The sequence below is a fragment of the Bacillus sp. FSL R5-0431 genome (assembly GCF_038002985.1).
Taxonomy (GTDB): domain Bacteria; phylum Bacillota; class Bacilli; order Bacillales; family Bacillaceae; genus Bacillus.
This window is the reverse complement of the sequence record NZ_JBBOOG010000001.1, coordinates 1,499,462-1,556,630: the sequence shown is the minus strand read 5'-3', so window position 1 is coordinate 1,556,630 and position 57,169 is coordinate 1,499,462. Positions and strand designations below refer to the sequence as shown.

Genomic DNA, 57,169 nt, shown 5'->3' with positions numbered 1-57,169 from the left:
CGTACAAGTGACTTGTGCAATATGAGAAAATGCATTTGTCAGCCTGCTGAGAAACATCGCATATACCTTGTAAGGCAGAAGCGCCTTAAATTTAAAAAGGAAATGCCACGTTTTCGTCGCCTTATGCACCGTCAATTTGACGATTTCTCCTTCTTCAAAGTAACGACTGAGGTCATCATCTGTCATTTGAATCTGATTGAGTAATATATGAAATTGCCGCCGTGTGATCGGTAATTGTTCATCCAAGACAGAACCCTCCTTTTGTCAATCAGAAAGGTACCTCTTTTCTACTGGAGGTACCTTCATTTTTTTGTTCGTTTTTATGCTTGGCGTATAAATGAAATCAGCTCATCAACAGATACTTCATGTGATTCACCTGATTTTCTAAACTTCACTTCAACAATGCCTTCTTCTGAACGTTTTCCACAGCTAATGCGAATTGGCAGCCCAATTAAATCACTGTCTGCAAATTTTACTCCGGCACGCTCTTGGCGGTCATCGAAAAGTACGTCAAAGCCCTCATCTTCTAAGCGCTCGTATAACGTTTCAGCCAGCTCTTTTTGAGCATCGTTTTTCATATTTAATGCAAGGAGATGAAGGTCATATGGCGCAACAGTTTCGGGCCAAATGATTCCTTTCTCATCGTGATGCTGTTCAACAATTGCTGAAAGAGTTCTAGAGATACCGATACCATAGCATCCCATAATCATTGGCTGCGCTCGTCCATTCTCATCGAGGTACGTCGCATCCATTGACTCAGAATAACGAGTGCCTAGTTTAAAGACTTGTCCTACTTCAATCCCTTTGGCAAACTGGATTGTGCCTTCTCCATCTGGAGAAACATCTCCTTCTTGAATTAAACGAAGATCTGTGAATTCTTTCACTGATACATCACGCGCAGGATTGACATTGACATAGTGATAATCCGCTTCGTTTGCACCTGCGACAGCATTTGTCATGCCTTTAACCGCAAGGTCTGCATAAATATCGACTTCTGCTTCCAGCTTCACAGGACCAACAAACCCAGGCTCTGTTCCAATGACTTCTAGTACTTCTTCGCGAGTAGCAAGCTCTACAAGCTGTGCTCCTACCAAGTTTTTCACTTTCACATCATTTACTTCATGGTCGCCTCTAGTCAGGATTAGAACATATGCATCATCTGCTTTAAACAAAACAGATTTGATACAAAGAGAAGGATCAACTTCTAAAAATCCAGCGATGTCTTGAATCGTTTTTACTTGCGGTGTGTGGACTTTTTCAAGTTCTTTGAAGTCCGCAGGATTTGCTTCTTCTCCGTGATAAACTGCTTCAGCCATTTCAATGTTCGCAGCATAGGAAGATGTGTCAGAGTATGCAATTGTATCTTCTCCTACTTCTGACAGTGCCATAAACTCATGTGTATCTTTTCCTCCCATTGCACCAGAATCTGCAATGACTGGTCTAAAATTAAGACCTACTTTTGAGAATACATTGGAGTAAGCTGTAAACATCTTGTTGTATGTGTCATCAAGGCTTTCTGGTGAAGAATGGAATGAGTACGCATCCTTCATAATAAATTCACGTCCGCGCAGCAGCCCAAAACGCGGTCTCTGTTCATCGCGGAATTTTGATTGAATTTGATAAAGAGTTAAAGGAAGCTTCTTATACGATTTTACTTCGCTGCGTACGAGTGATGTGATCACCTCTTCGTGCGTTGGGCCAAGTGCGAACTCGCGGCCATGACGATCTTTCATACGCATCAATTCTGGACCGTATGTATACCATCTTCCTGACTCTTGCCACATTTCTGCCTGCTGCAGCACTGGCATTAACAGCTCAGCTGCTCCTGCCTTTTCCATTTCCTTGCGAACAATGGATTGAATATGCTGGATGACTTTATGAGCAAGCGGCAGATAATGATAGATTCCGCTTGTATTTTGTCTAATGAACCCAGCTCTTACTAAGAGCTGATGACTTTTTGCCTCAGCATCTGCCGGCACCTCTCGAAGAGTTGGAATGAAAGTCAGGGATTGTCTCATGTCGTTACACCTCATTTATGAAATAGGACTTCTCACAAAAACTCTTGTTTCCCGTAATGAGAAACAAGAGACATTGGTTTTTATAAAAATAATCGCTGGATGTCATTCCACGTAACCACTAGCATTAACAGCATGAGGAATGCAACACCGATAAAGACAACAAGTGCTTCTTTCTCACGATTAATTGGTTTACCACGAATGGCTTCAACAAACAAGAATAGTAAACGTCCTCCGTCTAGTGCAGGAATCGGTAATAAATTCACGATGCCTAAGTTGATACTAAGGAACGCCGCAAACTGCATTAATGTTAACACACCTTGCTTGGCTACTTCTCCTGTCATGTCATAGATCCCAACAGGACCCGCTAACATATCTAGTGAAAATTGTCCTGTGACAATTTTTTGCAAGTTCGTTAAAATCAGACCTGCTGTTGAAATCACAGTCGTTCCTGAGGATGAAATAACCTTCAGAAATCCATTTTCCGTTGGCGGATAAGATCCGAAACGGCCAATGCTTTTTCCGTCTGCTTTCACAGCTTCTGGTACAACCTGCACAGTGCTTTCTTTGCCGTCTCGGTCAATGACGACATTCATTTTTTTCTCAGGGTTCTTTTGAACTGTTTGAACGACGTCTGTCCAAGAATTCATTTTATCCCCGTTAATGGACACGATGTGGTCACCCTGCATGAGTCCAGCTTCTGCCGCTCGGCCGTCTTTCGTCAGCTTGCCGAGTACAGGATCATCAACGGTTACCCCTTGAATAAAGCCTAAAGCAACCAAAATCACATACGCCAGGATAAAGTTCATAATCGGTCCAGCTGCGATCGCTTTAATACGCTGCCATACCGTTTTTGATCCAAATTGACGATTGTATGGTGCGATTTGAATTTCTTCACCATCTGCAATATAAAAGCTTGTTTGACTGACATTGTAGCCAGTCAAAATATCTTCATTTCCAGCTTCATATCCTGAGATTCTCATGGCATGATCTAAATCAATCTGCTCAACTTCGATGACAAGTGCATCAGGATATTTTTCTTTGTCATTTAAAATGATTTTTTCTACTTCATTTTGCTCATTGAATAAGAGCCCCACTGTATGACCTGGTTTAATTTCAATGACTTCAGGGTCCTCTCCTGCCATTTTAACAAATCCGCCAATAGGGAGAAGTCTAATGGTATAAACGGTTTCCTTTCGTTTAAAGGAGAAAATCTTCGGCCCAAAACCAATTGCGAACTCGCGGCATAAAATCCCCGCTCGCTGCGCCATAATTAAATGGCCAAGCTCGTGGAAAAAAACGAGCGTTCCAAAAATAATAATAAACGCAATCACTGTATTCACGAACATACCACCTTATGTGAGGATTGATTGAACAAAGTCTCGTGTATCTTTGTCCACTTCATGGATATCTTGCAAACTAGGCGTTGAAATCACATGATGTCTATTTAGTGCCTTTTCAATCAATTCTTCAATTTGCAGGAACGTTACTTTGCCTTTCAGAAATGCATCAACTGCCATTTCATTTGCTGCATTGAGCACAGCAGGCATTGTCCCTCCTATTTTACCTGATTCATAAGCAAAATGTAAGCAGCGATACCTGTCAAAATCCGCTTTTTGGAAATTCAATTGTCCAATCTCCCAAAGGTTCAATGATTTCGCTTCTGGTAATGGCGCCCTGTCAGGGTATGTGAGTGCATATTGAATGGGCACTCTCATGTCTGGTGTCCCTAACTGAGCCATGACGCTTTTGTCGTGAAATTCCACCATCGAATGGATAATGCTCTCTTTATGTAACAGCACATCAATTTGTTCATACGGTATATCAAACAACCAATGTGCCTCAATCACCTCGAGCCCTTTATTCATCATCGTCGCTGAATCAATGGTAATTTTCGCTCCCATTGACCAGTTTGGGTGGTTCAGCGCTTCTTCAACCGTAACACCTTCAAGTTCAGTTCGTTTTTTATCTCGGAAACTACCACCTGAAGCTGTCACGATTAAGCGTTCAATGTTTTTAGCTTGTTCACCTTGCAGGCATTGAAAAATAGCGGAATGCTCACTATCGACAGGAAGTAAAGGTACATCATATGTTTTCGCGTACTCTTTTACTATATGACCAGCTGTGACAAGTGTTTCCTTATTTGCGAGTGCAATCGTCTTTTTTTGTTCAATGGCCTTTAATGTTGGAACAAGCCCAACACTTCCTACAAGTGCATTGACCACAACGTCCACTGCATCATAGGTCGCTGCCTCGATGTTGGCTTCATCACCAGCAGCCATCTTGACATCGTATTCAAATGAATGACCTTTTAGCGTCTGATAAGTCTCTTCACTTAAACATCCGACAAATTCAGGCTGAAACTGTTCTATGATTGGAATGGCCTTATCTACATTTCGGCCAAATGTCATGGCTTTCAGCTTAAATTTGTCTGGGTGCTGCCTAATCACATCTAATGTTTGTTCTCCAATTGATCCTGTTGCGCCTAATAGCGAAATATATTTCAAATTGCCACTCCTTCTCTCGTTCAATAAGTTTCTATGAGGTTAGCTGGCAAACGTTGCGAGCAGTAAATATAAAAACGGCAGAACGAATAAAAAGCTGTCAAACCTGTCCAAAATCCCGCCATGTCCAGGGAGAATTGTCCCTGAATCCTTTACGTGATAATGACGCTTTAAAGCAGATTCCACAAGGTCGCCCAGCTGTCCAAAGATACTGAGCAAAAGAGTAATAAACATAACAAGCAGATATGATGGCAAAAATCCTGTAACCGCCTGAAACACAAATGACAACACGACCGCTGTGACGATTCCGCCGATAAATCCTTCTACTGTTTTGTTTGGGCTGATCTCTGGCCAGAGCTTTCGTTTTCCCATAGATTTCCCAATAAAGTAAGCCCCTGAGTCAGTGGACCAAATAATCACTGCTGCGAAGAAGATCGCACTCATGCCATATAAGCCTCTAATTTGGATGAAATAATAGAAACTGACGCCAATATATAATGTCGCTAATACAACAAAAGCAACCTCATCGAATGTGAAAGAGTTTTTGCTCAACACTGTATAAGTTAAAAGGATTAAGACTGCAAATAAAGCAATTTGCATTTTTGATGCGTCTACGTTTGGGAAGAAGCTGTTCTCTCCGCCCATTAAAAGCCAAAGCAATATTAAGCTGACAATACCAGGAAAGCTGAAAATCGATATCTTTTTCATTCTTAGAAGCTCAAAGAGAGCGACACTTCCCATTAAGTAAATCAGCAGGGTAAATGGCATCTGTCCATATATAACCGCAAGTAAAAAGACTGCAGCTGCCAAAACACCCGTCAAAATTCTTTGTTTCATCTGCACCACCCTCTAAATTCCACCGAACCTCCGGCCGCGGCGCTGGTATTCTCCGATAGCGCCTATAAGATGCTCATCAGAAAAGTCAGGCCAAAGCACATCCGTAAAGACAAACTCGCTGTATGCAATTTGCCAAAGCATAAAGTTACTTAATCTAATTTCTCCACTTGTGCGAATAAGCAAATCCGGATCTTGAAGAGATTCTGTCATTAAATAAGCTGAAAACATCTCTTCTGTGATGTCTTCTGCTTGAAGCTTACCTTCTTTGACTTTTTCAGAAATTTGTCTGCATGCGGAGACGATTTCTGTGCGCCCTCCATAGTTGAGCGCAAAATTCAAAACGAGTCCGTCGTTATTCGCCGTACTCTTTACTGCGTTCTCTACCGCTCTTTTCGTATGCTGCGGGAGGCCGTCTGGATCACCTGTTAAGCGCACACGGACATTTTCCTCGATGAGTTCAGGCAGGTAGATGTTCAAAAATTCTTCAGGAAGCTTCATTAAAAAGTCTACTTCTAGTTTTGGACGTTTCCAATTTTCCGTAGAGAAAGCATACAAAGTCAGCACTTTGACATTCAGCTCATTTGCAAGCTTTGTCATGCGCTTGACGACTTTCATTCCTTCATGATGTCCTGCTACCCGTGGAAGAGCACGTTTTTTCGCCCATCTTCCGTTCCCATCCATGATAATGGCGATATGTTCAGGAATTTCTCCATTTAATATGTCTTCTTTTGTCAGGCTTTCTAAGTTGGAAGCAGCAGTTTGCTGATTCTTCCAATTTTTGAGTATATTGAGCATGAGATTCCTCCATCACCCAAAAAGGTTGCGTTCCCGCTAATAATATAGTCACCAACAGTATTAACAAAAAAACCCCCTGTAAACATGAAGAGGGTCTTTTCACTATTATCTATTGTACATAGTTTTTTCTTAAACTTCCATGATTTCTTTTTCTTTATCTTTCGTCACGTCATCAATTTTAGCGACATATTCATCTGTCAATTTTTGAACATCCTCTGTCGATGATCTTAATTCATCTTCAGTGATCTCACCATTTTTCTCAAGCTTTTTCAACTCATCGTTTGCATCACGACGAACATTACGAACAGCTACTTTTGCTTCTTCTGAATATTTTCTTACCACTTTCACAAGCTCTTTACGTCTTTCTTCTGTTAGTGCAGGAATCGCAATGCGGATCACATTTCCGTCACTTGTTGGCGTGATGCCAAGATCAGACTTTTGGATCGATTTTTCGATATCACCGATGGCTGTTTTATCATAAGGTGTGATAATCAGCATACGTGCTTCTGGCACTGTGATTGACGCGATTTGGTTGAGTGGTGTTTGTGCACCGTAATAATCAACCGTCACTTTATCAAGCAATGAAGCATTTGCTCTGCCCGCACGAACAGTTGCTAGTTCACGTCCGTATGCTTGAACGGCTTTTTCCATTTTTTCTTTCGTTTGGTTCAATACTTCTTTTGACACGTTATTTCCCCCTCACAATCGTTCCAATTGATTCGCCATTGACGGCACGTTTAATATTTCCTTCTTCCATAATGGAGAATACGATTAATGGAATGTCATTGTCCATACATAATGAGGACGCAGTAGAATCCATTACAGCAAGCCCTTCTTTTAACACGTCAAGATATGAAAGCTTATCATATTTTACTGCATCCGCATCTGTACGAGGATCAGCACTGTAGACACCGTCTACATTATTTTTCGCCATTAAAATGACATCTGCTTCAATTTCTGCTGCACGAAGTGCTGCCGTTGTATCTGTAGAGAAATAAGGGTTACCAGTACCTGCAGCAAAAATCACGACACGTTTCTTCTCAAGATGACGGATCGCTTTTCTTCTTATGTATGGCTCTGCAACCTGTCTCATTTCGATAGAGGTTTGTACCCTAGACTGAATGCCAAGCGTTTCTAGGCTGTCCTGTAGCGCGAGTGAATTCATCACTGTTGCCAGCATGCCCATGTAGTCTGCTGTTGCACGGTCCATTCCTAAGTCACTGCCTGTCTTACCGCGCCAAAGGTTTCCTCCGCCTACAACAACTGCAACCTCAACATCAAGCTCTGCAATTTCTTTTACTTGCTTTGCAATTGATTGAATGACAGTTGGGTTAATTCCATTTCCAGCATCACCTGCTAGTGCTTCGCCACTTAGCTTCAGTACAATGCGATTATATTTCGGTTTGCTCATGATAACCTCCAAGTGTAAACTATACCGTCTCTTATTATGCGTAAGAAACTGTCTTTTGTAAATCAATATCCTCTAAAAAATAGGGAACACAGTGCTTGTGCTCCCTAAAAAAGCCCCAGAGAGCTTTTCAAACATTATTTTTTCACTTGGCTCATAACTTCTTCAGCAAAGTTGTCTTGACGCTTTTCAATACCTTCGCCCACTTCATAGCGAACATAAGTTTGAATGCTTGCGTTTTTCGCAGCTACTACTTGTTTCACTTTTTCATCTGGGTTTTTAACGAATGCTTGGTCAAGTAAGCAAATTTCTTCGAAGAATTTGTTTAGACGGCCTTCTACCATTTTAGCTACGATATTTTCAGGCTTTCCTTCTTGAAGCGCTTGCTGTGTTAATACTTCGCGCTCACGATTTGCTTCTTCTTCTGACACTTGGTCACGTGAAATGTATTTAGGGTTTACAGCAGCAACGTGCATTGCAATGTCTCTTGCAAGCTCTTCGTCAGTTGTTCCGTTAAGAACAGCTAACACACCGATGCGTCCGCCCATGTGTAAGTAAGAACCGAATGCTGCGTTATCTTCTTTCGTGATAACAGAGAAACGACGTAGAGTGATTTTCTCTCCGATTTTTGCAATTGCAGATGTGATATGCTCTTCTACAGTTGAACCGTTTTCCATTTTAGAAGCATGAGCTTCTTCAATTGTTGCAGGTTTAGCAGCAAGCAAATGATCAGCAAGTTCGTTAAGAAGTGATTGGAATCCTTCGTTTTTCGCAACGAAATCAGTCTCAGAGTTCACTTCTAGGATCACGCCTGTGTTGCCGTCAGTTTTGATAAGAGTTAATCCTTCTGCAGCAATACGGTCTGCTTTTTTCGCAGCTTTTGCAATTCCTTTTTCTCTTAGAAGATCGATTGCTTTGTCGATGTCACCATCAGTTTCTGTTAACGCTTTTTTACAGTCCATCATACCTGCACCAGTTTTTTGACGCAGTTCTTTAACTAATTGAGCAGTAATTGCCATTTTACATTTCCTCCTTCTATGTTAAAACACGGATTACTAGGTGAAAAAAAGGTGATAAAAGGCATTTCCCTCTTATCACCTTTTGAATAGGTTACGCAGTTGTTGTTTCAGTTTCTGTCGTTTCTTCTACAACAGCTTCTTCTTCGCCTTGTTTAGACTCAAGAATCGCATCTGCCATTTTAGCAGTTAGAAGTTTTACAGCACGGATTGCATCATCGTTTGCAGGGATCACAACATCAATTTCGTCTGGATCACAGTTTGTGTCAACGATACCGATGATTGGGATATTCAATTTACGAGCTTCTGCAACTGCAATACGCTCTTTACGAGGGTCGATAATGAAAAGTGCATCCGGAAGACCTTTCATGTCTTTGATTCCGCCTAGGAATTTTTCAAGACGCTCTAATTCTTTTTTCAGTTGAACGACTTCTTTCTTAGGAAGAACATCGAATGTACCGTTTTCTTGCATTTTTTCAATATCTTTTAAACGTTTGATACGTTTTTGGATTGTTTCAAAGTTTGTTAAAGTTCCACCAAGCCAGCGTTGGTTCACATAGAACATACCAGAACGGATTGCTTCTTCTTTCACTGAATCTTGTGCTTGCTTTTTCGTACCAACGAAAAGGATTTTTCCTCCGTCAGCAGCAAGGTTTTTCGTGAAGTTGTAAGCTTCTTCTACTTTTTTCACCGTTTTTTGAAGATCGATGATGTAGATACCGTTACGCTCTGTAAAGATGTAACGCTTCATTTTTGGGTTCCAACGGCGCGTTTGGTGACCGAAGTGAACACCAGCTTCTAGCAATTGTTTCATAGAAATAACTGACATTTTGTTGCCTCCTAATATAATGGTTTTTTTTCCTCCGCTCAAGTCATGTTCACATAAAACTGCGCCACGGCAGCACCTTCATACGAATCATTAAGCGTGTGTATTTAACACCAAGAAATAATATAACACATGATGGACTGACAATCAAGAATCCTTTACAGCTTTCCGCTAAATTTTAATAAAAGCTCGATTTCTGTCTTGCCAGTTTTCAGTTCTTTCGCTATTTCTTCTAGCGAATGCCCTTTGTCATATAAGGTCTTCACTTGTTCCTCGAATGTTTCTTCTATTTCACTTTCAGAAGGCACAGAAGCTTCTGATTCAAGATGTGGAACGGGTTCGTTTACCTTCTCTTCCTGCACTTCAACTTCACTAAGGAGAGCCGACAAGTGCTCTGGTACTGGATCTTCACTTTCTACCGATTGCTGGGATTCAATTGGTGGTTGTGGCTGCTTTGGTGTCTGAAAATCCGATTTCAGCTCTTCAGCAGAAAAATCAGGGGAAGCGGCTGCCACTTTTGATAGTTTGTCATTCTCTTCTTTGACTTCCATCAAAAATGCAGCCAGGGTATTTTCCGTTTCTTCTAGAAGTTCTCGCTGCTTTTGTTCAGTTGCCTTCAGCGAATTCATTCTCGTATATAAAATGATCACAAAATAAATAAGTGCAGCATGAAGCATGAAGCTAATCAGCCATAACATATTTTTTCACTCACTAACTCTTTAAGATTGAATGGCTTTATCAAGCAGATGCTTAAGCTTGAACAATGCCTTTGAATGAATTTGCGAAATGCGCGAGGTCGATAAATTGAGCACGTGACCGATTTCTGTTAACGTCAGTTCCTCTTTATAGAAAAGACTGATCACGAGCTTTTCTTTTTCCGATAGCTCGGTCATTTTTTCAGCAAGCTGTTCTATTAATTCATCTTTCAGCATCTTCTCTTCAGGTGTCACTGTTTTCTCGTCGCGAATCATGACTTGGACGTTTTCACCGTCTTCTTGATCATGCAGCTTCTCGTCGATTGAAAGCAGATTCGCAAAGAATCCTTCATTCATTGTTGTGACAACATCCTGTTCACTCATGCCAAGTTCCTCTGCCACTTCTGTCGGCGTCACATTTCGTAAATAGCGCTGTTCAAGCTTTTCAATAGCCGCTTCTACTTTTTTTGTTTTTTCTCTTGATGTACGAGGCAGCCAGTCCTCTTTACGAAGACCGTCGATGATGGCCCCGCGGATTCTGAAGGATGCATATGTATCAAACTTCAGATCTCTTCCGGGGTCGAATTTTTCAAGGGCATCATATAAACCGAGCATCCCTAGACTGATCAAGTCTTCTTTATGCACTGACTTCGGGAGTCCGATGGAAATTCTTCCAACATGATATGTGACGAGCGGCATATAGCGGCGCATAAGATCATCTCCAGCAGCTGGGTCCTTCCACTCTTTCCATCTAGCCCATAGCGCCTGATCTTCGTAATTTAAGGATTGCATCTTTCTCCCCCTATACTTCCTTAGTTATATCTTCATAGTGCCTTGCTTCACAGTGCGGATCTCAAGCTCTGTCGTAAGCGGATCAAATTCAATCGTACGGCCATTGTTCCCGCCCGTATCCTCACTAATGATCGGGATGCGATAAAGAGACAGATGTTCTTTAACAGCTGATACGTTTCTAGGTCCAATTCTCATTAGATCATTGGTTGACTTAAACTTAAACATTTCTGCGCCGCCAGCAAGTTTTGCCTTTAGCGCATGTTTGCGTGCTCCTTCTTTAAGAAGCAGATCAATTGTATGCTTGACACCTGTATCTGCATATTTAGCCAAGTTCTCCACTGCCCCTTTTGCAAGGGATGAGTCTGGAAGCATGACATGGACAAGACCTGCCAGTTTTTTTTCTTGATCAAACAGAACAAGTCCTACACAAGAACCAAGTCCGGATGTCCGAATGCGGTCCGGTGTTTTCACAAGCTGAACATCCGCTATACCAACCTTTACAACTGCCGGAATCTGAACGTTCATTACAGGTTACCTAATGCTTTGAATAGTTTTTCAAACGATTCAAAGTCTGGTAATAGAAACATATTTCCTTTCAGCTCTTGCTTATTTTGATCATCAAAAATCGATGTATCAATCACAATTGCCTGATCCCCTAGAGGGCTGAATTGCATTAACCCTTCACTAATGACAGCCCCGAACATATCGAGCGTAACATCTGGAACACTTGGGTGAAGCTGCAATTTTGTTAAATCGGCAAGGGCTGATAAATAAGAGCCTGCTAAAATATTTCCCAGCTCGTGTAGTGCTGACGTCCCCATCACATGCTCGTGAATGGTATCAATATCAAATGCCGGATCCTGTACAAGCTCTCTTACAAATTGCTCTGCTTGCTCAAATGGCATAATGAAAAAGATAGAGCCGGATAAATCTCCTTCCATGCGCAGGAAAATGCTTGCAACTGGGAGGTCTGCACCGCCAAAGAAATCCATTAATTCTTCAAACGAGAGAACCTTGACAAACGGAACAGCCATATCTATTTTGCGATCCAATAGGCTGGCAAGAGCAGACGCGGCGTGGCCTGCTCCAATATTCCCAACCTCTCTTAATACATCCAGCTGTTCATCTTTTATTTCATTGAAAATGCTCATTTCACATCCTCCTTAATGAACAGGTGCATCTTGAACGCTCTTGTCGAGGACGGCACCAGGATGAATGATATTAAATAGACGCTGATCATGCTTAATGATACCTGTCACCCATGATTGTCCTTCTTTTTCAGCTGATTCAGGAGAAGATTCTACTTCTTCTTGATGGACTGTAATGACATCATTCGCTTCATCAACAATCCAGCCGACTTCAATGTCACCAACTTGTACAATAATCATTCTTGTTTCATCTGTAATGTCGTTGTCAGTTGATCCAAGTCTGACTCTAAGGTCGATGACAGGTGTCACGACACCGCGCAGATTAATAACACCGCATATATAAGGGGCAACGCCAGGGACTCTTGTCGGCTGCTGCCATTTTTCAATGGACTTTACTTCTGATACTGAAATGGCGTATTCTTTTTTGTTTACGATAAACACAATCATCTTTTCGCCAGTTTTGATATCTGTACTCATTTCAGACCGCTCCTCTATTGTTTTTTACTTGATCAGTGCATTACAGTCAACGATGAGTGCAACTTGACCGTCGCCTAGGATTGTTGCGCCTGAGATCGCAAACACGTTTGGCAGGTAATCTCCTAGTGATTTCAATACAACCTCTTGCTGACCAATAAATGAATCGACCACAAATGCTGTCAGCTTATCTCCTTTACGAACAACGATGATGTGCAGTTCTTCCTCTAATTCATTCGCATTTGGTACGTGGAATTGTTTCTTCAAGTACACGACCGGTACGATAAATCCGCGGAAATCAATCACTTCACGATCATGCGTTTGAAGGATGTCGCTTTTCTTAATGACAGCCGTTTCAATAATAGAAGAAATCGGAATCGCAAATGTTTCCTCTTCCAATTTCACAAGAAGAACGGAAATAATCGATAATGTAAGCGGAAGCTGGATCGAGAATAGTGAGCCCTGTCCTTCTGTTGAGTTGATGCTCACAGATCCACCTAGTGATTCCAGCTTGTTTTTCACAACGTCAAGGCCTACACCGCGGCCTGAGATGTCAGAAATCGTATCAGCTGTAGAGAAACCTGCTGCAAAGATCAATGAATCAATTTGATGATCTTCAAGCGTTTCCGCTTCTCTTTCAGTAATAACCCCGCGCTCTAATGCTTTTTCAAGCACTTTCTTACGGTTAATTCCGCCGCCATCATCTTCTACTTCAATGAAGACGTGGTTTCCGCTATGATACGCCTTTAATAGAACGGTGCCTTTTTCTGGCTTGCCTTTTTTCACACGTTCTTCTGGCGATTCAATTCCGTGATCTAGACTGTTTCTAAGTAAGTGTAAGAGCGGATCTCCAATCTCGTCGATGACTGTTCGATCAAGCTCTGTCTCAGCACCTTCAATGATCAGTTCAATTTTCTTATTCAGCTCTTTTGTCAATTGACGAATCATACGCGGGAATCTGTTAAACACTGTTTCCACAGGTACCATTCTCATGTTCAGGATGATCGATTGCAGGTCTCCAGAAATACGTGTCATTCTTTCAACGGTGTCTGTGAGTTCGTTATTTTCTAATTCTTTTGCAATCTGCTCTAAACGGCCTCTGTCAATCACCAGTTCTTCAAATAGATTCATTAGAGAATCGAGACGGTCAATGTTGACACGAATCGTTTTTGTTCCGCCGGCAGCTGCACCGTTATTGCCATTTGCTTTTGGCGCATCGCTTGCTGGTGCTTTCGCAGCAGGCACAGATACTTCTTCTTTTTCCTGTTCAGGTTTTGCCTCTTGTTTTTCAGCTGGAGCCGCTTCTTCAAATGCAGAGACTTCTGAGATCTCAACATGTTCAACTTCTGAGATCGCCATCACGATTTTTTTCACTTCATCCATCGGTTGTTTAGATAAATAAGAAATACTGAATTCAGATTCGAAATCTTCTGATTCTAAAAGTTCTGCATTTGGAACTGTTTTGACGACCTCGCCTGCTTCGTTCAGTCTTTCAAAGATCATATAGACACGAACGGCTTTTAATAAGCATGCGTCACTTAATGTCACATTGAGTTCATAACATTTAAAGCCTTGTTCCCTCGCTTCATCAAGCACTGTTCGTTCAAATTCGTTATATTCTAAGTCGTTAGCAGCCGCAGCTGATACATCCGCTGTCTCAACACTAGGAGCTGCCTCAGCATGGCTTCCTGTCACATCTAGCTTTTTACTAACCTCTGTGACATCGCGTTTCCCATCTCCGCCTTCTGCAATTGATTGAACCATTGCTTCGAGGTGATCAAGTGCTTCAAACATCGTGTCCATTGACTCAGGTGTGACAATCATTTGTTCATTTCGAATGGCATCAAACATGTTTTCTAAATGATGTGTGAGCTGAGCCATATCAGCGTAGCCCATCGTTGCACTCATACCTTTCAATGTGTGAGCCGCTCTGAATATATCATTCACTAGCTGCAAGTCGGTTGGGTTCTTTTCTAAATCAAGAAGTTTTTCATTACAAGTTTGTAAGTGTTCTCTGCTTTCATCTAAAAAGATATCTAAGTATTGGTTTACATCCAACGTGTTCACGCCCTCTCTTTTTTCATGGAGCTTATAATTGCATGTGCGATGTCATCCACATGCCTTGTTTCATGTGCAAGGCCTGCTTTAATGACTGATTTAGGCATTCCGAAAACAACACATGATTCTTCTTTTTCTGCAATGACTTTCGTATGACCGCTTGCGACCATTTTTTTGACACCTTCTGTGCCGTCACTACCCATGCCTGTCATAATGACAGCAATTTTCTCGTAACCCTTTATATTGCTGATGGATTCAAATAAATAGTTAACAGAGGGTTTGTGCCGGCTTTCCGTGTCCTCTGGAGACAGCCTGATGACTAAGGATGCCCCTTGTTCATGAAGTGACATATTCATTCCACCAGGAGCTATGTAAGCCACTCCATTTTTAGCGATATCTCCATCTTGTGCTTCTTTAATCGAAATTTGAGATAAATGGTCCAACCTAGTAGCAAGTGATGCCGTAAATCCTGCCGGCATATGCTGCACAATCAAAATGGGTGCTTCTATGTCCTTTGGCAGCTTCGTGACGACTCGTTGAAGTGCTCTTGGCCCTCCCGTCGATGTTCCGATTGAAATAATCTTTCGGAGTGAGCTGCTTTTTACTGCTTGCGGGCGAGGAAAAGCCACTGGACTTGGCGTCTTCATCACCGGCTTAGGAGAAATCTGCACTTCTGTGCGTTTCCTTGACATCCCTGCCGCAAGCACTCGCTCTACAATTTGGCCTCTTACTTTGTGCAAATCGAGCGAAATACTTCCTGAAGGCTTTGTCACAAAGTCAAACGCACCAAGTTCTAAGCAATGGATGGTTAAATCTTTCCCTTGCTTTGTCTGGCTTGACACCATAATCACGGCAAGGTCGTGTTCAGCCAGGATTTGTTTTAATGCTTCTGTTCCATTTAAAACAGGCATTTCCACATCTAGTGTGACAACATCTGGATTCAGTTCCTTGATCCGTTTTAAGGCATCTTCCCCATTTCGCGCCGTTCCGACGACTTCTATTTCTTGCTCGGCACTTAGGAAATCACTAATGAGCTTTCGCATAAAGGCCGAGTCATCTACTACAAGCACTCTAATCATGAGTCCACCTTCCTCCTTTTAAAAAAAGAGGACAACTTATCTATAAACGTATGCTGCTCTCTCTGTGCCTCTCTTATCTGCTGTTGATAAAGTGTTTCTGCCAGCATCTTGATCGTTTTACTCAACCTTGAATGAGGCTGCTTGATATAAAATGGAATTTGTTCAGCCACTGCTTTTGGAACCGCAGGATCATCTGGCACAGCACCAGTAAATACTAGTTTTCTGTGTAGAAATGATGTGACCACTCCTGCTAATTTCCGGTAGGTTTCAGACCCTTCTGACGGGGTTTTACACCGGTTGACAATGATTTGCACAGATTGTTCAAACTGATGAATAGCTAAGTGTTTAATTGCGCTGTAGGCATCCATGATCGATGTTGGTTCTGGCGTTGTCACAACCACAACTTCTCCTGCTGATAAAACAAAAGGCAGTTGATCTTTTGACAAGCCGGCACCCATATCAAAGAAGATACAATCAAAGTCGTGCATCATTCTTTCCATTTCCTCTAGAAAGAACGACCATTGATCTTTATCTAAAGAAAACAGCTGTTCAAGTCCGCTTCCGCCAGAAATGTAATAAAGGTTGTTCGTTCCTTGTGTCATAGCTGCTCGGATAGATTTCTTCCTGACAAGAACATCTAATATAGAGCTAGTCGATGTTTTTCCTAGTAAAATATCAATATTCCCCATACCAAAATCAAGGTCGATGACTAACACTCGCTTGCCTGCATTTGCGATAGACAGTGCCATATTCAGCGTCAAATTTGATTTTCCTACTCCGCCTTTACCGCTCATGACAGCAATAGTTTTTGCCTGTCCGCTTATACCAAGAGGAGCCGGTGTGATCGTTTGATTCTGCTGAACGAGCTTTCTTAAACCTTCCGCTTGGTCGGGCTTCATCATTGTAAGACCATCCTTGTTAATTCAAGAGGAGAGCCCTCAAGAATATCCTCAGGTACATTTTGACCATTTGTTAAAAAGCCAAGTCCGATTTGAGAGTCTGTAATGATTTGAAAGATTGTTCCCATCGTGTCTGTTTCATCTACCTTTGTAAAAATGAATTGGTCGATTGGAACGTGTTCAAATCGTTTAACCATGGCTCTCATGTCCTGATACTTCGAGGTCGCACTCATCACTAGGAAACTTTGAAAGCTTTCATCAAATGGAATAATGTCTGTCAGCTCTTTGATATACGCTTCTTCTTTAAAGTTACGACCGGCTGTGTCTACGAAAATATGATCATACTCTTTAAAGGTCTCTTGAGCTTTCACAAAATCCTCTCTCGAATAACAAACCTCAAGCGGTGCATTGAGCAGTTCCGCGTATGTTTTCAGTTGTTCGATCGCTGCAATTCGGTACGTATCTGTTGTAATAAAAGCGATTTTCTTTTGCTTCTGAATGGCAGTTTTGGCAGCCAGCTTTGCAATTGTTGTTGTTTTACCAGCCCCAGTCGAACCAAACAGCACAATGTATTTTGAACGAATCATCGGCTCATCAGAGGTGTGAGCCGGCAGCATATCTGTCAGCAGTTGTTCAAGTTCTTTTTGAATTTGATCTTCCTTGACAGCACCTTTCGTTAAAAGACCTTTTAGGCATTCGTCCCGAATGGCATCATCAAGACCTTGATCCTTAAGCTTTTGATCGATTGCCATGAGAGGATCAGGCAGAATACCAGCATGCCGCTCATTCCTCGCATATTCTAAAGGCTGAGCATGAGAAGGTACTGGTTTCACTGCCTCAGGAGCAAAGGATGGCTCTTCAGGCCGGTGTTGAACCTGCTCCTTTTTCGGAAATACTGGAAGAGGAGGCGCAGGATGTACACCTTTACCCGCTCTTTCTTCAAAATCTTGATCCAGCACAGCTATTACTTCAACCATTTGCTGTTTCTTTAAACCGAATAGCTTTCGTTTAACAACGGTTTTGGAATTTAAAATGACGGCATCTTTCCCAAGCTGCTGCCTAATTTGAATTGTTGCCTCCTGCATTGAATTCGCTGTGATTTTTTTCATTTTCATTAGATATCCACCACTCCGATGCTCTGTACTTCCACATTTGCTTCTAGTTCGTTATAAGATAGTACCGGTAAATCCGGGAAATATCTTTCTAACAGCTGCTTGACGTACATTCTTATAGGAGGTGAGCACAATAGAACCGGCGTTTCCTGACGAAGCGAAAGCTGTTCAATTTCTCTCGCCACTGATTGAATCACACTTTCAGAGGATTCTGGATCTAATGATAAGTAGTTGCCATGCTCTGTCTGCTGTACGCTGTCAGCAATCACCTTTTCCACTCGGCCTGAGCATGTCACGACTTTGAGCGATTCATTTTCTCTTGCATATTGTGCGGTAATCTGTCTTGCCAGCGCCTGTCTGACATACTCTGTTAACAAATCTGTATCCGTCGTTAATTTTCCGTAGTCTGCAAGCGTCTCAAAAATGGTGACAAGATTTCGAATAGAAACCTTTTCTTTCAACAGTTTTGCCAACACTTTTTGAATATCACCAACTGCTAGTGGATTTGGGGTCACCTCATCCACTAACACAGGATAACTTTCTTTCAGATGATCGATTAATTGCTTCGTTTCTTGACGTCCGAGCAGTTCGTGTGTGTTTTGTCTAATCTTCTCTGTGATGTGAGTAGACACAACAGATGCAGGATCTACAACCGTATAGCCGAGCATCTCAGCCTGATCTTTTTCTGCTTCTGAGATCCATTTAGCCGGAAGACCAAAGGATGGCTCGATTGTTTCAATTCCTTCAATCGGATCATCATCAGGCGTAGGAGACATCGCTAAGTAGTGATCAAGCAGCAGCTCACCTTTTGCCACTTCGTTCCCTTTTATTTTGAGTCGATACTCATTTGGGTTAAGTGCAATGTTGTCTCGAATTCGGACAACTGGAATCACAAGACCTAGTTCAAGGGCAAGCTGCCTTCGGATCATCACAATTCGGTCTAACAGGTCACCGCCTTGATTTGCATCGGCTAGCGGAATCAAGCCATAGCCAAACTCAAATTCAATGGCATCCATTTGGAGAAGGTGAATGACACTTTCTGGACTTTTCATCTCTTCTACCTCTGCCTGTTCCTCTAGTACCTCTTCTATTTCTTCTTGATCCTGTTTGTTTTTTGACATCAAGTATGCACCGAGGGCAAGTAAACCTGCGATCGGTCCTGTCAAAAGTACGCCGATTGGAGTAAACAACCCAAGAAGGAAGATCGTACCTGCTGTGACGTAAAGCATAGCTGGGAATGCAAACAGCTGTTCAGTGATATCTGACCCAAGGTTCCCATTAGAAGCAGCCCTTGTGACGACAATCCCTGTCGCTGTTGAAATGAGAAGTGCAGGAATTTGTGAAACAATCCCGTCTCCTACCGTTAATAATGTAAAGTGGGAAGCTGATTCTTGAATCGACATTCCTTGCTGAAGCATCCCAATAATAATCCCAAAAATAATATTAATAATGACGATGATAATACCTGCGATGGCATCTCCTTTGACGAACTTACTTGCCCCATCCATCGCACCATAAAAGTCTGCTTCTCTCGCTACTTTTTCACGGCGATTTCTCGCTTCACTTTCTGTCAGCATCCCTGCATTTAAATCTGCATCAATACTCATTTGTTTCCCTGGCATCGCATCGAGGGTAAATCTTGCCGCAACCTCTGAAACACGCTCAGCCCCTTTGGTAATGACAACAAATTGAATGATGATCAGAATAAGGAAGACCACCAGACCAACGAGTATATTTCCTCCAACAACAAATGAACCAAACGTTTCTACAACCTTTCCAGCGTCTCCAGTTGATAGGATAGATCGTGTTGTAGAGATGTTAAGCCCTAAGCGGAACAGCGTTAAGAGCAAAAGCAATGATGGAAATATTGAAAATTGCAGTGGTTCTTGCATGTTCATTGTGGTGAGAAGCACGATAAGCGCAAGAGATATATTAATAATGATTAAAATACTTAATAGCATTGGCGGAAATGGTATGACCAGCATCGCCACAATTAAAATAACACTGAATAAAACAGATAAATCTCTTGCTGCCATGCCTGTTCTCTCCTTTTAAAACCAAAAATTCATAAAATCTTTTGTTTCGTTTTATATACGTAAGCTAAAATTTCTGCGATCGCCTTAAAGTATTCCTCTGGCACCGCTTGGTCGATGTCGACCTGATCATATAGTGCACGAGCGAGCGGCCGGTTTTCTACGGTCATGATATCGTGCTCTTTCGCAATCGTTCTAATTTTCAAAGCCAAAATATCTGTTCCCTTTGCCACAACAAAGGGCGCGTCCATCTTTTCTTCGTCATATTTTAAAGCAATTGCATAGTGGGTTGGGTTTGTAATGATGACGTCCGCTTTTGGGACTTCCTGCATCATCCGTCTCATGGCCATTTCCCGCTGGCGCTGTTTAATCTTTGATTTTATGAGCGGGTCACCCTCAGATTTTTTATACTCATCTTTAATGTCTTGTTTAGACATCCGCAAGTTTTTTTCATAATCAAATTTCTGATACATATAATCAAGCCCTGCTAAGACCATTAGAGCGCCTGCTGCATATAGACCCATAATCAAGGTCATATTTGCGACGAAATGAAGGGTTTCCTCTGCTGTTAATAAAGGAAGCCGCAGAATTTCGTCAAAGTGCATCCAAAGTGCAATAAATGTCGCAAAACCAACAAAACCAATTTTCAAAATAGATTTTAATAGCTCTACGAGGGCTCGAATACTGTATATCCGTTTAAACCCTTTGATAGGATCTAGCTTTTCTAATTTCGGTTTGATGACTTCTGTTGAAAAGAGAAAGCCAACTTGTAAATAGTTACTGATGACACCTGCCAGCATACCAACACCAAGGATTGGCATGAGAAGGAGCGCTGTTTCCTGAAGCAATTCCATGAATAGTTGATGAATATTAGATGTGCTAACCTTCATTAGCATGGTTGTTGAATAAAAACGTTCAATAAGCGCAATAATACGCTCTTTCATAAAAGGCCCAATAAAAAAGAATGATAAAAAGATTAATAGAAATGAGATGGCTGTATTGACGTCGGTACTTTTGGCAACCTGACCTTTTTTACGTGAATCTTGTCTCTTTTTCGGCGTTGCTTTTTCTGTTTTTTCACCTGCGAAAAATTGCAAGTCTAGTCTAAGCCTTGTCATCATGACGAACCACCGACCAATGCTAAGAAATTCCTCATGGTGAGTACAATCGTATCAAATGTATTTTGGACAACACCGAAGATGACGCCCATACAGATGATGATCATAATAAAACTCACACCCATTTTAATAGGAAGTCCGACCACAAATACGTTCATCTGCGGAACTGTTCGTGCCACAATGCCCAGTGCCAAATCGACCAAAAACAAGCTGGCGACAACCGGTGCCGAGATTTGAAAGGCAATGATGAACATTTGGTTGAAACTCTTTGCAATAAAGTAAGCAAAGGATTCACTGCCGAAATTCAGTGCGTACTGATCAACTGCAATATATTGAAAGCTGTAATAGATTCCATCAAGTAGCAGGTGGTGTGCATTGGTTGCCAGCATCAATAGCAATGTGACCGTATAAAAAAACTGCCCCATCAGCGGCGTTTGCGCCCCTGTTTGTGGATCAATTACATTGGCGATCGCAAAGCCCATTTGAAAATCAATGAATGAGCCGGCAATTTGAACAGCGGACACCATGATATATGCAATCAGTCCAAGCAGAAGTCCGACCATTGCTTCTTTCACAGCAAGCATCATATAAAGACCGTCTACGTCGAGTGCTGGCGGTTCCTTAATCGTGCTAAAACTAATCACGGCTAAAAACAGTGAGAAGCCAACTCTGTGTACAGCTGGGATTGTTCTATGCGCTAAAAGCGGTACTGTCACAAAAAAAGCGGTGATCCGAATAAAAACTAACAGAAAAGCAGGGAATAATTCTATGATTGACATCGCTGGTTAACCTGCAAATCGATCTAAATTCGAGAACAGCTCTGTCGTAAAGGACACAATGGTTGACAGCATCCATGGACCAAACACAACAAGCCCAATAAGAACTGCAACAATTTTAGGAATGAACGCAAGCGTCTGTTCTTGAATTTGGGTTGTCGCCTGAAACACACTGACAATCAGTCCCACAATAAGAGCGAGCGCTAGAAGCGGCCCACTGACAAGCAATACCACATACACTGATCTTTCAGCCATCGTAATGACAAATTCTGAACTCATGTTTTAAGCACCTACTCTAAAAGCTTTGCAGCAAAGATTTAACAATCAAATACCATCCATCGACTAAAACAAATAACAATATTTTGAAAGGGAGCGATATCATAACCGGAGGAAGCATCATCATCCCCATTGACATCAGGACACTTGCGACCACCATGTCAATAATTAAAAATGGAATAAAGATCATGAAACCAATTTGAAATGCCGTCTTTAATTCTGAAATAGCAAAAGCGGGTACCATCGCCGTTAACGGAATATCTTTTATCGATTCAGGTGTATCCATTTTTGCGTAACTAAGAAATAAAGCCAAATCCTTCTGTCTCGTATGTTTACTCATAAACTCTTTAATTGGCACTTCGGCTTTTTCATATGCCTGATTTAGCGTAATGTCATCATTTAAAAGCGGCGTCAGTGCCTCTTTATTAATCTCTGAGAACGTGGGTGCCATGATAAAAAATGTGAGAAACAAAGCAAGCCCTACAAGCACTTGGTTTGGCGGCATTGAGTTGGTTGCAAGTGACGTTCTAACGAATGAAAGTACAATCACTATTCGTGTAAAACATGTCATTAAAATGAGAATGCCTGGTGCAACCGAAAATACGGTTAAAAGTAAAAGAAGACGGACAGACGTGCTAATGTTCCCTGCACCGCTGGAATTAAATAAATCGATAAACTCATTCATTTTGTTTCGGGCCTTTCTTTCTGACTTCTGCTTGGGTCTTTTTCAATTCGGCTAGCTGCGCCTTCAAATTGGCTGAAAAAGAAGAAGTGGTTGGCTGATTTTGTTTCTTTACCTGCGATGTGAATTTTTGAACGATTTTTGGTAAATCTGTTTTGCTTTCCATCGCTTCTTCATATTGTTTCACGATCGCTTCACATTCTTGTTCATCATCAATTTCTTTTAGCAGCTGGATTGAGTCCGCTACTCCAACAACTAATACTCGTCTGCCCACTTTGATAAGCTGGACTGAACGGTTTTGGCCAACCGTCGTTCCGCCAATATTTTCAACATAGCGAAATGGTTTAAGTAAGCGGTTTTGCTTACCAACAAATCTCACCAATCCATATATGAGCAGGATGACAAAAAGTAAAGCACCAATCATTTTGACAAAATCCATAATGGAGACAGAAGAAGAGGGAACTTCTTCTGCCGGATTCGTTTGATTGTCAGTGGTTGTCTTTTCTGTATCCTTTTTGCTGCCTTTCTCTTCTTTGAGCCAGTCATTCACTGTGCCATTTTCAGGATCTTTCGTTTCAGCAAACAGTGAGGCAGGCTGCATCGTCAAGAAAAGCAAAAAACTGATCATTGCTATACATATCAAACGTTTTTTCAACAAGTCTTACACCCTTTTTTAGCCTAACGTTTTATTAATTGCTTCAAGTACACGGTCTGCCTGGAACGGCTTCACGATAAAGTCTTTTGCACCTGCTTGGATCGCGTCAATAACCATTGACTGCTGCCCCATTGCAGAACACATGATGATTTTTGCAGAAGCGTCGATTTGTTTAATTTCTTTTAGCGCTGTGATCCCGTCCATTTCTGGCATTGTGATATCCATTGTGACAAGGTCTGGAGAAGTTTCTTTGTATTTTTCAACTGCTTGAGCGCCGTTTTCTGCTTCTCCTACGACATCAAATCCGTTTTTTACAAGAATATCCTTTATCATCATTCTCATGAATGCTGCATCATCTACGATTAATACCTTAGTAGCCATTTACTTATTCTCTCCCTATATGTTTGTTTATTTTAAATTAGAAAGTCTTTCTGACTGACTTAATATATCAGTCACACGAACACCAAAGTTCTCATCAATGACAACGACTTCCCCTTTGGCGACAATTCGTTTGTTCACCAGAATGTCTACTGGCTCCCCAGCAAGTTTGTCCAGTTCAATGATACTTCCAGCTGAAAGCTCAAGGACTTCTTTTACACTGCGCTGAGTTCTTCCAAGTTCCACCGTAATGGAAAGCGGAATATCCATCAGCATATCAAGATTTCCAAGCTGGCTTGTTGTATGCTGAGGCTCACTGAACGCTTCAAATTCAACAGGTGCTACATTTACAGGTGCTGCCGGCTTTGGCTTCGCCTGTCTTTTCGCCGGAGCTGCTTGCTGCGCTGGTGCAGACTGCGTTTGCGGAGCTGCCGGCTGAGGTTCAGGTGTGCTCACTTGAGTGTCTTGAACCGGCTCTTCCTCTTGCGCAGGGTCTGTTAATTCTGCGATTAAATCCTTCGCAAATGTAATAGGATAAAGCTGCATAATATTTGAATCGATGAGTTCACCTATTTTTAATCTGAAGGATACTTTGACAAGCATTTCTTCAGCTGGAATGCGGTCTGTCCCTTCTCCTTCTTTCACATCAAGTAATTCGACGCGCGGCGGAGAAATATCAATCTTTTTATTAAAGACCGTCGACATGGATGTCGCAGCAGAACCCATCATTTGGTTCATTGCTTCTTGCACTGCACTTAAGTGAATCTCGCTTAAAGAAGGGTCAGCATTTGTCCCGTCTCCGCCCATCATTAAGTCCGCAATGACTGCTGCATCTGTTTGCTGGACGACAAGCAAGTTACTTGCGCTGAAGCCTTCTGTATAATTCACTTCAATAGCGACATACGGATGAGGAAATTCCTCATTCAGCATACTTTTTTGAATCACTGTAACAGTTGGAGTAGTAATCTCCACTTTTTGATTTAATAGGGTTGAAAGTGCTGTTGCAGAGCTACCGAATGAAATGTTTCCGATTTCCCCAATGGCATCTTGCTCCATTGCAGAAAGGATTGTATCAGGCTCTATATCGTCATTGCTGCCTCCTTTAAGGAGCGCATCGATTTCGTCTTGTGATAATTTACTTCCGTTATTCTCCATCTTCTTCACCTCTTATGTCGTGATCTAGAATTTGAATCGCCTGTTTCCGATTCACGCGGCCGGCCTGTCCCAAGAATTTCGGTTTATTTCCGACCATAACAGTAAGAGGCGCATTTACTGGTTTGTCCAAGGCAATACAATCACCAATTTCCAAATTCAAAAACTCTTCCACCGTCATTTCCGATTCCCCTAGCTCTGCGACTACCGGTATTTTTGCCGTCATAATCCGTTTTTCAATGGCCTTTGTTTCTTGTTGTTTTGGTTCATTTCGTTCAGACTGCATCCAGTAGTGTACAGACAGCTTCGGAATAATAGGCTCCAATACAACATGAGGAATACATAGGTTAATAACCCCGCTGACCTCACCAATTTGTGTATTAAGAGAAATGACGACAACTGTTTCGTTTGGTGACACCATTTGAACAAACTGGGGATTTACCTCGAAATCTGCCATTTCAGGCTCGATGTCGGTTATGGACTGCCACGCTTCTCTGTAATTTTCCAAAGCTCCCTCAAACATGTTTGAGATAATCTTTGTTTCGATTTCTGTAAGTGATTCTGTCTTATTATGACTAATGCCAATCCCGCCCATCAGCCTGTCCATCATGGCATAGCCGATTGTTGGGTTCACTTCAAGCATGATTCTTCCTTCAAGCGGGCTGACGTAAAATAAGTTTAATAATGTCATATTAGGAATCGAACGAATAAATTCTTCGTATGGTACTTGGTCAACCGAGCTGACAGTAATTTGAATATATGATCTTAGCTGAGCTGAAAAGTGCGTGGTGAGCAGTCTAGCGAAGTTATCATGAATCCTTGTTAAACTTCGAATCTGGTCTTTCGAAAAGCGCAGTGCACGTTTAAAATCATACACCTTCACTTTTTTCGTCGTTTCTTCTTTTTTCAGCTCTTCTGCATCCATTTCGCCTGTAGATATGGCGGATAATAATGCATCGATCTCATTCTGGGAAAGCACTTCTCCTGACATTTCTTCACCTCCATCGTGTCAATTAATCGCCTCTATTGCAGATTAAAGGAGGTTATATATACTTCTTTCACCTTGCCATCTTGCAAATAGTTATTCACTTTGTTTTTGACTAGTGTTTTAAAATGTTCTCTGCCTTTTTTGCCATCAAGTTCATCTGCATTCGTGTCTGATAAAATGTCGATTACGGCGTCTTTCACTTGAAAACTTCTTTTCTCGAGCTCTTCTTTTGCTTTTTCAGAGTCCGTTTCAATATTCAATACAAGTTTGACAGCATTTCCTTCAGACTTTAAATTAGTAATAATCTCAGGAATTTCAACAGAAGCTTTTACGACTTCATCTGCTGTTGGCTCTTTTTCTGCTTTTGCTTCGTCTGACCCATTCAGCAGAAAAAAGATGCCTGCTCCAATTCCGACGATGGCAATAATCATGATTAGCATTACTACGACTAATTTCTTCTTCATTCAAACTCCTCTATTCCTTGATTCAATGAAATGACTTGGATTTTTCTGTAGAAAGAAATGATTTTCTCTTGAAGCTGCTCTTTATCTTCTTTCACAACGAATTTCTTTCCATTGGCTAATGTAATGGTCGTGTCTGGAAAGCTTTCGATTTGCTCGATATGGAGAGCGTTCAGCATAAATCCTTTGCCATTTAATCTTGTCACTTCAATCATATTAAGCAGAGAAGCGATAAACCGCTCCCCCTACCTCCTATCGTTTCAGATTCACAAGCTCTTGCAGGATTTCATCAGATGTTGTGATCGTCTTTGCATTCGATTGGAATCCGCGCTGCGCGATAATCATTTCAGTAAACTCGTCTGTTAAATCAACATTTGACATTTCAAGTTTACCTGTTTGGATGACGCCCGTTCCTTGTTCACCAGGTACGATAGGGTTACTTGGAGCACCTGAGCTTAAGGTCTGGCGGTAAAGGTTGTCACCAACTTTGTCTAACCCTCCTGCGTTACGGAAAGATACGAGTGATACTTGACCAACGGTTCTTGATACATTGTTTTCAACAACCGAAACCGTTCCATCTGGACCAACACTCACACTCGAAACGCCGTCTGGAATCGTTATCTTTTGTCCATTCATTCCAAGCAGATAATTTCCATCAGGGGTGACTAAGCTTCCCTCTGAATCAGTGTCGAAATTCCCTGTTCTTGTATAAAGAATTTCTCCTTGACTTTCAATCCGGAAAAACCCATCTCCATTGATATAGAAGTCGTAAGGTTCATTTGTATTTTGAGAAGATCCCGCTGACATGATTTTATCAATAGAAGATAAAGATGATCCTAAACCAATTTGTTTTGAGTTGATTGAACCAGAGTTGTTCGTTGGTCCACCAGAACTTCCAATGGTTTGGCTGACCATATCTTTAAAAGTGATACGGCTTTTTTTGTATCCGTGTGTATTGACGTTGGCTACGTTGTTGGCTACAACATCTAATTTTGATTGGAAGTTTTTCATTCCGCTAATTCCTGAGTAAAGTGAGCGTAACATTTATTTTCCTCCTCGAATTACTTCGTTTTTTCTCCAACTGCTGTAACATCCCAAGGGCTGATTTTCGTTCCATCTTCTAAATACAAGAAGTATTCATTGTTTATGTTTTTAACAGACTTCACAGTGCCTGATATCTCTTTATCATCTTGTTTACCGGATACTTCTTTACCAATCCATCCTACATACGTCGTAAACGGATCTTGGTGAGCAACAAATGTAGACATGAGCTGATTCAGCTTGGTGATAGAATCATTCATATTGGTTTGTTGTTCTAAAGATGAAAATGTTGCAAGCTGTGTGACAAACTCACGGTCATCTAGTGGGTTTGTCGGATCTTGGTTTTGAAGCTGTGTAAGCAATATTTTCAAGAATTGATCTTTGCCAAGCGTATCTGTTTTCTTTTCTGCCTTTGAAGAAGTGTCTGTTTGTGCGACTGTTCTATTTGTAGCATCAACTGTTGCCATTAGATTTCCTCCTCTTCTTCATCTGACCCAACAAGAGCATCCAGTACATCTTGGAATTCTGCTTCCTGTTCATCAGGCTTCTGGAAATTCTGCCCTTTTGACTGCTGCTGCTTGTTTTCTTCATTAAACTGTCCAAATAACGACTGCTCATTTGATTGAAGCGGTATATGGAAACGGTCCACTTGAACCGACATATTCGGAAGCGCCTGTTTGAGCTGCGGCAGGTGATGCTCTAACAGCTCTTTCGCTGCTTGTGTCGAAGCTGTAATTTTACTCGCATACATACCGTTTTGCTTCGTCAGTTGAATCGTGATAAATCCGAGATTTTCTGGATTTAATCGAACTGTGAAGCGTCCGCTTGAGTTGCCAAATGGCGTGAATTTCATTTGCTTCCACGTATTTAGTATTTGCTGATCAACCGTTCCTGGCTTTTCATCAGTTGTTTGTGTCTGCTGAACAGGAGCTACTGATTGCAGTTGAAAAAACTGCTTATGACCTGGCAAAAGCGTATGAGTGATGTTTTTTTCAGAAGCAGGTGCAGCAGTGCTTTGTCCTTTGACAACTTCCTTTTTGATGAGCCATTCAAGGGAGGAAGCACCTTTTGCCGGAGAAGCAAGAGTAGATTCTTGTCTTGGAGAGACCAATTCTTTTAACTCTCCTAAAGCAATTTTCAACTCTTTGTCTGATCCTTTTGCGTTTGCCATCATATGGTCGATTAACTGATTAAAGTGTTTCAGCTCACTTTGAGACATCGAATTCAGCTTTGGTGCTGAACCCTGCGAGAAAAACTGCTCTTTTACTTGCTGAATCAGTTTCTCATCTACCCCATTTTTCGAAAGAAAGTGAATGAAGTCTTGACCTTTTGCTTCAATATCCTGCACTAGCTTTGCATCAAAGCTGAGCGGCTGTTGATTGAGCAGTTGATATAAGAAAAAGTGGACTTGTATGAGCTGCTCACTATGTTCAGAAGCTGGCTTATCAGCTTGATCATCGTAAATGGATGATTCCATTTTTTGAAATAACTCTTCTAGTGACTTGAGATCAGACGAATCAAGCGTTTGACTTTGAAGTGTTTGAAGCGCTTCAAGAAGGTCTCCGTCGATCCCTTCTTCAGGTGATTGCATCCATTTTTCAATGATTTGCATCGCATCATTGATGGAAAGAGAGGCACCCGCTGTCTCAGCATTAACAAGACCGCTTTGTGCGCCTGCCCCGCTAAGTAATTGTTTAAACAACCCGCGTGCAGATGCCACGCCGCCTCCCTTTGGCCCCGAAAGACCTTGAGACGATTGCTGTAAGGCTCCAATATCCAATAGCTTCACTTATTGTCCACCCCCATTTTCACTTTCTTCTTTTTTAGCAAGCTCTTTCGTAAATGTAGCTGCCTTCTGAGGTGTCAGTTTTGCTAATATATCTGTTAGTTTATTTTTGCTCAGCTCTTCAAGGATCTTCAATGCCTCTTTATCACTTAATTCTGATAAAATTTTGGCGGATTTCCCTGCGTCCATGCTTTCATAGATACTGACAATCTTCCCTTTAGGTTTCTGGTTAGAGGCTCCTGCCCCATCAGAAGTTGTCCCTGACGCATTATTACCTGATGTATCGCTTGATGAGCTGTTGTTTGTTGAACTATCACTCGCTGACGTATTATTCGCATCATTTTTAGATGTTTTTTCAAGCGAACTGATTTTTTGATTCAGTCTTTTAATCTCTTCATCACTTGTTTTTAAATCTTTTTGTGCAATTTCAAGTTCATTTTTTTGCTCTTTAATGGTCTTTTTCAGTTCCTTCAATTCTGCATCGCTTTGATCATTATGTGAAGATGACGTTTTTGAGGTGTCATCTGAACCAACCAAACTGCTGATCACAGGAATGTTTTGGAGCGGTTTCTTTAGATCAAAACCCGCAATATAAAGGATTGTGCCAGTCACAATCACAAGCACAATCAATGGGATAATGACAATAAACAAGATCCATTGAAATTTACCGCCGCTTGATTCCTTCGTTTTTTCCTTCTTAGGCATTCATCTCGACTCCTAATGTCCTTGAAACATGAATTGGCTGATAGAGATATCATCCATTTCTTTCATTTCAATGGCCTTATGTTCAAGGGAAAACTTTTCATACTGCTTTTCTTTCATTTTTTCAAACTTTTTAAACTCAATGTTTTTTTCAGTTAAATCAGATTGTTTTTCATTCATTTGATGGCGTTTCATGATCACAAGCTGCTGATAGTGCTGAATGGTGTTATCTAAATTGGTCACAAATTGCTGGTAATGACGCATTTCTTGAACACTCATACCACTTCTCAGCTTTTCTTCTTTGCTTTTTTCCATTAATTCTTTTTTACTCATATTTTCATAGAGTTTTTCAGCGACTTGCTCAAATGCTGAAACGGATTGTTGGTACGCTGCGAGTGACTTGTCTTTTTCACTTTCTTTCAGTTCTAAGAGCTTTTGAAATTTGTATTGATATCTCACTGTTTTTGTCAATCCTCTCTATTCATCAAACGGAGCAATAAATTCACACTGTCTTCAATAGATACAGCCTCTTCTACATCCTGCTTCAAAAATGAAATCAGATGAGGATAAGCCTGCATGGCCTCATCAATGTCTTTCGAGGAGCCTTTTTTATAAGCTCCAATGTTAATGAGGTCTTCAGCGTTTTGATAAGTGGATAAAAGCTGGCGGAACCGGTTGGCCGCCTCCTTGTGATCATGACTTGCGATATTGCTCATAACGCGGCTGATACTTTTCAGAATATTGACAGCAGGAAATTGTCCTTTGTTGGCTAAAGCACGATCAAGTACAATGTGGCCATCTAAGATCCCCCTGACTGTATCAGCAATTGGCTCATTCATATCGTCACCATCAACAAGCACTGTGTAAAACGCTGTGATGGAACCAAGCTGATTCGTTCCAGTTCGTTCAAGTAATTTAGGCAGTATAGCGAACACCGAAGGTGTATATCCTTTTGTCGTTGGCGGTTCGCCAGTTGCAAGCCCGATTTCCCTTTGTGCCATAGCGACCCGTGTAACAGAGTCCATCATGAACATGACATTTTTCCCTCTGTCTCTAAAATATTCCGCAATAGCTGTTGCTGTATAAGCAGCTTTCATTCTCGTCAGTGCAGGCTGGTCAGAAGTTGCGACAACAACAATCGAACGCTTCAGTCCTTCAGCACCTAAATCCTTTTCAATAAACTCACGAACTTCACGGCCACGCTCTCCTACAAGGGCAATGACATTCAGATCTGCTTCTGTCTGCTTTGCAATCATTCCCATTAAGGTACTTTTTCCAACACCACTTCCAGCAAAAATCCCGATCCTTTGACCAGTGCCAACTGTGAGCAGACTATCGATCACTCTGACACCAACGCCCATCTTTTCTCGAATCGGCGGCCTGTCCATCGGATTTGGGGGAGACTGTTCTGTCGAAACAGGCGCAAGTCCCTTTGGAAGCATACTGCCGTCCAGCGGATCACCGAAGGCATCAACGACTTCGCCGATTAATCCAGTCCCAACTTTGACCTTCAGCGACTCACCTGTCGCTTCAACTAGACTTCCTGGTGAAATATTGGATGCTTCTACATAAGGCATGAGCAGAATGTTTTCATCTCTAAACCCTACGACCTCTGCTTTTATCGGATCGTGCCTACGCCCTTTTTTATGAATGAGACACACGTCCCCGATAGAACTCTCCGGCCCCTTAGATTCAATCATCAGCCCAACAACTCGATTGACTTTGCCAAATCGTTTATAAGGATCGGCGGTTTCAATTGTTTCTTTTAACACATCAATGTTCATTTGTGATCACCTGAATCAATGACTTCTAGTAACTTTTCTTTCAACTGATTCATTTGGGTATCAACACTCGCTTCCACTTTTCCAAAGCTTGTTTCTACGTAACAAGTCCCTTTTGGCGCTTTTTCATCCGAGTAAATGGCAAGGTGTGTATCCTTTTGAAGGATTCTGATTAATTCGTCTTTATACTCCATCACATGATCGTAATGTTCAGGGTCAACATAGATGGAAATATCGTCATATTCTTTCACTTCTGAAATGACCTGCTTCACGAGAGCCAAAAATTGATCTTTCGTGTCCTCAGCCGAGTACCAAACGCGTTTGGCGAGTTCGAAAGCCAGTTCCACAATTTTTTCTGCGGAGCTTTCAATTTTTTCTTCGTAATCCTGCTTGGCAAGACTGACAATGTCATTCGCTTGATCAAGAATCGATTGGTACTGCATATTCGCATCTGTTTCACCCTTTTGGAAGCCATCTTGGTAACCTGCTTGTTTCGCTTCTTCAATGAGCTGCATTCTTTCTTCTTCAAAAGCAGCGCGGCGCTGATTGATTTCAGCCATTGTTTTTTCAAGCTCACTATTTGCTTGTTCTACTATACGGCTTGCTTGATCTTCAGCATCACTTAGTACAAGCTGCGATGCTTCTGTTTCATTGACAAGCTCTTCTTCGTGATGTTCTTTTTTAAACTCCACTTGCTGCAAAGGAATCGTTTGCCGGCCTTGCTCAGGAATAACAGATGTTTCATGTTTGATAATCCTAGACAATGATATCGTCTCCTCCGCCTCGAGCTATGACGATTTCTCCAGCTTCCTCGAGTCGTCTTACGATGCTGACAATACGAGTTTGTGCTTCCTCGACATCTCTAAGCCGGACAGGTCCCATAAACTCCATTTCTTCTTTGAACGTTTCGACCATTCGCTGTGACATGTTGCGGAAGACAATTTCTTTGACCTCTTCGCTTGCCACTTTGAGCGCGAGCAATAAGTCGTCATTTTCAACATCTCTGATCACACGCTGAATCGCTCTACTGTCAAGAGTGACAATATCTTCAAAGACAAACATACGTTTCTTGATTTCATCAGCAAGCTCAGGATCTTGAATTTCAAGTGTGTCTAAAATGGTCTTCTCGGTCGCACGGTCTACACCATTTAGTACTTCTACAACCGCTTCGACCCCGCCCGTTTGCGTATAGTCCTGCGTAAAGGTTGAAGAAAGCTTTTGTTCAAGAATGCGTTCCACTTCATTGATGATCTCTGGAGATGTGCGGTCCATTAAAGCAATACGTCTCGCAACCTCTGTTTGTACTTCCTCACCTAATTCAGATAAAATCTGCCCAGCTTGGACTGGATCTAAGTAGGAAAGGATGAGCGCGATGGTTTGTGGATGCTCATGCTGGATAAAGTTTAAGATTTGTTCTGGGTCAGCCTTTCGAGCAAAATCAAACGGTTTCACTTGAAGCGAGGATGTTAATCGGTTTAAGATGCTGTCCGCTTTGTCCTCACCAAGCGCTTTTTCAAGCACTTGTCTTGCGTACATAAGACCGCCTTGTGATATGTAGTCCTGCGCGATGGCGATGCTGTGAAACTCTTCGATGATTTCATCTTTCTTAGCGGTATCTACACTTCGTACATTGGAAATTTCTAATGTTAATTTTTCTATTTCGTCTTCAGACAGATGTTTGTATACAGATGCTGACACGTCTAGCCCTAAGGAAATCATTAGGATTGCTGCTTTTTGTCTGCCTGTTAGTCGATTTGGATCTTTTCTCGACATGTGTATTCCTCCTAATCCTCGGACAGCCAGCTGCGTAGCAATTTAGCAAAGTCTTCTGGTTTTTCTTTTGCCATTTTTTCAAGCTGATTTTTTCTCACCATTTCTTCTGTTTCTGGTTCAGTGTCGATATCAGGAACATGGATTGGTGTACGTTCATCAAACTCAAACTCTTCTTCCTCTTCTTTTCTGCGTTTACGCACAAGAAGAATAATGAGAGCGATAATTGCAAGTAGTAGCACACCGCCTACAATATAAACCCAGATTGGAATATTGTTTGATGGGTTTTCTGCTGCAGTTTGCTGTTTACCGTCTAATTTTGATACAGATAAAACAATTTTGTTATCTAAGTCCGCTTGAGTGAGCGCTTGACCATTTGTGTATTCTTTATCAATTGAAGTGCTAATGATCGTTGAAAGAATCTTTTTGATATCATCTTGCCTTTCAGGTGTTAAAGAGTTCACATCGTTTGCCGTTGGTGGTTCGACCAATGCTTGAATGCCAACATCTCTAATTTTATAAGGGCTCTCTTTGATATCTTTATGAATGCGGTTGACTTCATAGTTGATACGATCTTCGCTCTTTTCGTAATCTCCGCTACCGTTCGCTCCATCGGCGCCTTGATAATTTGTGACATCATCGTCGCCTGTTCCAGCGGTGCCTCCAGCTGCTGCACCATTTCCTGAATAAGTTTCAGCAATCTTTTCAGCACTGACAGCAATGCCTTGCATGTTTTCTTTATCAACTGGTTCTACAAGATCTTCTTTTCTTTTCTCTTCAGTAAAATCAATGTCTGTTGTGACCGATACAGCCACTTTTTCTTGACCCATCATTGTTCCGAGCAGCTGTTGAATTTTTCTTTGAAGGTTCTTTTCAATCTCTTCTTTTTTCTGCTGCTGTGCATCCATTCCACTTGCATAAGAATCGGAACTGCTGTTTAAGTCGTAGTAGTTGGAATCTTGGTCCATAATGACAATGTTTTCTGTCTTTAAATTCGGCACACTTTTTGAAATAAGATGATAAAGGCCTTTTACTTGCTGCGGCGCGAGCGTGTAGCCAGGCTCAACTTGCAGCACAATGGATGCTGATGCATTACTTTGCTCTTCTCCAACAAAAACGGAATCTTTTGGCAGGTTAATCATAACTTTTGAATCTTTAATCCCATCAATCGTGTTGATCAGATTGGATAGTTCTGTCTGAGTTGCGTCTACTTTCAGAACATCAAATTCATTATCTGTTAAACCGAAGCCGGAATTGTTCGCAAAGAAGGAATAATCAATATTCCCTGTCTTAGGGAGACCCTCAGATGCGAGTGTTACTTTTAAAGTGTCGGCCTGCTTTTCTGGAACGAGAATCGTTGTTCCATTATTCGCAAGTTCCGATTTAACGTTTTTGCCATCCAGTTCCTGTTTGATTTGTCCAGCTTCTGCCTCAGACAAATCTTTAAACAATGGAACCATTTTTTCAGAAGAAGCAAAGATGCTAACAACCGTAATAATGATTGCTAGGGCAGCAACGCCGCCAATCATAAGTATTTTTTGTAATTTTGATCGATTTCGCCAAAACTCAACTGTTTTTGTTCTTAATTGCATTAAAGTACGATTCATCTTAACCCCCGGTCATTCCATTCAGTCTTTTTTTGTCCGTCAGCACCTCCTACATCTGCATTCTCATAATCTCTTGGTACGCTTCGACTGCTTTATTTCGAAACTCCGTTGCAGCTGTGAGTGTCACACTCGCTTTTTGCGAGGCAATCATGACTTCATCGAGATTGACATCTTTTCCTTGTGCAAGAGCATTTGTATACTGGTCTGATTTCAGCTGTGATTGATTTAATGCCTCAATGGAATTTTTCAGCACATCAGAGAAATTCGTTTGACTTTTAGGTGCAGCCGCCTGAACGGACGATGCATTTGTCAATTCACTTGCTTGCTGAGCGGTTTGAAGCTGGAAAGGAGATATTGCGTTAACCAATTCTTTTCACCTTACTTTCCTATTTCTAAAGCTTTCATCAACATACTTTTATTCGCATTTAGTGCGGTCACGTTTGCTTCATATGACCTTGAGCTGCTGATGAGGTCAACCATTTCCTTTAATGGATCAACATTAGGTGTTTGAACATATCCATTTTCATTGGCATCGGGATTTGTAGGATCATATTGAAGGTTGAATGGAGTTTCGTCTTCTGTAATCTTCGTTGCTTTCACGCCGTTTCCTAATTTGCCGCTCGAATTCATGCTTGAGTTCAATATAGATGAAAACGATTCACCTGACGGCTGTAATGTGACGAGCTTACGTCTATAAGGCTCCCAGTTGCCATCAACCTGTTTCGCTCTTGTTGTATCCATATTTGCAAGGTTAGAGGATACAACGTCCATTCTGAGCCTCTGAGCTGTTAATGCTGAGGCCGAAGCGTTAACGCCTGAAAAAATTGACATCACTTACCTCCTGTCAAAACTGTTTTAAGAGAATTGAATTTTCCACTCATTCTTTCAACCAACGCATTATACTGAATTTGGTTTTTAGCGAGTTCACTCATCTCTTGATCAATATCGACATTATTTCCGTTTTCTTGATATGAAGTACGGTTGCTCGAAACAACTGAATAATTAGACCCTGTTTTAGAAAAATCAATGTGTCCTTGGTATGTTTTTTTAGCATCCAGCTTGATCGACGCATCGTTTAGCATATCATGAAATGTGACGTTTTTCGACTTGTAGTTCGGTGTGTCTATATTCGCGATATTATTGCTTATGACTTTTTGCTTAACATTCGCTCTGCCCAAGGCATTCTCAAGGTTGCTTATCGTTCCAGAAAATATATCCAAAACCATATACCTCCAATCATATGTATTTCATTCCATTTAATCATGTCGAGATTTGTAAAACCATATGTTCATTGTAAGAAATAATAGGATTAAAGTCTATGATGTATATGTAAAAAAAACTCGTAATATATATCTATTTTACGAATAGGTACAAAGACCTAGATTTAAAGAACTAAGAATTGTAAGGGTTTTCTTGGAAAAAAGAGTGTCATTTTTCGGACAAATCCTCTTTTTTATAAAAAAAAAACCCTTTTCAGCTTGTATTTTGGCTGAAAAGGGGTTTTGATTAATGAGATTTTAAATTTTCAAGTTCGATTAAAAATTTGTTGTTTAACACTTTGATATACGTTCCCTTCATTCCAAGAGAACGAGATTCGATGACGCCTGCACTTTCTAACTTACGTAAGGCGTTCACGATCACTGAACGAGTGATTCCTACACGGTCAGCAATTTTACTTGCCACAAGGAGCCCTTCGTTGCCATCAAGTTCTTCAAAGATGTGCTCAATGGCTTCAAGCTCACTATATGAAAGAGAACTAATCGCCATTTGAACAACCGCTTTACTTCTTGCTTCTTCTTCGATTTCTTCTCCTTTTTCACGAAGGATCTCCATTCCAACAACTGTTGCTCCGTACTCAGCAAGTATTAAATCATCATCAGTGAATGTATCTTGCAAACGAGACAGGATTAACGTTCCTAAACGATCTCCTCCTCCGATAATTGGGACAATTGTTGTCAAACCTGATTCGAATAAATCACGGTTCTCAATTGGGAAAGCTGTATACTCACTGTTAATGTCAAGGTTTGAAGATGTTTCAGGGATGTTGAATAGACTCTTTGTATATTCTTCAGGGAACTGACGGTCTTCAAGCATTTTCTTCATACGCGGATTTTCAATCTGCTGGTTGATCGAGTAGCCTAGAAGCTTCCCTCTTCTACTCAACACAAAAATGTTTGAATCAATGACATCTCTCAGTGTTTCCGCCATTTCTTTAAAATTAACTGGTTTCCCTGCTGAATCTTGCAGCATTGAGTTAATAATCCTTGTTTTTTGTAGTAACGCCATTTTAATGATCCTCCTAGATTACTTTATTCATTTGTTAAAGTATAAATTGACTTAAATCTTTGTTATTTGCAATCTTTCCTAGCTTCTCTTCTACATACTGAGGGGTAATGGTCACTGTCTCCAGTGTAATATCAGGCGCCTCAAATGAAAGCTCTTCAAGCAGCTTTTCAAGTATGGTATGAAGCCTTCTTGCACCGATGTTATCTGTCTCCTGATTGACATGATAAGCCACTTCGGCAATCTTATGAATAGCATCGTCAGAAAATTCAAGAGATATACCTTCTGTTTCAAGTAAAGCTTTATATTGCTTTAATAATGCGTTATCTGGTTCCGTTAAGATTTTCACAAAGTCTTCGATATTTAATTTATCTAATTCTACACGGATTGGGAAGCGCCCTTGAAGCTCTGGAATCAAATCTGATGGTTTCGCCATATGAAATGCACCTGCTGCTACAAAAAGCACATGGTCTGTTTTCACTGCCCCATATTTCGTCATCACAGTTGAACCTTCTACAATCGGTAAAATATCACGTTGAACCCCTTCACGAGAAACATCTGCAGATGATGCACCACCGCTTTTGGCGATTTTGTCGATCTCGTCGATAAAAATAATTCCTTGCTGTTCTGCTTTATAGACGGCTTCTTGACTGACTTCATCCATGTCAATCAGTTTTGAAGCTTCCTCAGCAGTTAACGCCTTTCTTGCTTCTCTGACGGTCAGCTTTCTGCGTTTTTTCTTTTTAGGCATGAGATTGCCGAGCGCATCCTGCATGTTCATGCCCATTTGCTCCATACCCGAGCCCTGAAGCATATCAAACATGGATGGCTGCTGCTCTTCCACTTCGATCGTGACGTAATGATCTTCAAGTTCGCCCATAGCCAGCTGATGAGTGATTCGCTTTCTTGTCGATTCAAGTTCAACTTCTTCACTTGATTGATCTCGATCACGGTCATCTTCATCAGAACCGCCAAACAGCATCTCAAAAGGATTTTTCACAGACTGGCTTTTTTTCTTGCCAGGAACAAGTAAATGAACAAGACGTTTATTTGCTTGTTTTTCTGCTTCTTCTTGAACGTCTTTCATCTTTTCTTCTTTGACAATTCTGATCGCTGTCTCAACTAGATCTCTGACCATCGATTCTACATCACGGCCGACATAACCAACTTCAGTAAACTTCGTCGCTTCCACTTTAATAAAAGGCGCACCAGAAATTTTTGCAATTCTGCGGGCAATCTCTGTTTTCCCCACACCTGTTGGGCCGATCATTAAAATATTTTTCGGAACGACTTCATCCTTTAGCTTATCATGTAAAAGGCTTCTTCTGTAACGGTTTCTTAAAGCCACCGCCACTGCTTTTTTCGCATCAAGCTGACCAATAATATATTGATCAAGCTTTTCAACTATCTCTCTTGGGGTGAACGGCTTTTTCTCCATACGTCTCATGTCCTTTCTATTCAAGCTCTTCTAAAGTGATTTGATCGTTCGTGTAGACACAGATTTCTCCGGCGGTTTCAAGAGCAGCCTTTGCAATATCTCTCGCTGTGAGGTGATCACCTGCATGTGTTTTGAGTGCTCTCCCGGCGCTAAGCGCATAATTGCCGCCTGAGCCGATGGCCAAAATACCGTCATCTGGTTCGATGACCTCTCCTGTCCCAGAGACAAGCAGAATGCTGTCTTTGTTCATAACGATCAGCATGGCCTCAAGCTGTCTGAGCATCTTGTCACTTCGCCATTCTTTCGCTAGTTCTACAGCTGCCCGCTTTAAGTTACCACCATATTCTTCAAGCTTCGTTTCAAACTTTTCAAAGAGTGTAAATGCATCTGCTACTGAACCTGCAAAACCTGCAAGCACCTTGCCTCCGAAAAGACGGCGCACTTTTTTTGCCGTGTGTTTCATCACGACAGCCTGCCCGAAAGTGACTTGACCGTCTCCAGCCATCGCACTTTTTCCTTTATGTTGAACGGCAAAGATGGTTGTTGCATGAAATGATGACATGAAAAAACCTCCTTTTAGGATCGTTTAAAAGCCCTTGGGTGATGAGACATGTATGTTTTCCTTAAAGAATCTTTTGATACATGCGTGTACACCTGAGTTGATGATAAATTCGAATGACCGAGAAGTTCTTGAACACTTCTCAAATCTGCCCCCTCATTTAAGAGGTGTGTGGCAAAGGTGTGCCTTAACATGTGAGGATGGATATGTAGTGTGCCTGACGCCTTTTTCATTAATTCAGTGAGAATGAATCGAACGCCTCTGTCTGTAAGAGGCGCCCCGCGCTGATTCAAAAACACATATGCATCAGCACGATCATTCCCCTTAGCTTTCAGCTTCTGCCTTCCATCCTCTAAATAAGTGATGAGCGCTTCATGAGCATATGAACCGAAAGGAACATACCGCTGCTTGCTGCCTTTCCCATGAACAAGCACTGTATCCAACGATAAATCAAGATCAGATTCTTTTAATGAACATAACTCACTGACCCTCATACCTGTTGCATAAAGAAGTTCTAAAATCGCTTGGTTTCTTTGCCCAAGCGGTGTGCTGACATCAGAAACTGTAAAAAGCTCTTTGAGTTCCTCTTCATACAAAAATGAAGGAATTCGCTTATCCTGCTTTGGTAAGCTAACGAGTAAAAAAGGATTTTCTTTCACAAGCTGTTCTCTTAATAGAAATTTATAAAAGCTGCGAAGCGCAGAGACTTTCTTACTAATCGTTCTTCTTGTCAGGCCTTTTTCATAAGCTTCTGTTAAATAAATTCTCGTATCTTGATAGGATACCTCTTCAAAACCGTCTATTCCTTGAATGTTCATAAATCTGACAAACTCTTCAATCGCTTCTGTATATCCTGAGATTGTTAAAGCAGAATAGTTTTTTTCAATTTGCAGATATTCAATGAATAAGTGGACAAGACGCTGTTTATTCGTCATTTTTACACCTCTTTAAGGCTTTTAAATGGTATCACATATCTTGCTTTCCGTGCAATGTTTTACTACAGAGATTTCGAAATAGTTTGAATAGTTTCGATTGCGCGCTTAGCGTACTCTGCATAACGCTCTTGTTTGTTTTTAATCCGAACACCAAGATCTTTCAGCAAGCCAAAGTTCGCATTCATCGGCTGGAAGCTTTTCTTGTTTGTCGATGTGATGTAATAAGCCATGCTGCCGATCGCGGTTTCCTCCGGAAGTGTCACAAGCTCTTCTCCTTTGACAAAACGAGCGGCGTTAATTCCAGCCACTAGTCCGGAAGCTGCGGACTCGACATAGCCTTCAACGCCTGTCATTTGTCCGGCAAAGAATAGATCCTCTCTATTTTTAAACTGATACGTTGGTTTTAAAAGACTTGGTGAGTTAATAAATGTATTGCGGTGCATTACGCCGTATCGAACGATTTCTGCTTCTTCAAGACCTGGAATCAAGCGGAATACTTCCTTTTGGTCGCCCCACTTCAGATGTGTCTGGAAGCCGACGATGTTATATAAAGTACCTGCTGCATCATCTTGTCTTAATTGAACAACAGCGTAAGGTCTTTTTCCTGTTTTCGGATCTTCAAGTCCTACTGGCTTCATCGGACCAAACAGCATCGTTTTCTTTCCTCTTTTCGCCATGACTTCAATTGGCATACAGCCTTCAAAGAAGATTTCTTTTTCGAACTCTTTTAATGGCACAGTTTCAGCAGAAATGAGCGCCTCATAAAAACGATCGAATTCCTCTTCTGTCATTGGACAGTTTAAATAAGCGGCTTCTCCTTTGTCATAGCGTGATTTCAAGTACACCTTATCCATATCAATGCTATCTTTCTCTAGAATAGGTGCCGCTGCATCGTAGAAGTACAGATACTCTTCACCCGTTAACGATTTTAATTCTTTTGAAAGTGCTTCAGATGTAAGCGGGCCCGTTGCAATAATTGTCGGACCTTCAGGAATGCTTTGCACTTCTTCTTGAAAAACCGTCACATTCGGATGATTTTTCACGCGATCGGTAACGTTTGCTGCAAATTCATGACGATCTACTGCAAGCGCTCCGCCAGCAGGGACTGAGCTTTCGTCTGCTGCTGCGATAATCGCTGAATCTAAATGACGCATTTCTTCCTTTAATACACCGACCGCATTCGTCAAAGCGTTGGCACGCAGTGAATTGCTGCATACAAGCTCTGCAAATTTATCTGTATGGTGAGCTGGCGTTTGTTTGACAGGTCTCATTTCATACAAGTTGACTTTAATTCCGCGTTTGGCAATTTGCCATGCCGCTTCACTTCCGGCTAAACCTGCTCCGATCACATTTACAAATTGACTCATTGTACAACTCTCCTATTTCGTAAGTTCTGTTTGATGACATAAAAAAGCAGGTGAACAAGGCTGTTCACCGCTATTTTTGTTGTTCCTCTTTATAATCACAGTTCACACATTGAACTTGAATGCCTTTTTTCAGCTTTTTCTCTACAAGCATATTTTCGCATTTTGGACACTTTCTTTCAATTGGTTTGTCCCAAGAGACGAATTCACACTCTGGAAAACGATCACAGCCATAAAAAATGCGGCGCTTCTTAGATTTTCGTTCAACAATGTTTCCTTCATGACAAGTCGGGCATTTCACACCAATATCTTTGACAATTGGTTTTGTGTTACGGCAGTCAGGAAAGTTAGAGCAAGCCATGAACTTACCGTATCGACCCATTTTGTACACCATCGGATGTCCGCACTCTTCACAGTCGACTCCGGCGTATTCAGGCTCAATCTCAACTTCTTGCATCTCTGCTTCTGCTTTTTCTACCCGTTTTGCAAAGTCTTGATAGAAGCTGTCGATAATGCGAACCCATTCGATCGTACCTTCTTCAACGCTATCAAGTTCTTTTTCCATTTTCGCTGTGAATTCCACGTTAATGATTTCAGGGAAGAATTCAATGATTAAGTTAAGAACAATTTCCCCAAGCTCTGTTGGGATAAACCGTTTATTATCAAGTGCGACATAGCCGCGCTTTTGAATCGTATCTAATGTTGGTGCGTACGTAGACGGACGGCCTATACCCAGCTCTTCAAGTGTTTTGACAAGTCTTGCCTCAGTGTAGCGCGGAGGCGGCTGCGTGAAGTGCTGTTCAGGTTCGATATCTTTTGAAAGAACCGTATCACCTTCTTTAAGATCAGGCAGCATTTTGTCCTTTTCTTCTAGCTGGTCGTCTTTCCCTTCTACATATACCTTCATGAATCCAGGGAATTTCACTTTGCTCCCGTTAGCACGGAATGTAAGCCCGTTATTGTCAAGGTCTACACTCATTGTATCAAGAACAGCCGGCGCCATTTGGCTTGCCACGAATCGTTCCCAAATCAATTTATACAGACGCAGCTGATCTCGGCTTAAGACATGTTTGACATCTGCTGGTTTTCTTAGCGTAGAAGTCGGCCTGATGGCTTCGTGAGCATCTTGTGCATTTTCATTCTTTTTAGCGGTTCGTTTTGTTGTATTTAAGAAATTCTTACCGTACGTCTGATCAATAAAAGCAGATACTTCTTCAATCGCCGTATTGGAAATACGTGTTGAGTCCGTTCTCATATATGTAATGAGTCCGACTGTACCTTCTTTACCAAGATCGATTCCTTCATATAATTGCTGTGCAATCATCATCGTCTTTTTCGCACGGAAGTTTAATTTTCTTGCAGCCTCCTGCTGTAAAGTAGATGTTGTAAACGGAACAGCTGGGTTGCGTTTACGCTCTTTTTTCGTCACTTTCTCTACAGAGAATTTGCTCCCTTTTAGTTTCGAAAGGATTTCTTTTACATCTTCTTTTGTTTTCAGTGGGTGCTTTTTGCCATTGACGCCAAAGAAGCTCGCTTCGAAGCTTTCTTTTCCTTTTAGGAATGTACCGTCAATTGTCCAGTATTCTTCTGGTTTAAATTCATTAATTTCATTCTCGCGATCAATAATCAGGCGGAGTGCAACTGATTGAACACGACCGGCACTTAAGCCCTTTTTCACTTTCTTCCATAAAATCGGACTGATTTTATACCCGACGAGACGATCTAAGATCCGTCTTGCCTGCTGTGCATCAACTAAATCCATGTTGATCATACGTGGATGCTTAAAGGAATCTTTAATGGCATCTTTTGTAATCTCATTAAAGACAACGCGGCAGTCAGAAGAGAGGTCAAGGTCAAGGCTATGCGCTAAATGCCAAGCAATCGCTTCTCCCTCTCTATCGGGGTCAGCTGCGAGATAGACTTTCTTTGCTTTTTTCGCAGCTGTTTTTAATTCTTTTAAAACGGGGCCTTTCCCGCGAATCGTAATATATCTCGGTTCGAAGTCATGCTCAGTGTCAACACCAAGCTGACTTTTCGGTAAATCCCTTATGTGCCCCATTGAAGCCTTTACTTTATACTTTTTACCTAAATAACGCTCAATCGTTTTCGCCTTGGCTGGCGACTCAACGATGACTAAATAATCAGCCATACTCAAAATCCCCCTTAAGAGGTGTTCTCTCTTTATACATTTCACAATTCATATTTATGTTAATTGCACTTATCTAACAGGCAATCATTAAAAATTCTTTATGATGAACATCATTATAAACACGAAAAACAAAGTGTAAACTTAAATCCTCACTATTATTAAATATTCCTATGTCTTTTGTCAAACGATATTTTTATGAGAGTTCAGTATATTGAACGCTGCGGAAGGAGAATTCCTCTAAAATATCCTTCGTTGAATGAACAAGCTTTGCTCCCTGCTGTATAAGTCTGGCTGGACCTGTGGAATTAGGATCAAAGATAGATCCTGCAACCGCAAATACCTCTTTGCCTTGCTCAAGTGCTTGATACGCTGTAATGAGCGAACCGCTCTTTTCTTTGCACTGAATCACGATGGTTCCACTTGTCAGCGCACTAATTAAACGATTCCTCATTGGGAAATGCCACTTTTCTGGTTTGACATAAGGCGGATGCTCGGATAAAAGCAAATGATGCTCTCCCATGTATTGAGCCATTTGCACATGTTCCTTTGGGTATAAGTGCTGAAATCCGCCTGCTATAATACCGATGGTTTTCCCTTTATTCCTAATGCATTCTTTATGTGCAAGTCCATCGATTCCTTTTGCTAAGCCACTGACAATCGTCCAATCTTCCTTTACAAGCTCACCAACAATTTTCTTCACACATGTTTCTCCATAAGACGATGGAACTCGTGTGCCTACTACACCTAAACTTTTTTCTTCATTTAAATATGATATGTTTCCTTTTAGGAATAACACAGGGGGAGGATCATAAATATGTTTTAGTGTGCTGGGATATAAGGGTGATGTGATGGGTATCATGTGAATGTTTTGCTTTAAATAGGCTTGAACGATGTGTTGAAAAATGGGGAATTCCTTTTCTTCGGCTTGTTTTAAGCGGGTAAAGTCGATCGTTTGTAATGATCGATCCTGTTTGAAATGTTGTGTTTCTTCATTTATATATAGCTCAGGATCGACTTTCCACCATTTTGTTAACAAAGAGGGTGAGATGAGGCCTTTTAAGCGGTGAAAAATCATTCTTTCGGACACGTTGTACATACCATTCCTCCAGTTTAAGATAGAAAGAAGAAGACTTGTCAAAGAACAAGTCTTCTTGTGTCATTAATGCGTTTTACAAGCTTCGAAGAGATTCTTCTCTTTTAACACTTTAATCAATGTTTCTCCCATGACAGATGGTGTCTCTGCCACTTCAATTCCACATTCACGCATTGTTTTTACTTTTTCATCAGCTGTTCCTTTACCACCAGAAATAATGGCACCAGCATGTCCCATGCGTTTTCCTGGAGGCGCCGTTTTACCGCCAATAAAGCCAACGACTGGCTTTGTCATATTTGCTTTTACCCATTCAGCTGCTTCTTCTTCAGCCGTACCGCCGATTTCACCGATCATAATCACAGCATGTGTATCAGGGTCTTCATTGAATGCTTTTAATACATCAATAAAGTTCGTCCCATTGACAGGGTCTCCGCCGATTCCTACAGCTGTCGATTGACCAACGCCAGCTTCTGAAAGCTGATGTACCGCTTCATATGTAAGCGTTCCAGAACGAGAAACAACACCCACATGACCTTTTTTATGAATGTAGCCAGGCATGATCCCAATCTTACATTCTTCAGGTGTAATGACACCTGGGCAGTTAGGGCCAACAAGTCTTGTCTTTTTCCCTTCCATATACCGTTTCACTTTGACCATGTCAAGCACTGGAATATGTTCTGTGATACAAATGACTAGATCGACTTCTGCATCAACAGCCTCTAAAATGGCATCTGCTGCAAATGGTGCTGGTACATAGATAACAGAAGCATTTGCTCCAGTTGTTTGAACAGCTTCAGATACAGTATTAAATACAGGAACTCCTTCTACTTCAGTTCCACCTTTTCCAGGTGTGACACCGCCAACAATATTTGTTCCGTACTCAATCATTTGTTTTGTATGGAACAATGCGGTTGAACCGGTAATCCCCTGAACAATTACTCTCGTATTTTTATTAATAAATACACTCATTTAGGTTCCCTGCCTTTCTGCTCTACTTGACTAAAGATACAATCTTTTCTGCCCCGTCAGCCATAGACTCAGCAGAAGTGATATTTAAGCCTGAATCACTCAGGATTTTCTTCCCTAATTCAACGTTTGTTCCTTCAAGACGTACAACGAGTGGTAATGTTAAGCCGACTTGTTTCGTCGCTTCAACGACACCTTCTGCAATGACATCACATTTCATGATACCGCCAAAAATGTTCACGAAAATCCCTTTTACATTTTGATCAGATAAGATGATTTTAAATGCTTCCGTTACTTTTTCAGCTGTTGCACCGCCCCCAACATCCAGGAAGTTTGCAGGGTCCCCGCCGTAATGCTTGATGATATCCATTGTAGACATCGCAAGACCTGCACCATTGACCATACAGCCAATATTTCCATCTAGAGAAATGTAGCTTAGATCATATTTAGATGCTTCAATTTCTTTTGGATCCTCTTCATCAAGGTCACGGTATTCTAATATATCTTTTTGTCTATATAAAGCATTGCTATCAAAGTTTAATTTCGCATCAAGTGCCATGACTTTTCCATCGCCTGTTACAACAAGTGGATTAATCTCAGCAATTGAACAATCTTTTTCAATAAACGCATTGTAAAGACTTGTCATAAACTTAACAGCTTGGCCAACTAATTTTGTTGGAATATTAATTTTAAACGCTACTTCTCTTGCCTGATAGCCTTGCAAGCCAATCGCTGGGTCGATGACCACTTTGACGATTTTCTCTGGCGTTTTTTCTGCTACTTCTTCAATTTCAGTACCGCCTTCTTCAGAAGCCATCAACACAATTCTTGATGTCGCTCTGTCCAAAACAAGTCCAACGTAGTACTCCTTTTGAATATCGCAGCCTTCTTCAATAAGTAAGCGTTTTATTTCGCGCCCTTCAGGCCCAGTTTGATGTGTGACAAGTGTTTTACCGAGCAATTCCTCTGCAAACCCTTTCACTTCATCTTTTGTTTTTGCAATTTTTACCCCGCCTGCTTTACCACGGCCGCCTGCATGAATCTGTGCTTTTACGACATATACAGAGCTTTCTAGCTCTTCTGATGCTTTCACTGCTTCATCAGGTGTAAATGCTACTTTACCATTTGGAACTGAAACCCCATATTTTCTTAGGATTTCTTTTCCTTGGTACTCATGGATATTCATTTCCCATCCTCCCAACATATGTAGAAACAAAAATTATAAAATAGACTGCGCTTTCATTTTAAAGAATAAAAAAGAGAATGTCTAGGGTTCTATGTAAAATCGTAAAATCCTTCTAAACATTCAAACTTTTATTTTATTAAAAATATAAATTTTTCAGCCAAATCACTTATTTTTCCTTATTTTTTCATTTTTTGATCTAATCTATAGATAAACGAAAATATTTCTGCTACAGTATCGTATAACGCTTCAGGGATCTCCTCATCCAGCGTTAAGTGGCGCATGAGTTCGACTAAATTACGGTCTTCTTGGATAGGAACTCCCGACTTTTTTGCTTCTTCAATGATATGGTCTGCCACATAGCCGCTCCCTGTTGCGACGACTTTTGGCGCCTTTTGTTTTTCTTCATCATAATGTAGAGCGACCGCCCTTCTAAGCGGTTTTGAATCCTTCATACTCGTAAGTCCAGCCCTTTCTCGCTGATTTTATGAAAGTGTTCATCTAGAAAGTGAGACGGATCTACTGGCTCTTGTCTCTTCTTTGCTGTAATTCCCGTTAAACTGTATCCTAAGGCATTTAAATTCTCCCGAACAGCTGGAATCATCGGATTAATGGTTCCTTGAAGTTCATGACCGGTTTCAACTGTAATTGCCATGACCTTTTGCTGAATCGTACAGTCGATTAATGTCTCTTCGAGGTTTTCCATGTTTAAGTAAAACATGAGACGGCACTGAGAAATATCAATAGAGCCATCTTTTTTCTTATGTCCTTTTAGAATAAAGGTTAAATCTTGAACACTATGTTTTGAAAAGAGCGGATAAGAGACCATCATTTGGCTGATGGTTTGGTTCTCCTGCTGCACAAATAACTGCCCGTTCAATCTATGAAACAATTGATCGACTTCTTTTTTTACGGGCTCTGGTAAATCAGCCTGCCTCACATCATTTAAGACGAGCTTTAATTGGTGAAACTCCTGACTTTTTACATCCTGGCTGCCTTTTTCGAGTAGTTTCAGCATACCGATTTCATCTCGTACACCTATTGCCTTTTTCATCGTCATGAGTAAATCGAGCACATCGGTTTTATTGCTTAATGCGGGTTCCGTCTGCTGCACCACCTGAGCCAATGCTTTCGCCTCTGTTTTTGACAGGAACGGAAATTCTTTTTGAAGCACGGATGCTTTTGCGTCAGGCTGAGATCCTGCCTGCTGAAGCCCTTGCAGCAATGACGTGAGCTGTTTTAAGCTAGGCTCTTGCTGCCCGTCTGCACCTTGCTTCGTCAAACTTGCCATTATCCGCTCAATTTGCTGAAGCGGGATTTGCAGCTCTTTTGGACTTGTTGACTGCTGCACGTTAGTTTGAAGAACTTGGGTCGTCTGACGCTCTTGAGCGATTGGAGCTTGGCTATTTTCTTTGGGCTGAGACAGATTGGGCTGAGGCGTTACAGGTAGTAGACTGCCTCCTTGCTTCGCCGCCCCTTCTCTCGCTGCTAGAAGGACCGATAAGAGCTTTTCTGCATGGACGGTCGTCTCAGCATCTATGACTGATCGAATGGCTTGTGTAAGGGCCTGTGTGGCGTCTGAGTGCTTCGGGAGCTGTGTTAATCGTTCTAGCAACGCTGTCATATCCTGATGAAGAGCAGAGGATGATTTCACGGCTAAAATTGATTGAAGCACTCCTTCCTGGATCGGCAAGTCTTTCTTTAAAGCAAATAGGAGTGCCTGAAGACCTTTTTTCACATCAGCTCCTTGAAGCTGTTCGATCCACTTCACTGCCGTTTTTAACTCTGCTTCGTTGATAACGGATTTTTCTTTTAAAAAAGCTGTGGCTGTTAGGATGTTTTCAAGTCCGTTTTTAAGTGAGAGACCTTCTAATAGTTTGGCAGCTGCATCCTTTAATGTCTTAGGGTCTTGATCAAATTGCTGTACTGGCCTTAGTTTATTGAGGCTGTCTCCACCCTCTTGTTCAAATTGGAACCAATAAAATGCGTCTGCTTTGAGCTGAGCCGCTAGCTGTGCTTTTATTTTTGTTGAGCCTATTTGAACAAGGGCTGTATCATCTCCAAGCATTTTCAGTACTTTACCGAGGATCAGCCGATGCACATTTTCCTTTCCTTCGGTGTTTAATGGAACAGATTCTGCCGCACTTAACCGGCTATTCAGTGCTGTATGTATGTCCTCAACTCTTGTCATCACAGGCAGCCTCCTTGGTCAAAAATTTATGATATAACGGATTTCACTGGCGCAAACGATAATCGATGGATTGGGACAGCTCCATGTGTTTGAATGGCAGCCAGATGCTCTTTTGTTCCGTACCCTTTATGTTTTTCAAATTGATACTCAGGGTACTTACGCCCGTATTCTTCCATCATCTGATCCCTTGTCACCTTTGCAATACATGCACCTGCTGCGATGGACGCACTTTTTGCATCTCCTTTGATGATATTCTCCTGGTGAATAGGAAGCGGGAGCGTCATGGCATCTATGAGTAGATAATCAGGTGTATGAGTTAACTGCTCCACAGCTCTCACCATCGCCAGTCTTGATGCCTCGTAAATATTGATTTCATCAATCGTAGCCGCATCAACAATGCCGATTCCGATATCAAGTGCTTCTTTTTGGATCAGGTCATAATACGCCAATCTTTTTTTCTCAGATAATTGCTTTGAGTCGTTTAAACCGAGCAGGACTGTATCTTCCTTTAATATGACAGCTGCTGCGACAACGGGGCCTGCCAGCGGTCCTCTTCCTGCTTCATCTATTCCAGCAATACATGTGTATCCCTGCGCCTTAGCTTTGTTTTCAAATTTCAGCATTTCATTCCATGCTGCACGAAGTTGCTGCTGCTTTTCTCTCTCTTTGTGCCACTTCTCTATCAGTTTTTGGACACTTTTTCTCGTATCATCTTTTACAAGCTCACGAATGTATGACTCGTCTTGCGAATGCTTTTCTATCAGTTCTTTTATTTGTTTCACCGTGTACATCAGCTTTTCGTCAGCCTCCTTCTTTATATCGGCAGTTTTCCGCAAAAAATAAAGACCCGCATGAGCTGCGTGTCTTTTAGCTTTCGGGCTTCTCAAAAGTGAGGGGACCAAATTTTTCTGTTCGAATATCCCGAATAATGATTTCGGTGGTTTTGTCGTAATTAATAAATCCACCGCTCATGAGACAGCCGCGCTTTGTACCTATTGCATCAAACAGCTCAACCGTATCTTCAGGGATCTCCGCCAGGTCATAGCGTTTTTTTAATCGCTCTGGATAGTTCTCTTCTAGAAAGCGAAGTCCATACACAGCGACATCCTGTAAGTTGATGATAGAATCTTTGATCGCTCCAGTCACCGCTAGCCTGAGTCCTACTTGCTCATCTTCAAACTTAGGCCAGAGGATTCCAGGTGTATCAAGCAGTTCAAGTTCTTTCCCTACCTTCACCCATTGCTGTGAGGTGGTAATACCAGGCCGGTCTCCTGTTTTGGCAATGTTCTTTTTTGCTAAACGATTGATTAAGGTCGATTTCCCGACGTTGGGAATCCCGATAATCAGCGCCCGGATTGCACGCGGTTTGACACCTTTTGCTTTCATGCGGTCGAATTTTTCTTTTAAGATTTCTTTTGAAGTTGTGATGATCTGATTTAACCCTTGTCCATCGACAGAGTTAATGGCAAGTGACCGAACGCCTTGCTGCTCAAAGTGCGCCTGCCACTCCTTTGTCATACGAGGATCGGCTTTATCTGCTTTGTTTAATAGCATGATCTTGGGTTTGTTCTGAAGGATTTCTTCGATCATTGGGTTTCTAGAGGACATCGGAATTCTAGCATCGGTTAATTCAAATACGATGTCGATGAGCTTTAATTTTTCTGTGACTTCACGTCTTGCTTTTGCCATATGGCCTGGAAACCATTGAATCGTCATATGTGCACCTTCTCTTCTATCGATTATCTCTATACATTGTACAAAAAAAGAGCCTGTTACAGGTAACAAGCTCTTTCCTTTGATATCATTATCGTCTGATTTCTTTGATACGAGCCGCTTTACCGCGAAGTTCACGTAGGTAGTAAAGTTTCGCACGACGTACCTTACCGTGACGTACAACTTCGATCTTAGCGATTTTTGGTGTGTGTACAGGGAATGTACGCTCAACGCCTACACCGTAAGAAATCTTACGAACTGTGAAAGTTTCGCTGATTCCACCACCACGACGCTTAATTACAACACCTTCAAAGATCTGGATACGCTCACGAGTACCCTCGACAACTTTAACGTGTACACGTAAAGTGTCACCAGGACGGAACGCAGGAAGATCAGTGCGTAATTGTTCTTTTGTGATTTCTTCAATCAAATGTTGCATCGTTTTCAACTCCTTCCAACAGATGCTCATGTCCTCTTTCTTCATTGCAGCGGAACATCGTTTTCAAACTTGAATCGGCAAGCCGTCCAAGTCACAAGTAGTATCATACCATACCTCTATGCAGTGTGCAATACAATCTAGTCATTATGAAGCTGCCAAAGCCATCTTTTTTCTTCATCTGTTAACGTTTTGCATGAATCGATCAAATCTGGCCGTCTTGTATAGGTTCTCTTCAAGGATTCTTTGCGCCGCCACTCTTCAATTTTTGCATGATTTCCAGAGAGGAGCACATCCGGCACTTTTAGTCCTTTATAATCGGCAGGTCTTGTATAGTGCGGGTGCTCTAGCAGACCTGTACTAAATGAATCTTCAATGTGAGACGCTTCTTTTCCAAGCACATGAGGCAAAAGCCTGACCACACTGTCTGCAATCATCATCGCTGGCAGTTCTCCGCCTGTGAGAACGAAATCCCCAATTGAGATTTCATCTGTGACAAGATGCTCCCTGATGCGCTCATCGTAGCCTTCATAATGGCCGCAAATGAACATAAGGTGTTCTTCTTTTGCAAGTTCCTCTGCCTTCTTTTGTGTATATCTTTCCCCTTGAGGACAGACAAGAATGACTCGGGGCTTCTTGCTTGCTTTCTTCGTCAAATCTTCTACCGCATCGAATACGGGCTGTGCTTTCAGTACCATACCAGCACCGCCGCCATACGGATAGTCATCCACTGTTTTATGCTTATGATCCGAGTACTCTCTAAAATTGACAACATTGAATGAGACAGCTTCTTTCTCCTGTGCCTTTTTTAAGATCGATGAGTGAAGCACACCTTCGAACATTTCAGGAAAAAGCGTTAAAAAGTCGATTTTCATTCGTCAATGAGTCCTTCCATCACTTCAATGTGTACGGTTTTGGATGAGATATCGATCTTTTTGACAACAGATGGGATATAAGGAATCAGGGCATCTTTTTTGCCTTTTCTTCCAACCACCCAGACATCATTTGCCCCTGGTGTTAAAATCTCTTTGATTTGGCCGACAAGCTGATCTTCTTCATCGTATACTTCACAGCCAATGATTTGATGGAAATAAAATTCTCCTTCGCCCAAAGAACCGAGATGTTCTTTTTCTACTTTTAAAATCGATTCTTTCAACTGCTCTGCTTCATTTAAGGAGCTAATTTCTTCAAATGTGAGCAAATCAAACTGTTTATGCTGCCTATGTGATGCGACAGTGACTTTCAGCGGCTCCCCTTGACCTTGCTTAAAAATATAGAGGAGGCTTCCTTTTTTGTAACGCTCTTCTGGGAAATCTGTCTTTGACACGACGCGTACTTCTCCGCGCACTCCGTGTGTATTGACAATCTTTCCAACATTCAACCATTCTCGTTCCATGTTCTCAATCACCCCTGACGTATTTCCACAATGGTGCCGTCTTTCACGACGATGACATTATCTTGCATCTTGTCATCCCATTTATCACCTATTTTCACTTCAACCAGCGCATCCACTTCTGTCTCTTTCATTTCACTTCCAAGCGGCAAAATATGCAGCTGCTCTACTTGAAAATCAATTTGCCGGATCTTCTCCTGCCGTTTATCGATGGCTTTTTGAAATTGAGGGATGGCTTCTTGCTGATGTGGTTCTTTTTCATGTTTTCTCAGTTGAAAATATAGTTGATTGCATTCACGTTCTAGTCTTTCTTTTTTCTCCAAAAAAGTCGTTAACAGTTTGTCCTTACTGCTTTCAGTTAATACTTGCATGACGGTGACATGTTGAATGATCTGCATCTTCCTTTTTGTCCCCCTATCCGAAGGCATTTGTCCTCTACAGTATAACGAAAAATAGATTTAAACGTGTAAAAAAAGGGGAGGTCCTAAGCCCTCTCCCTTTTTAGTCAGCAATCTCAAGTTGAACTTTCTTAGAAGACTCTGCACTTGCTGCAAACATGACTGTTCGTATCGCTTTTGCTGTACGTCCCTGCTTTCCGATCACTTTTCCGGTATCTTCAGCATTGACAGACAGTGTGTAAATCACTTGCTCATCTTTTTCTAATGAAGATACGTGAATATCTTCAGGGAAATCAACAAGTGGCTCGACGATGGACACAATCAATTCTTCCAAGGACAGCTCATTCATTATTTGCTGTTTTTCGCATTATGAAATTTTTCAAGAATTCCTTGGCTTGAGAAAAGGTTGCGAACTGTATCAGATGGTTTCGCACCATTTTGAAGCCATTTAAGCGCTAATTCTTCGTTGATTTTCACCTCAGCTGGTGATAACACTGGATTGTATGTTCCAACTGTTTCGATGAAACGACCGTCACGTGGTGAACGAGAATCTGCTACAACAATACGATAGAAAGGAGATCTTTTTGATCCCATACGTTTTAAACGAATTTTTACTGCCATTTTACTAGCACCTCCGAAAATATTTCAACAAGATAGTATATTAACAATGATAAAAGGGTTTGTAAAGTGTTTTTTCTTAACAACGGTTTTTATCATGTATAACCAATTACATAAATGGTAATTTAAAGCCTTTTTTCTTCCCTTTGGACATGTTGGTCATTTGCTTCATCATCTTTTTCATTTCGTCAAATTGCTTTAAAAGGCGATTGACTTCCTGTACAGATGTTCCGCTTCCTTTTGCAATCCGTTTTCTTCGGCTTGCATTGATGACCTCTGGCTGTTCTTTTTCCTCGGTCGTCATTGATTTAATGATCGCTTCGATGTGATTGAGCTGCTTTTCGTCTACTTGGACGTTTTTGAGCCCTTTCATTTTACCGGCTCCCGGCATCATTTGGATCAATTCATCAAGTGGACCCATATTACGAACTTGCCCAAGCTGCTCGAGGAAATCATCGAGCGTAAAGCTCATGGTCCGCATTTTTTGTTCAAGCTCTTTCGCTTTATCTTGGTCAACGTTTGCCTGTGCTTTTTCAATAAGTGTAAGCACATCTCCCATGCCAAGAATTCTTGATGCCATCCGCTCCGGGTGGAATGGTTCAATCGCATCCAGCTTTTCTCCTAGTGCGGCGAATTTAATCGGCGTATTGGTGACAGCTCGAATGGAAAGTGCTGCCCCGCCTCGTGTATCCCCGTCTAGTTTCGTTAGAACGACACCTGTCAAACCAAGCTGTTCATTAAAGCTTTTTGCTACATTGACAGCATCTTGACCTGTCATAGAGTCAACAACAAGGAAAATTTCTTCTGGATTGGCTACTTCTTTTACTTTCTGAAGTTCATCCATCAATTCTTCATCGATATGAAGGCGTCCTGCTGTATCTAAAATGACATAATCGTGGTGTTCTTCTTTCGCTTTTTCGATTGCCTGTTTGGCAATGTCGACAGGACTGACTTGATCACCTAATGAAAACACAGGCATATCAAGCTGTTTCCCCAGCGTTTGAAGCTGCTGGATCGCTGCTGGTCTGTAAATATCTGCAGCCACCATCATCGGCTTGCGATTATGTTTTTTGCGAAGTAAATTGGCAAGCTTCCCAGTTGTGGTTGTTTTACCTGCCCCTTGAAGACCAACCATCATAATGACTGTCGGAGATTTTTTCGCTACAGCGATTTTACTCTCTTCCCCACCCATTAATTCAGTGAGTTCTTCTTTTACAACTTTAATGACCTGTTGTCCAGGGGTAAGGCTTTTCATCACCTCTTGTCCAACTGCCCGCTCGCTTACTTTTTTCACAAAGTCTTTGACTACTTTAAAATTGACGTCAGCTTCAAGAAGGGCAAGGCGTACCTCGCGCATCATTTCTTTTACATCTTGCTCTGACACTTTTCCTTTGCCGCGGATTTTTGAAATCGTCTGCTGCAGTCGGTCGGCTAATCCTTCAAATGCCATACTGTGCCGCCTCCTAATCTAATTTCTCAAGCGATTCAATTAAAGCTTCTGCTTCTTCCGTCTGAGCGGAATCTGCTACAAGCTCTCTCATTTTTTTGAGAAGTTCTTTACGCTCTTTAAATTTCTTAAACAAGAGCAGCTTTTCTTCATATTGTTCAAGCATCGCTTCAGTCCGTTTAATATTATCATAAACAGCCTGTCTTGATACTTCATATTCATCCGCAATTTCACCGAGGGAAAAATCGTCTAGGTAGTAAAGCGACATGTAGCTCTTTTGCTTTGCGGTTAACAACGATTGATAGAAGTCAAACAAGTAGTTCATTCTCGTTGTTTTTTCAAGCGTCATGGGCTCTCTCCCCTTTGTTAAGTTCATTCCCTTTACATCAACTAAGTTTACACGGTTCTCTAATGTGTGTCAAGTTTTTATCTTGTCACTTCATGAAGCGGTGTATAAATAAAAATGCCAGCAGTTTTTGCCGGCATTTTTGTTAGTCTTGTTGATCAATGACGTCTGAGAATAATCCATACACATACGATTCTGCATCGAACTCTTGCAGATCGTCTACCTTTTCACCTAAACCGACAAGCTTCACGGGGATGTTCAGCTCATTGCGAATTGCAAGGACAATTCCGCCTTTTGCAGTACCGTCAAGCTTTGTTAAAGCAATTCCTGTCACATTCGTCGCTTTAGAAAATTCCTTCGCTTGTGCCATCGCATTTTGACCGGTTGTTGCATCAAGAGCGAGCAGTACTTCATGAGGTGCATCTGGAACCTCGCGTTCAATGACTCTCTTGACCTTCTCCAGCTCTTTCATCAAGTTGACTTTGTTTTGCAGTCGTCCTGCTGTATCACAGATGAGTACATCCGCATTTTTCGCTTTTGCTGATTGAACGGCATCATAGATCACCGCTGCTGGGTCAGAGCCAGCCGTCTGTTTGACAACAGGGACACCTGAACGCTCTCCCCATACTTCAAGCTGCTCAATCGCACCGGCACGGAACGTATCACCTGCTGCTAAAATGACGGATTTCCCTTCATTTTTCAGCTTATTCGCAAGTTTGCCGATAGTCGTTGTTTTCCCAACGCCATTGACGCCTACAAATAAAATGATATTTAATCGGCCGTCTTCGATGTTCAGCGCAGAGATTTGTTCCTCTCCGCTATTGTAGATTTCAACCAGTTTTTCAGAGATGACCGATTGTACTTCACTTGGGTCTTGAATGTTTCTTAATTTCACTTCTTTTTTCAGCTCATCAATCAGTTCCATCACCGTTGTGAAACCGACATCTGCTCCGATCAGAACTTCTTCTAATTCTTCAAAAAAGTCTTCATCGACTTTACGATAGCGTGAAATTAGTTCGTTTACTCTTCCTTGAAAGGAGTTTCTCGTTTTTTCAAGTCCATCTTTAAACTTTTCTGATACTGAATCGGTTTGCTGCGTAAATTTTTCTTTTAATTTCTTAAAAAAGCTCATTTGGTTCAAAAACCTCCTTTAATTACTGGACAAGCTCTTTCGTTTCTTCTAGTTTGACGGATACAAGCTTAGAAACACCTGACTCCTGCATCGTAACGCCGTAGAGCACATCTGCTTCTTCCATTGTTCCTTTACGGTGCGTAATGACAATGAACTGTGTTTCCTGGCTGTATTTCTTTAAATATTGCGCAAAGCGGAAAACATTTGCTTCATCAAGCGCCGCTTCGACCTCATCTAACACGCAGAATGGAACAGGTCTGACTTTTAAAATAGAGAATAGTAAAGCAATCGCTGTTAATGCTCTCTCTCCGCCTGAAAGCAGGCTTAAGTTTTGCAGTTTTTTCCCTGGCGGCTGCGCGACAATATCAACGCCAGAGTTTAGTAAATCGTTTGGATCTGTCAGCTTAAGATCTGCTCTTCCGCCGCCAAATAATGCTTGGAAAACCGATTCGAAATGCCCGCGGATTTGCGAGAATGTTTCAGAGAAGCGCTTTGTCATCTCTTGATCCATTTCTTCGATGACTTGGAATAATGTATTTTTCGCTTCTGTCAGATCGTTTCGCTGTTCTGTTAAGAAGAGATATCGTTCATTTACTCGTTCATACTCATCAATGCTGCCTAAGTTCACTGTTCCTAGCTCTTCAATGGCTAATTTGATCAG

65 protein-coding genes (2 of these 65 cut by a window edge) are annotated in these 57,169 nt (G+C 41.5%); all 65 read right to left on the bottom strand.

Translation table 11 applies throughout. The features are described from left to right. Positions 1 to 186, bottom strand: the beginning of a protein-coding gene (locus MKZ03_RS07785) for a PolC-type DNA polymerase III (RefSeq protein ID WP_341032613.1). It extends 4,068 nt beyond the left edge of the window; 186 of the gene's 4,254 nt are visible here — the first part of the coding sequence; the start codon lies at positions 184 to 186; the stop codon falls past the left edge of the window. A gap of 134 nt (positions 187 to 320) precedes the next feature. Continuing rightward, positions 321 to 2,018, bottom strand: a complete 1,698-nt coding sequence (locus tag MKZ03_RS07780) for a proline--tRNA ligase (RefSeq protein WP_034662305.1) — start codon at positions 2,016 to 2,018, stop codon at positions 321 to 323. A gap of 80 nt (positions 2,019 to 2,098) precedes the next feature. Next, positions 2,099 to 3,364, bottom strand: coding sequence for an RIP metalloprotease RseP (gene rseP / locus MKZ03_RS07775; RefSeq protein WP_095285177.1), 1,266 nt, complete (start codon positions 3,362 to 3,364; stop codon positions 2,099 to 2,101). Positions 3,365 to 3,370: 6 nt separating this feature from the next. Next, a complete protein-coding gene (gene dxr, locus MKZ03_RS07770; protein WP_060596277.1) occupies positions 3,371 to 4,522 on the bottom strand; it encodes a 1-deoxy-D-xylulose-5-phosphate reductoisomerase in 1,152 nt (383 codons plus the stop codon). A 39-nt stretch (positions 4,523 to 4,561) separates the two neighbouring features. Continuing rightward, positions 4,562 to 5,356 carry a phosphatidate cytidylyltransferase gene (locus tag MKZ03_RS07765; RefSeq protein ID WP_060596276.1) on the bottom strand — a complete coding sequence of 265 codons (795 nt, stop codon included), beginning with the start codon at positions 5,354 to 5,356 and terminating at the stop codon, positions 4,562 to 4,564. 12 nt (positions 5,357 to 5,368) lie between these two features. Then, positions 5,369 to 6,151: an isoprenyl transferase gene (locus MKZ03_RS07760; protein ID WP_034662319.1), complete on the bottom strand. Its 783-nt coding sequence runs from the start codon at positions 6,149 to 6,151 to the stop codon at positions 5,369 to 5,371. A gap of 129 nt (positions 6,152 to 6,280) precedes the next feature. Then, positions 6,281 to 6,838, bottom strand: a complete 558-nt coding sequence (frr, locus tag MKZ03_RS07755) for a ribosome recycling factor (protein WP_003212469.1) — start codon at positions 6,836 to 6,838, stop codon at positions 6,281 to 6,283. Position 6,839: 1 nt separating this feature from the next. Continuing rightward, the gene (gene pyrH, locus MKZ03_RS07750; protein WP_008344767.1) at positions 6,840 to 7,562 is read right to left on the bottom strand and encodes a UMP kinase; all 723 of its coding nucleotides are present in this window, start codon (positions 7,560 to 7,562) and stop codon (positions 6,840 to 6,842) included. A gap of 134 nt (positions 7,563 to 7,696) precedes the next feature. After that, positions 7,697 to 8,578 carry a translation elongation factor Ts gene (gene tsf / locus MKZ03_RS07745; RefSeq protein WP_012009978.1) on the bottom strand — a complete coding sequence of 294 codons (882 nt, stop codon included), beginning with the start codon at positions 8,576 to 8,578 and terminating at the stop codon, positions 7,697 to 7,699. Between the two features lie 91 nt (positions 8,579 to 8,669). Continuing rightward, positions 8,670 to 9,404: a 30S ribosomal protein S2 gene (rpsB, locus tag MKZ03_RS07740; protein ID WP_003212093.1), complete on the bottom strand. Its 735-nt coding sequence runs from the start codon at positions 9,402 to 9,404 to the stop codon at positions 8,670 to 8,672. A gap of 155 nt (positions 9,405 to 9,559) precedes the next feature. Then, complete coding sequence (locus MKZ03_RS07735) at positions 9,560 to 10,099, bottom strand: Swarming motility protein SwrB (RefSeq protein ID WP_334749111.1); 540 nt, start codon at positions 10,097 to 10,099, stop codon at positions 9,560 to 9,562. A 21-nt stretch (positions 10,100 to 10,120) separates the two neighbouring features. Further along, positions 10,121 to 10,888, bottom strand: a complete 768-nt coding sequence (locus MKZ03_RS07730; RefSeq protein ID WP_012009976.1) for a FliA/WhiG family RNA polymerase sigma factor — start codon at positions 10,886 to 10,888, stop codon at positions 10,121 to 10,123. A 24-nt stretch (positions 10,889 to 10,912) separates the two neighbouring features. Continuing rightward, the gene (locus MKZ03_RS07725) at positions 10,913 to 11,413 is read right to left on the bottom strand and encodes a chemotaxis protein CheD (protein WP_034662325.1); all 501 of its coding nucleotides are present in this window, start codon (positions 11,411 to 11,413) and stop codon (positions 10,913 to 10,915) included. Then, on the bottom strand, positions 11,413 to 12,039 hold the full coding sequence (locus tag MKZ03_RS07720; protein WP_034662328.1) for a chemotaxis protein CheC: 627 nt from the start codon (positions 12,037 to 12,039) through the stop codon (positions 11,413 to 11,415). The genes MKZ03_RS07725 and MKZ03_RS07720 overlap by 1 nt, the downstream gene beginning before the upstream one ends. A 12-nt stretch (positions 12,040 to 12,051) precedes the next feature. After that, on the bottom strand, positions 12,052 to 12,513 hold the full coding sequence (locus MKZ03_RS07715; protein WP_034662331.1) for a chemotaxis protein CheW: 462 nt from the start codon (positions 12,511 to 12,513) through the stop codon (positions 12,052 to 12,054). A 24-nt stretch (positions 12,514 to 12,537) separates the two neighbouring features. After that, positions 12,538 to 14,568: a chemotaxis protein CheA gene (locus MKZ03_RS07710; RefSeq protein ID WP_341031456.1), complete on the bottom strand. Its 2,031-nt coding sequence runs from the start codon at positions 14,566 to 14,568 to the stop codon at positions 12,538 to 12,540. A gap of 5 nt (positions 14,569 to 14,573) precedes the next feature. Beyond that, positions 14,574 to 15,647 carry a protein-glutamate methylesterase/protein-glutamine glutaminase gene (locus tag MKZ03_RS07705; RefSeq protein ID WP_060596270.1) on the bottom strand — a complete coding sequence of 358 codons (1,074 nt, stop codon included), beginning with the start codon at positions 15,645 to 15,647 and terminating at the stop codon, positions 14,574 to 14,576. After that, on the bottom strand, positions 15,644 to 16,549 hold the full coding sequence (locus tag MKZ03_RS07700) for a MinD/ParA family protein (protein WP_307499620.1): 906 nt from the start codon (positions 16,547 to 16,549) through the stop codon (positions 15,644 to 15,646). The genes MKZ03_RS07705 and MKZ03_RS07700 overlap by 4 nt, the downstream gene beginning before the upstream one ends. Further along, on the bottom strand, positions 16,546 to 17,661 hold the full coding sequence (gene flhF, locus MKZ03_RS07695) for a flagellar biosynthesis protein FlhF (protein ID WP_334749108.1): 1,116 nt from the start codon (positions 17,659 to 17,661) through the stop codon (positions 16,546 to 16,548). Before flhF ends, MKZ03_RS07700 begins: the two co-directional genes overlap by 4 nt. Next, a complete protein-coding gene (gene flhA, locus MKZ03_RS07690; RefSeq protein ID WP_034662346.1) occupies positions 17,661 to 19,694 on the bottom strand; it encodes a flagellar biosynthesis protein FlhA in 2,034 nt (677 codons plus the stop codon). The genes flhF and flhA overlap by 1 nt, the downstream gene beginning before the upstream one ends. A 29-nt stretch (positions 19,695 to 19,723) precedes the next feature. Beyond that, positions 19,724 to 20,812, bottom strand: a complete 1,089-nt coding sequence (gene flhB / locus MKZ03_RS07685) for a flagellar biosynthesis protein FlhB (protein ID WP_106030840.1) — start codon at positions 20,810 to 20,812, stop codon at positions 19,724 to 19,726. Further along, complete coding sequence (gene fliR / locus MKZ03_RS07680; RefSeq protein WP_034662349.1) at positions 20,809 to 21,588, bottom strand: flagellar biosynthetic protein FliR; 780 nt, start codon at positions 21,586 to 21,588, stop codon at positions 20,809 to 20,811. Before fliR ends, flhB begins: the two co-directional genes overlap by 4 nt. Positions 21,589 to 21,594: 6 nt before the next feature. Continuing rightward, positions 21,595 to 21,864 carry a flagellar biosynthesis protein FliQ gene (gene fliQ, locus MKZ03_RS07675; protein ID WP_003211206.1) on the bottom strand — a complete coding sequence of 90 codons (270 nt, stop codon included), beginning with the start codon at positions 21,862 to 21,864 and terminating at the stop codon, positions 21,595 to 21,597. A gap of 16 nt (positions 21,865 to 21,880) precedes the next feature. Beyond that, on the bottom strand, positions 21,881 to 22,546 hold the full coding sequence (fliP, locus tag MKZ03_RS07670) for a flagellar type III secretion system pore protein FliP (RefSeq protein WP_007499580.1): 666 nt from the start codon (positions 22,544 to 22,546) through the stop codon (positions 21,881 to 21,883). Further along, entirely contained in the window at positions 22,539 to 23,198 is a 660-nt protein-coding gene (gene fliZ / locus MKZ03_RS07665) for a flagella biosynthesis regulatory protein FliZ (protein WP_034662351.1), read from the bottom strand. Before fliZ ends, fliP begins: the two co-directional genes overlap by 8 nt. A gap of 18 nt (positions 23,199 to 23,216) precedes the next feature. Then, positions 23,217 to 23,579, bottom strand: coding sequence for a response regulator (locus tag MKZ03_RS07660; RefSeq protein ID WP_007499584.1), 363 nt, complete (start codon positions 23,577 to 23,579; stop codon positions 23,217 to 23,219). Positions 23,580 to 23,606: 27 nt separating this feature from the next. After that, the gene (fliY, locus tag MKZ03_RS07655; RefSeq protein WP_034662352.1) at positions 23,607 to 24,731 is read right to left on the bottom strand and encodes a flagellar motor switch phosphatase FliY; all 1,125 of its coding nucleotides are present in this window, start codon (positions 24,729 to 24,731) and stop codon (positions 23,607 to 23,609) included. Beyond that, the gene (gene fliM, locus MKZ03_RS07650; RefSeq protein ID WP_003212239.1) at positions 24,721 to 25,719 is read right to left on the bottom strand and encodes a flagellar motor switch protein FliM; all 999 of its coding nucleotides are present in this window, start codon (positions 25,717 to 25,719) and stop codon (positions 24,721 to 24,723) included. The genes fliY and fliM overlap by 11 nt, the downstream gene beginning before the upstream one ends. Positions 25,720 to 25,751: 32 nt before the next feature. Next, entirely contained in the window at positions 25,752 to 26,180 is a 429-nt protein-coding gene (gene fliL / locus MKZ03_RS07645) for a flagellar basal body-associated protein FliL (RefSeq protein ID WP_034662353.1), read from the bottom strand. Then, complete coding sequence (locus tag MKZ03_RS07640; protein WP_034662354.1) at positions 26,177 to 26,392, bottom strand: flagellar FlbD family protein; 216 nt, start codon at positions 26,390 to 26,392, stop codon at positions 26,177 to 26,179. Before MKZ03_RS07640 ends, fliL begins: the two co-directional genes overlap by 4 nt. A gap of 37 nt (positions 26,393 to 26,429) precedes the next feature. Next, positions 26,430 to 27,221 (bottom strand): flagellar basal body rod protein FlgG, encoded by a 792-nt coding sequence (gene flgG, locus MKZ03_RS07635; RefSeq protein ID WP_034662356.1) that lies wholly within the window; start codon positions 27,219 to 27,221, stop codon positions 26,430 to 26,432. Positions 27,222 to 27,238: 17 nt separating this feature from the next. Next, positions 27,239 to 27,685, bottom strand: coding sequence for a flagellar hook assembly protein FlgD (gene flgD, locus MKZ03_RS07630; RefSeq protein ID WP_060596260.1), 447 nt, complete (start codon positions 27,683 to 27,685; stop codon positions 27,239 to 27,241). Continuing rightward, positions 27,685 to 29,007 (bottom strand): flagellar hook-length control protein FliK, encoded by a 1,323-nt coding sequence (gene fliK / locus MKZ03_RS07625; RefSeq protein WP_340972706.1) that lies wholly within the window; start codon positions 29,005 to 29,007, stop codon positions 27,685 to 27,687. Before fliK ends, flgD begins: the two co-directional genes overlap by 1 nt. After that, complete coding sequence (locus MKZ03_RS07620) at positions 29,008 to 29,709, bottom strand: MotE family protein (RefSeq protein WP_106036786.1); 702 nt, start codon at positions 29,707 to 29,709, stop codon at positions 29,008 to 29,010. A gap of 12 nt (positions 29,710 to 29,721) precedes the next feature. Next, positions 29,722 to 30,165, bottom strand: a complete 444-nt coding sequence (fliJ, locus tag MKZ03_RS07615; RefSeq protein WP_034620036.1) for a flagellar export protein FliJ — start codon at positions 30,163 to 30,165, stop codon at positions 29,722 to 29,724. A gap of 8 nt (positions 30,166 to 30,173) precedes the next feature. Beyond that, positions 30,174 to 31,490, bottom strand: coding sequence for a flagellar protein export ATPase FliI (gene fliI, locus MKZ03_RS07610; RefSeq protein ID WP_034662365.1), 1,317 nt, complete (start codon positions 31,488 to 31,490; stop codon positions 30,174 to 30,176). Beyond that, complete coding sequence (gene fliH / locus MKZ03_RS07605; RefSeq protein ID WP_034662367.1) at positions 31,487 to 32,251, bottom strand: flagellar assembly protein FliH; 765 nt, start codon at positions 32,249 to 32,251, stop codon at positions 31,487 to 31,489. Before fliH ends, fliI begins: the two co-directional genes overlap by 4 nt. After that, the gene (fliG, locus tag MKZ03_RS07600) at positions 32,244 to 33,260 is read right to left on the bottom strand and encodes a flagellar motor switch protein FliG (protein WP_008344808.1); all 1,017 of its coding nucleotides are present in this window, start codon (positions 33,258 to 33,260) and stop codon (positions 32,244 to 32,246) included. Before fliG ends, fliH begins: the two co-directional genes overlap by 8 nt. Positions 33,261 to 33,271: 11 nt before the next feature. Beyond that, entirely contained in the window at positions 33,272 to 34,864 is a 1,593-nt protein-coding gene (gene fliF / locus MKZ03_RS07595; RefSeq protein ID WP_034662370.1) for a flagellar basal-body MS-ring/collar protein FliF, read from the bottom strand. Between the two features lie 49 nt (positions 34,865 to 34,913). Further along, positions 34,914 to 35,231, bottom strand: coding sequence for a flagellar hook-basal body complex protein FliE (gene fliE / locus MKZ03_RS07590; RefSeq protein WP_007499609.1), 318 nt, complete (start codon positions 35,229 to 35,231; stop codon positions 34,914 to 34,916). Between the two features lie 11 nt (positions 35,232 to 35,242). Continuing rightward, positions 35,243 to 35,695: a flagellar basal body rod protein FlgC gene (flgC, locus tag MKZ03_RS07585; RefSeq protein ID WP_012009953.1), complete on the bottom strand. Its 453-nt coding sequence runs from the start codon at positions 35,693 to 35,695 to the stop codon at positions 35,243 to 35,245. Next, entirely contained in the window at positions 35,695 to 36,084 is a 390-nt protein-coding gene (gene flgB, locus MKZ03_RS07580) for a flagellar basal body rod protein FlgB (protein WP_034623641.1), read from the bottom strand. Before flgB ends, flgC begins: the two co-directional genes overlap by 1 nt. 286 nt (positions 36,085 to 36,370) lie before the next feature. Further along, positions 36,371 to 37,150, bottom strand: a complete 780-nt coding sequence (gene codY / locus MKZ03_RS07575; protein ID WP_034662375.1) for a GTP-sensing pleiotropic transcriptional regulator CodY — start codon at positions 37,148 to 37,150, stop codon at positions 36,371 to 36,373. Between the two features lie 34 nt (positions 37,151 to 37,184). Next, the gene (hslU, locus tag MKZ03_RS07570) at positions 37,185 to 38,585 is read right to left on the bottom strand and encodes an HslU--HslV peptidase ATPase subunit (protein WP_095285167.1); all 1,401 of its coding nucleotides are present in this window, start codon (positions 38,583 to 38,585) and stop codon (positions 37,185 to 37,187) included. A gap of 16 nt (positions 38,586 to 38,601) precedes the next feature. Next, positions 38,602 to 39,147 (bottom strand): ATP-dependent protease subunit HslV, encoded by a 546-nt coding sequence (hslV, locus tag MKZ03_RS07565; RefSeq protein ID WP_003211247.1) that lies wholly within the window; start codon positions 39,145 to 39,147, stop codon positions 38,602 to 38,604. 14 nt (positions 39,148 to 39,161) lie between these two features. After that, positions 39,162 to 40,079, bottom strand: coding sequence for a tyrosine recombinase XerC (gene xerC / locus MKZ03_RS07560; RefSeq protein ID WP_060596252.1), 918 nt, complete (start codon positions 40,077 to 40,079; stop codon positions 39,162 to 39,164). A 62-nt stretch (positions 40,080 to 40,141) separates the two neighbouring features. Then, a complete protein-coding gene (gene trmFO / locus MKZ03_RS07555; protein ID WP_034662383.1) occupies positions 40,142 to 41,446 on the bottom strand; it encodes an FADH(2)-oxidizing methylenetetrahydrofolate--tRNA-(uracil(54)-C(5))-methyltransferase TrmFO in 1,305 nt (434 codons plus the stop codon). 70 nt (positions 41,447 to 41,516) lie between these two features. Next, a complete protein-coding gene (gene topA / locus MKZ03_RS07550) occupies positions 41,517 to 43,592 on the bottom strand; it encodes a type I DNA topoisomerase (RefSeq protein WP_060596250.1) in 2,076 nt (691 codons plus the stop codon). 193 nt (positions 43,593 to 43,785) lie between these two features. Continuing rightward, positions 43,786 to 44,688 carry a DNA-processing protein DprA gene (gene dprA / locus MKZ03_RS07545; RefSeq protein ID WP_341031448.1) on the bottom strand — a complete coding sequence of 301 codons (903 nt, stop codon included), beginning with the start codon at positions 44,686 to 44,688 and terminating at the stop codon, positions 43,786 to 43,788. A gap of 63 nt (positions 44,689 to 44,751) precedes the next feature. Next, positions 44,752 to 45,654, bottom strand: coding sequence for a succinate--CoA ligase subunit alpha (sucD, locus tag MKZ03_RS07540; RefSeq protein ID WP_003212080.1), 903 nt, complete (start codon positions 45,652 to 45,654; stop codon positions 44,752 to 44,754). A 22-nt stretch (positions 45,655 to 45,676) separates the two neighbouring features. Next, on the bottom strand, positions 45,677 to 46,837 hold the full coding sequence (sucC, locus tag MKZ03_RS07535; RefSeq protein ID WP_012009945.1) for an ADP-forming succinate--CoA ligase subunit beta: 1,161 nt from the start codon (positions 46,835 to 46,837) through the stop codon (positions 45,677 to 45,679). Positions 46,838 to 47,013: 176 nt separating this feature from the next. Further along, complete coding sequence (locus MKZ03_RS07530; RefSeq protein ID WP_003211418.1) at positions 47,014 to 47,289, bottom strand: FlhB-like flagellar biosynthesis protein; 276 nt, start codon at positions 47,287 to 47,289, stop codon at positions 47,014 to 47,016. Then, a complete protein-coding gene (locus MKZ03_RS07525) occupies positions 47,286 to 49,025 on the bottom strand; it encodes a glycosyltransferase (protein WP_341031445.1) in 1,740 nt (579 codons plus the stop codon). The genes MKZ03_RS07530 and MKZ03_RS07525 overlap by 4 nt, the downstream gene beginning before the upstream one ends. Before the next feature lie 26 nt (positions 49,026 to 49,051). Next, complete coding sequence (locus MKZ03_RS07520) at positions 49,052 to 49,816, bottom strand: ribonuclease HII (protein WP_341031444.1); 765 nt, start codon at positions 49,814 to 49,816, stop codon at positions 49,052 to 49,054. Positions 49,817 to 49,892: 76 nt separating this feature from the next. Then, positions 49,893 to 50,741 (bottom strand): ribosome biogenesis GTPase YlqF, encoded by an 849-nt coding sequence (gene ylqF / locus MKZ03_RS07515; RefSeq protein ID WP_034662400.1) that lies wholly within the window; start codon positions 50,739 to 50,741, stop codon positions 49,893 to 49,895. 88 nt (positions 50,742 to 50,829) lie between these two features. Further along, positions 50,830 to 51,177, bottom strand: coding sequence for a 50S ribosomal protein L19 (gene rplS, locus MKZ03_RS07510; protein ID WP_008354510.1), 348 nt, complete (start codon positions 51,175 to 51,177; stop codon positions 50,830 to 50,832). A gap of 137 nt (positions 51,178 to 51,314) precedes the next feature. Continuing rightward, a complete protein-coding gene (trmD, locus tag MKZ03_RS07505) occupies positions 51,315 to 52,049 on the bottom strand; it encodes a tRNA (guanosine(37)-N1)-methyltransferase TrmD (protein ID WP_034662403.1) in 735 nt (244 codons plus the stop codon). Further along, positions 52,046 to 52,570, bottom strand: coding sequence for a ribosome maturation factor RimM (rimM, locus tag MKZ03_RS07500; RefSeq protein ID WP_034662405.1), 525 nt, complete (start codon positions 52,568 to 52,570; stop codon positions 52,046 to 52,048). Before rimM ends, trmD begins: the two co-directional genes overlap by 4 nt. Before the next feature lie 8 nt (positions 52,571 to 52,578). Next, a complete protein-coding gene (locus tag MKZ03_RS07495) occupies positions 52,579 to 52,965 on the bottom strand; it encodes a YlqD family protein (protein ID WP_307499611.1) in 387 nt (128 codons plus the stop codon). Between the two features lie 103 nt (positions 52,966 to 53,068). Further along, positions 53,069 to 53,314 (bottom strand): KH domain-containing protein, encoded by a 246-nt coding sequence (locus tag MKZ03_RS07490; protein WP_012009937.1) that lies wholly within the window; start codon positions 53,312 to 53,314, stop codon positions 53,069 to 53,071. After that, positions 53,314 to 53,586 (bottom strand): 30S ribosomal protein S16, encoded by a 273-nt coding sequence (gene rpsP / locus MKZ03_RS07485; protein WP_003212139.1) that lies wholly within the window; start codon positions 53,584 to 53,586, stop codon positions 53,314 to 53,316. The genes MKZ03_RS07490 and rpsP overlap by 1 nt, the downstream gene beginning before the upstream one ends. A 106-nt stretch (positions 53,587 to 53,692) precedes the next feature. Further along, positions 53,693 to 55,033, bottom strand: coding sequence for a signal recognition particle protein (ffh, locus tag MKZ03_RS07480; RefSeq protein ID WP_034662408.1), 1,341 nt, complete (start codon positions 55,031 to 55,033; stop codon positions 53,693 to 53,695). A 13-nt stretch (positions 55,034 to 55,046) separates the two neighbouring features. After that, the gene (locus tag MKZ03_RS07475; RefSeq protein WP_012009935.1) at positions 55,047 to 55,379 is read right to left on the bottom strand and encodes a putative DNA-binding protein; all 333 of its coding nucleotides are present in this window, start codon (positions 55,377 to 55,379) and stop codon (positions 55,047 to 55,049) included. A gap of 142 nt (positions 55,380 to 55,521) precedes the next feature. Further along, positions 55,522 to 56,508, bottom strand: coding sequence for a signal recognition particle-docking protein FtsY (ftsY, locus tag MKZ03_RS07470; protein ID WP_341031440.1), 987 nt, complete (start codon positions 56,506 to 56,508; stop codon positions 55,522 to 55,524). Between the two features lie 22 nt (positions 56,509 to 56,530). Continuing rightward, positions 56,531 to 57,169, bottom strand: the 3' end of a protein-coding gene (smc, locus tag MKZ03_RS07465) for a chromosome segregation protein SMC (RefSeq protein ID WP_341031437.1). 2,922 nt of this gene lie beyond the right edge of the window; only the last 639 of its 3,561 coding nucleotides appear in the window; its start codon lies off the right edge, out of view; its stop codon occupies positions 56,531 to 56,533.

Coding starts and splice junctions, on each gene's coding strand:
- MKZ03_RS07780 (WP_034662305.1), bottom strand. CDS start 2,018: ATGAGACAATCCCTGACTTTCATTCCAACTCTTCGAGAGGTGCCGGCA.
- rseP (WP_095285177.1), bottom strand. CDS start 3,364: ATGTTCGTGAATACAGTGATTGCGTTTATTATTATTTTTGGAACGCTC.
- MKZ03_RS07765 (WP_060596276.1), bottom strand. CDS start 5,356: ATGAAACAAAGAATTTTGACGGGTGTTTTGGCAGCTGCAGTCTTTTTA.
- MKZ03_RS07760 (WP_034662319.1), bottom strand. CDS start 6,151: ATGCTCAATATACTCAAAAATTGGAAGAATCAGCAAACTGCTGCTTCC.
- pyrH (WP_008344767.1), bottom strand. CDS start 7,562: ATGAGCAAACCGAAATATAATCGCATTGTACTGAAGCTAAGTGGCGAA.
- tsf (WP_012009978.1), bottom strand. CDS start 8,578: ATGGCAATTACTGCTCAATTAGTTAAAGAACTGCGTCAAAAAACTGGT.
- rpsB (WP_003212093.1), bottom strand. CDS start 9,404: ATGTCAGTTATTTCTATGAAACAATTGCTAGAAGCTGGTGTTCACTTC.
- MKZ03_RS07735 (WP_334749111.1), bottom strand. CDS start 10,099: ATGTTATGGCTGATTAGCTTCATGCTTCATGCTGCACTTATTTATTTT.
- MKZ03_RS07730 (WP_012009976.1), bottom strand. CDS start 10,888: ATGCAATCCTTAAATTACGAAGATCAGGCGCTATGGGCTAGATGGAAA.
- MKZ03_RS07725 (WP_034662325.1), bottom strand. CDS start 11,413: ATGAACGTTCAGATTCCGGCAGTTGTAAAGGTTGGTATAGCGGATGTT.
- MKZ03_RS07720 (WP_034662328.1), bottom strand. CDS start 12,039: ATGAGCATTTTCAATGAAATAAAAGATGAACAGCTGGATGTATTAAGA.
- MKZ03_RS07715 (WP_034662331.1), bottom strand. CDS start 12,513: ATGAGTACAGATATCAAAACTGGCGAAAAGATGATTGTGTTTATCGTA.
- MKZ03_RS07705 (WP_060596270.1), bottom strand. CDS start 15,647: ATGATTAGAGTGCTTGTAGTAGATGACTCGGCCTTTATGCGAAAGCTC.
- MKZ03_RS07700 (WP_307499620.1), bottom strand. CDS start 16,549: ATGATGAAGCCCGACCAAGCGGAAGGTTTAAGAAAGCTCGTTCAGCAG.
- flhF (WP_334749108.1), bottom strand. CDS start 17,661: ATGAAAATGAAAAAAATCACAGCGAATTCAATGCAGGAGGCAACAATT.
- flhA (WP_034662346.1), bottom strand. CDS start 19,694: ATGGCAGCAAGAGATTTATCTGTTTTATTCAGTGTTATTTTAATTGTG.
- flhB (WP_106030840.1), bottom strand. CDS start 20,812: ATGATGACAAGGCTTAGACTAGACTTGCAATTTTTCGCAGGTGAAAAA.
- fliR (WP_034662349.1), bottom strand. CDS start 21,588: ATGTCAATCATAGAATTATTCCCTGCTTTTCTGTTAGTTTTTATTCGG.
- fliQ (WP_003211206.1), bottom strand. CDS start 21,864: ATGAGTTCAGAATTTGTCATTACGATGGCTGAAAGATCAGTGTATGTG.
- fliP (WP_007499580.1), bottom strand. CDS start 22,546: ATGAATGAGTTTATCGATTTATTTAATTCCAGCGGTGCAGGGAACATT.
- MKZ03_RS07660 (WP_007499584.1), bottom strand. CDS start 23,579: ATGGCTACTAAGGTATTAATCGTAGATGATGCAGCATTCATGAGAATG.
- fliY (WP_034662352.1), bottom strand. CDS start 24,731: ATGGAGAATAACGGAAGTAAATTATCACAAGACGAAATCGATGCGCTC.
- fliM (WP_003212239.1), bottom strand. CDS start 25,719: ATGTCAGGAGAAGTGCTTTCCCAGAATGAGATCGATGCATTATTATCC.
- fliL (WP_034662353.1), bottom strand. CDS start 26,180: ATGAAGAAGAAATTAGTCGTAGTAATGCTAATCATGATTATTGCCATC.
- MKZ03_RS07640 (WP_034662354.1), bottom strand. CDS start 26,392: ATGATTGAAGTGACAAGATTAAATGGCAAAGGATTTATGCTGAACGCT.
- flgG (WP_034662356.1), bottom strand. CDS start 27,221: ATGTTACGCTCACTTTACTCAGGAATTAGCGGAATGAAAAACTTCCAA.
- flgD (WP_060596260.1), bottom strand. CDS start 27,685: ATGGCAACAGTTGATGCTACAAATAGAACAGTCGCACAAACAGACACT.
- MKZ03_RS07620 (WP_106036786.1), bottom strand. CDS start 29,709: ATGCCTAAGAAGGAAAAAACGAAGGAATCAAGCGGCGGTAAATTTCAA.
- fliI (WP_034662365.1), bottom strand. CDS start 31,490: ATGAACATTGATGTGTTAAAAGAAACAATTGAAACCGCCGATCCTTAT.
- fliG (WP_008344808.1), bottom strand. CDS start 33,260: ATGTCGAGAAAAGATCCAAATCGACTAACAGGCAGACAAAAAGCAGCA.
- fliF (WP_034662370.1), bottom strand. CDS start 34,864: ATGAATCGTACTTTAATGCAATTAAGAACAAAAACAGTTGAGTTTTGG.
- flgC (WP_012009953.1), bottom strand. CDS start 35,695: ATGTCAATTTTTTCAGGCGTTAACGCTTCGGCCTCAGCATTAACAGCT.
- codY (WP_034662375.1), bottom strand. CDS start 37,150: ATGGCGTTACTACAAAAAACAAGGATTATTAACTCAATGCTGCAAGAT.
- hslU (WP_095285167.1), bottom strand. CDS start 38,585: ATGGAGAAAAAGCCGTTCACCCCAAGAGAGATAGTTGAAAAGCTTGAT.
- hslV (WP_003211247.1), bottom strand. CDS start 39,147: ATGTCATCATTTCATGCAACAACCATCTTTGCCGTTCAACATAAAGGA.
- xerC (WP_060596252.1), bottom strand. CDS start 40,079: ATGACGAATAAACAGCGTCTTGTCCACTTATTCATTGAATATCTGCAA.
- trmFO (WP_034662383.1), bottom strand. CDS start 41,446: ATGAGTCAATTTGTAAATGTGATCGGAGCAGGTTTAGCCGGAAGTGAA.
- topA (WP_060596250.1), bottom strand. CDS start 43,592: ATGGCTGATTATTTAGTCATCGTTGAGTCGCCAGCCAAGGCGAAAACG.
- dprA (WP_341031448.1), bottom strand. CDS start 44,688: ATGTACAACGTGTCCGAAAGAATGATTTTTCACCGCTTAAAAGGCCTC.
- sucD (WP_003212080.1), bottom strand. CDS start 45,654: ATGAGTGTATTTATTAATAAAAATACGAGAGTAATTGTTCAGGGGATT.
- sucC (WP_012009945.1), bottom strand. CDS start 46,837: ATGAATATCCATGAGTACCAAGGAAAAGAAATCCTAAGAAAATATGGG.
- MKZ03_RS07530 (WP_003211418.1), bottom strand. CDS start 47,289: ATGAAGGATTCAAAACCGCTTAGAAGGGCGGTCGCTCTACATTATGAT.
- MKZ03_RS07525 (WP_341031445.1), bottom strand. CDS start 49,025: ATGACAAGAGTTGAGGACATACATACAGCACTGAATAGCCGGTTAAGT.
- MKZ03_RS07520 (WP_341031444.1), bottom strand. CDS start 49,816: ATGTACACGGTGAAACAAATAAAAGAACTGATAGAAAAGCATTCGCAA.
- ylqF (WP_034662400.1), bottom strand. CDS start 50,741: ATGACGATTCAATGGTTTCCAGGCCATATGGCAAAAGCAAGACGTGAA.
- rplS (WP_008354510.1), bottom strand. CDS start 51,177: ATGCAACATTTGATTGAAGAAATCACAAAAGAACAATTACGCACTGAT.
- trmD (WP_034662403.1), bottom strand. CDS start 52,049: ATGAAAATCGACTTTTTAACGCTTTTTCCTGAAATGTTCGAAGGTGTG.
- rimM (WP_034662405.1), bottom strand. CDS start 52,570: ATGGAACGAGAATGGTTGAATGTTGGAAAGATTGTCAATACACACGGA.
- MKZ03_RS07495 (WP_307499611.1), bottom strand. CDS start 52,965: ATGCAGATCATTCAACATGTCACCGTCATGCAAGTATTAACTGAAAGC.
- MKZ03_RS07490 (WP_012009937.1), bottom strand. CDS start 53,314: ATGAATGAGCTGTCCTTGGAAGAATTGATTGTGTCCATCGTCGAGCCA.
- rpsP (WP_003212139.1), bottom strand. CDS start 53,586: ATGGCAGTAAAAATTCGTTTAAAACGTATGGGATCAAAAAGATCTCCT.
- ffh (WP_034662408.1), bottom strand. CDS start 55,033: ATGGCATTTGAAGGATTAGCCGACCGACTGCAGCAGACGATTTCAAAA.
- MKZ03_RS07475 (WP_012009935.1), bottom strand. CDS start 55,379: ATGACGCTTGAAAAAACAACGAGAATGAACTACTTGTTTGACTTCTAT.
- ftsY (WP_341031440.1), bottom strand. CDS start 56,508: ATGAGCTTTTTTAAGAAATTAAAAGAAAAATTTACGCAGCAAACCGAT.